Origin of the sequence: Fontibacillus panacisegetis, from assembly GCF_900102215.1 — a bacterium.
GTDB classification, from domain to species: domain Bacteria; phylum Bacillota; class Bacilli; order Paenibacillales; family Paenibacillaceae; genus Fontibacillus; species Fontibacillus panacisegetis.
In genome coordinates this window covers 1-57,671 of record NZ_FNBG01000024.1, presented here as the reverse complement: position 1 = coordinate 57,671, position 57,671 = coordinate 1, and the positions used below count along the sequence as shown (strand labels likewise).

At 42.0% G+C, this 57,671-nt stretch carries 53 protein-coding genes (1 of these 53 running past the window's edge); 38 read left to right on the top strand and 15 right to left on the bottom strand.

Translation table 11 applies throughout. The features are described 5' to 3' along the window. Window positions 1–1,496 carry the 3' portion of a sensor histidine kinase gene (locus BLS49_RS17925; protein ID WP_091233828.1) on the top strand. The gene continues 415 nt to the left of window position 1, outside the view, so 1,496 of the gene's 1,911 nt are visible here — the last part of the coding sequence; the start codon falls outside the window, past its left edge; the stop codon is at window positions 1,494–1,496. 57 nt (window positions 1,497–1,553) lie between these two features. On the opposite strand, the gene BLS49_RS17920 is transcribed toward BLS49_RS17925, so the two are convergent. From BLS49_RS17920 to ytaF, 3 genes are all read right to left on the bottom strand, one after another. After that, window positions 1,554–1,796 (bottom strand): NHLP leader peptide family RiPP precursor, encoded by a 243-nt coding sequence (locus BLS49_RS17920; RefSeq protein ID WP_091233826.1) that lies wholly within the window; start codon window positions 1,794–1,796, stop codon window positions 1,554–1,556. 67 nt (window positions 1,797–1,863) lie between these two features. After that, window positions 1,864–2,805 carry a hypothetical protein gene (locus BLS49_RS17915; protein WP_091233823.1) on the bottom strand — a complete coding sequence of 314 codons (942 nt, stop codon included), beginning with the start codon at window positions 2,803–2,805 and terminating at the stop codon, window positions 1,864–1,866. A 152-nt stretch (window positions 2,806–2,957) separates the two neighbouring features. After that, window positions 2,958–3,596 carry a sporulation membrane protein YtaF gene (gene ytaF, locus BLS49_RS17910; RefSeq protein ID WP_342707215.1) on the bottom strand — a complete coding sequence of 213 codons (639 nt, stop codon included), beginning with the start codon at window positions 3,594–3,596 and terminating at the stop codon, window positions 2,958–2,960. Window positions 3,597–3,725: 129 nt separating this feature from the next. On the opposite strand from ytaF, the gene BLS49_RS17905 reads away from it, so the two are divergent. The 6 genes from BLS49_RS17905 (at window position 3,726) to ybaK (ending at window position 8,538) form a co-directional block, all read left to right on the top strand. Beyond that, the gene (locus BLS49_RS17905) at window positions 3,726–3,944 is read left to right on the top strand and encodes a Sec-independent protein translocase subunit TatA/TatB (protein WP_091233817.1); all 219 of its coding nucleotides are present in this window, start codon (window positions 3,726–3,728) and stop codon (window positions 3,942–3,944) included. Window positions 3,945–5,230: 1,286 nt separating this feature from the next. Next, a complete protein-coding gene (locus BLS49_RS17900) occupies window positions 5,231–5,992 on the top strand; it encodes a DUF2087 domain-containing protein (protein ID WP_091233814.1) in 762 nt (253 codons plus the stop codon). Further along, window positions 5,977–6,387, top strand: coding sequence for a GIY-YIG nuclease family protein (locus BLS49_RS17895; protein WP_245742550.1), 411 nt, complete (start codon window positions 5,977–5,979; stop codon window positions 6,385–6,387). Before BLS49_RS17900 ends, BLS49_RS17895 begins: the two co-directional genes overlap by 16 nt. An 87-nt stretch (window positions 6,388–6,474) precedes the next feature. Then, window positions 6,475–6,858: a DivIVA domain-containing protein gene (locus BLS49_RS17890; protein WP_091233810.1), complete on the top strand. Its 384-nt coding sequence runs from the start codon at window positions 6,475–6,477 to the stop codon at window positions 6,856–6,858. Between the two features lie 259 nt (window positions 6,859–7,117). Beyond that, a complete protein-coding gene (locus BLS49_RS17885; protein ID WP_091233807.1) occupies window positions 7,118–7,582 on the top strand; it encodes a Dps family protein in 465 nt (154 codons plus the stop codon). Window positions 7,583–8,055: 473 nt separating this feature from the next. Continuing rightward, window positions 8,056–8,538 carry a Cys-tRNA(Pro) deacylase gene (gene ybaK / locus BLS49_RS17880; protein ID WP_091233803.1) on the top strand — a complete coding sequence of 161 codons (483 nt, stop codon included), beginning with the start codon at window positions 8,056–8,058 and terminating at the stop codon, window positions 8,536–8,538. 86 nt (window positions 8,539–8,624) lie between these two features. Here the strand turns inward: ybaK and BLS49_RS17875 are convergent, their stop codons facing one another. Beyond that, window positions 8,625–10,319, bottom strand: a complete 1,695-nt coding sequence (locus BLS49_RS17875) for a methyl-accepting chemotaxis protein (protein WP_091233801.1) — start codon at window positions 10,317–10,319, stop codon at window positions 8,625–8,627. A 175-nt stretch (window positions 10,320–10,494) separates the two neighbouring features. Between BLS49_RS17875 and thpR the strand changes: the two genes are divergently transcribed. Then, window positions 10,495–11,085, top strand: a complete 591-nt coding sequence (thpR, locus tag BLS49_RS17870; RefSeq protein ID WP_091233798.1) for an RNA 2',3'-cyclic phosphodiesterase — start codon at window positions 10,495–10,497, stop codon at window positions 11,083–11,085. 23 nt (window positions 11,086–11,108) lie between these two features. Here thpR and BLS49_RS17865 read toward each other — a convergent pair whose 3' ends face one another. Next, a complete protein-coding gene (locus BLS49_RS17865) occupies window positions 11,109–12,311 on the bottom strand; it encodes an MGDG synthase family glycosyltransferase (protein WP_091233795.1) in 1,203 nt (400 codons plus the stop codon). A gap of 304 nt (window positions 12,312–12,615) precedes the next feature. Here BLS49_RS17865 and BLS49_RS17860 point away from each other — a divergent pair, with 304 nt between their 5' ends. The 6 genes from BLS49_RS17860 (at window position 12,616) to BLS49_RS17835 (ending at window position 23,019) form a co-directional block, all read left to right on the top strand. After that, complete coding sequence (locus tag BLS49_RS17860) at window positions 12,616–13,194, top strand: TetR/AcrR family transcriptional regulator (RefSeq protein WP_091233792.1); 579 nt, start codon at window positions 12,616–12,618, stop codon at window positions 13,192–13,194. Between the two features lie 64 nt (window positions 13,195–13,258). Continuing rightward, entirely contained in the window at window positions 13,259–15,439 is a 2,181-nt protein-coding gene (locus BLS49_RS17855) for a YhgE/Pip family protein (protein WP_091233791.1), read from the top strand. A gap of 429 nt (window positions 15,440–15,868) precedes the next feature. Then, a complete protein-coding gene (gltB, locus tag BLS49_RS17850) occupies window positions 15,869–20,464 on the top strand; it encodes a glutamate synthase large subunit (protein WP_091233788.1) in 4,596 nt (1,531 codons plus the stop codon). A 273-nt stretch (window positions 20,465–20,737) separates the two neighbouring features. Continuing rightward, window positions 20,738–21,301 (top strand): LOG family protein, encoded by a 564-nt coding sequence (locus tag BLS49_RS17845; RefSeq protein WP_091233787.1) that lies wholly within the window; start codon window positions 20,738–20,740, stop codon window positions 21,299–21,301. Between the two features lies 1 nt (window position 21,302). Next, on the top strand, window positions 21,303–22,247 hold the full coding sequence (locus BLS49_RS17840; protein WP_245742548.1) for an ABC transporter ATP-binding protein: 945 nt from the start codon (window positions 21,303–21,305) through the stop codon (window positions 22,245–22,247). Beyond that, window positions 22,240–23,019 (top strand): ABC transporter permease, encoded by a 780-nt coding sequence (locus BLS49_RS17835; RefSeq protein WP_091233782.1) that lies wholly within the window; start codon window positions 22,240–22,242, stop codon window positions 23,017–23,019. Before BLS49_RS17840 ends, BLS49_RS17835 begins: the two co-directional genes overlap by 8 nt. Before the next feature lie 76 nt (window positions 23,020–23,095). On the opposite strand, the gene BLS49_RS17830 is transcribed toward BLS49_RS17835, so the two are convergent. Then, window positions 23,096–23,500 carry a bactofilin family protein gene (locus BLS49_RS17830; RefSeq protein WP_091233781.1) on the bottom strand — a complete coding sequence of 135 codons (405 nt, stop codon included), beginning with the start codon at window positions 23,498–23,500 and terminating at the stop codon, window positions 23,096–23,098. 38 nt (window positions 23,501–23,538) lie between these two features. Beyond that, window positions 23,539–24,522, bottom strand: coding sequence for a M23 family metallopeptidase (locus tag BLS49_RS17825; protein WP_091233778.1), 984 nt, complete (start codon window positions 24,520–24,522; stop codon window positions 23,539–23,541). A gap of 737 nt (window positions 24,523–25,259) precedes the next feature. Here BLS49_RS17825 and cls point away from each other — a divergent pair. Continuing rightward, the gene (gene cls, locus BLS49_RS17820) at window positions 25,260–26,690 is read left to right on the top strand and encodes a cardiolipin synthase (protein WP_091233775.1); all 1,431 of its coding nucleotides are present in this window, start codon (window positions 25,260–25,262) and stop codon (window positions 26,688–26,690) included. On the opposite strand, the gene ligD is transcribed toward cls, so the two are convergent. After that, on the bottom strand, window positions 26,673–27,566 hold the full coding sequence (gene ligD, locus BLS49_RS17815) for a non-homologous end-joining DNA ligase (protein WP_091233771.1): 894 nt from the start codon (window positions 27,564–27,566) through the stop codon (window positions 26,673–26,675). The genes cls and ligD overlap by 18 nt on opposite strands. A 109-nt stretch (window positions 27,567–27,675) precedes the next feature. Between ligD and BLS49_RS17810 the strand changes: the two genes are divergently transcribed. Beyond that, window positions 27,676–28,635, top strand: a complete 960-nt coding sequence (locus BLS49_RS17810; RefSeq protein WP_091233769.1) for an ATP-dependent DNA ligase — start codon at window positions 27,676–27,678, stop codon at window positions 28,633–28,635. A gap of 7 nt (window positions 28,636–28,642) precedes the next feature. On the opposite strand, the gene ku is transcribed toward BLS49_RS17810, so the two are convergent. Continuing rightward, window positions 28,643–29,578: a non-homologous end joining protein Ku gene (ku, locus tag BLS49_RS17805; RefSeq protein WP_091233767.1), complete on the bottom strand. Its 936-nt coding sequence runs from the start codon at window positions 29,576–29,578 to the stop codon at window positions 28,643–28,645. Between the two features lie 131 nt (window positions 29,579–29,709). Between ku and tsaE the strand changes: the two genes are divergently transcribed. From tsaE to tsaD, 4 genes are read left to right on the top strand one after another with little or no spacing between them, the layout of a single operon-like run. Next, on the top strand, window positions 29,710–30,198 hold the full coding sequence (gene tsaE, locus BLS49_RS17800) for a tRNA (adenosine(37)-N6)-threonylcarbamoyltransferase complex ATPase subunit type 1 TsaE (RefSeq protein ID WP_091233764.1): 489 nt from the start codon (window positions 29,710–29,712) through the stop codon (window positions 30,196–30,198). Between the two features lie 2 nt (window positions 30,199–30,200). After that, entirely contained in the window at window positions 30,201–31,127 is a 927-nt protein-coding gene (gene tsaB / locus BLS49_RS17795; protein WP_091233762.1) for a tRNA (adenosine(37)-N6)-threonylcarbamoyltransferase complex dimerization subunit type 1 TsaB, read from the top strand. A gap of 14 nt (window positions 31,128–31,141) precedes the next feature. Then, entirely contained in the window at window positions 31,142–31,678 is a 537-nt protein-coding gene (gene rimI, locus BLS49_RS17790) for a ribosomal protein S18-alanine N-acetyltransferase (RefSeq protein WP_245742547.1), read from the top strand. Next, window positions 31,672–32,706, top strand: a complete 1,035-nt coding sequence (gene tsaD / locus BLS49_RS17785; RefSeq protein ID WP_091233761.1) for a tRNA (adenosine(37)-N6)-threonylcarbamoyltransferase complex transferase subunit TsaD — start codon at window positions 31,672–31,674, stop codon at window positions 32,704–32,706. The genes rimI and tsaD overlap by 7 nt, the downstream gene beginning before the upstream one ends. A 534-nt stretch (window positions 32,707–33,240) precedes the next feature. Here tsaD and BLS49_RS17780 read toward each other — a convergent pair. Both BLS49_RS17780 and BLS49_RS17775 read right to left on the bottom strand, forming a co-directional pair. Beyond that, on the bottom strand, window positions 33,241–33,648 hold the full coding sequence (locus BLS49_RS17780; RefSeq protein ID WP_091233759.1) for a bactofilin family protein: 408 nt from the start codon (window positions 33,646–33,648) through the stop codon (window positions 33,241–33,243). Then, window positions 33,648–34,652, bottom strand: coding sequence for a M23 family metallopeptidase (locus BLS49_RS17775; RefSeq protein WP_091233757.1), 1,005 nt, complete (start codon window positions 34,650–34,652; stop codon window positions 33,648–33,650). Before BLS49_RS17775 ends, BLS49_RS17780 begins: the two co-directional genes overlap by 1 nt. A 256-nt stretch (window positions 34,653–34,908) precedes the next feature. On the opposite strand from BLS49_RS17775, the gene BLS49_RS17770 reads away from it, so the two are divergent. The 3 genes from BLS49_RS17770 (at window position 34,909) to BLS49_RS17760 (ending at window position 37,270) form a co-directional block, all read left to right on the top strand. Next, window positions 34,909–35,724, top strand: a complete 816-nt coding sequence (locus tag BLS49_RS17770; RefSeq protein WP_091233755.1) for a VanW family protein — start codon at window positions 34,909–34,911, stop codon at window positions 35,722–35,724. A 174-nt stretch (window positions 35,725–35,898) separates the two neighbouring features. Continuing rightward, a complete protein-coding gene (locus BLS49_RS17765) occupies window positions 35,899–36,264 on the top strand; it encodes a PadR family transcriptional regulator (protein WP_091233753.1) in 366 nt (121 codons plus the stop codon). Further along, a complete protein-coding gene (locus tag BLS49_RS17760) occupies window positions 36,242–37,270 on the top strand; it encodes an HAAS signaling domain-containing protein (protein ID WP_091233750.1) in 1,029 nt (342 codons plus the stop codon). Before BLS49_RS17765 ends, BLS49_RS17760 begins: the two co-directional genes overlap by 23 nt. A gap of 108 nt (window positions 37,271–37,378) precedes the next feature. On the opposite strand, the gene BLS49_RS17755 is transcribed toward BLS49_RS17760, so the two are convergent. Next, entirely contained in the window at window positions 37,379–37,762 is a 384-nt protein-coding gene (locus BLS49_RS17755) for a rhodanese-like domain-containing protein (protein ID WP_091233747.1), read from the bottom strand. A gap of 45 nt (window positions 37,763–37,807) precedes the next feature. Further along, complete coding sequence (gene cysK, locus BLS49_RS17750; protein WP_091233743.1) at window positions 37,808–38,740, bottom strand: cysteine synthase A; 933 nt, start codon at window positions 38,738–38,740, stop codon at window positions 37,808–37,810. A 165-nt stretch (window positions 38,741–38,905) separates the two neighbouring features. Here cysK and BLS49_RS17745 point away from each other — a divergent pair, with 165 nt between their 5' ends. The 10 genes from BLS49_RS17745 to BLS49_RS17700 all read left to right on the top strand — a co-directional run bounded on the left by BLS49_RS17745 (window position 38,906) and on the right by BLS49_RS17700 (window position 50,486). Continuing rightward, entirely contained in the window at window positions 38,906–39,385 is a 480-nt protein-coding gene (locus BLS49_RS17745; protein ID WP_091233741.1) for a hypothetical protein, read from the top strand. A gap of 380 nt (window positions 39,386–39,765) precedes the next feature. Then, complete coding sequence (locus BLS49_RS17740) at window positions 39,766–41,991, top strand: fibronectin type III domain-containing protein (protein WP_091233738.1); 2,226 nt, start codon at window positions 39,766–39,768, stop codon at window positions 41,989–41,991. Between the two features lie 27 nt (window positions 41,992–42,018). Continuing rightward, a complete protein-coding gene (locus tag BLS49_RS17735) occupies window positions 42,019–42,906 on the top strand; it encodes a hypothetical protein (RefSeq protein ID WP_091233736.1) in 888 nt (295 codons plus the stop codon). 5 nt (window positions 42,907–42,911) lie between these two features. After that, window positions 42,912–48,056 carry an RHS repeat-associated core domain-containing protein gene (locus BLS49_RS17730; RefSeq protein ID WP_091233733.1) on the top strand — a complete coding sequence of 1,715 codons (5,145 nt, stop codon included), beginning with the start codon at window positions 42,912–42,914 and terminating at the stop codon, window positions 48,054–48,056. A 10-nt stretch (window positions 48,057–48,066) separates the two neighbouring features. Beyond that, on the top strand, window positions 48,067–48,357 hold the full coding sequence (locus tag BLS49_RS17725; RefSeq protein ID WP_091233730.1) for a magnesium and cobalt transport protein CorA: 291 nt from the start codon (window positions 48,067–48,069) through the stop codon (window positions 48,355–48,357). Between the two features lie 529 nt (window positions 48,358–48,886). Next, window positions 48,887–49,132, top strand: a complete 246-nt coding sequence (locus BLS49_RS17720) for a hypothetical protein (RefSeq protein WP_091233728.1) — start codon at window positions 48,887–48,889, stop codon at window positions 49,130–49,132. Next, a complete protein-coding gene (locus BLS49_RS17715; RefSeq protein ID WP_245742546.1) occupies window positions 49,129–49,611 on the top strand; it encodes an RHS repeat-associated core domain-containing protein in 483 nt (160 codons plus the stop codon). Before BLS49_RS17720 ends, BLS49_RS17715 begins: the two co-directional genes overlap by 4 nt. Continuing rightward, window positions 49,547–49,798 carry an IS66 family transposase gene (locus BLS49_RS17710; RefSeq protein ID WP_091233722.1) on the top strand — a complete coding sequence of 84 codons (252 nt, stop codon included), beginning with the start codon at window positions 49,547–49,549 and terminating at the stop codon, window positions 49,796–49,798. The genes BLS49_RS17715 and BLS49_RS17710 overlap by 65 nt, the downstream gene beginning before the upstream one ends. 50 nt (window positions 49,799–49,848) lie before the next feature. Then, window positions 49,849–50,214, top strand: a complete 366-nt coding sequence (locus BLS49_RS17705) for a hemagglutination protein (protein WP_245742544.1) — start codon at window positions 49,849–49,851, stop codon at window positions 50,212–50,214. A gap of 17 nt (window positions 50,215–50,231) precedes the next feature. Further along, complete coding sequence (locus BLS49_RS17700; RefSeq protein ID WP_091233720.1) at window positions 50,232–50,486, top strand: CPCC family cysteine-rich protein; 255 nt, start codon at window positions 50,232–50,234, stop codon at window positions 50,484–50,486. 520 nt (window positions 50,487–51,006) lie between these two features. Here the strand turns inward: BLS49_RS17700 and BLS49_RS17695 are convergent. Together BLS49_RS17695 and BLS49_RS17685 are read right to left on the bottom strand one after the other, a co-directional pair. Next, window positions 51,007–51,900, bottom strand: coding sequence for a hypothetical protein (locus BLS49_RS17695; protein WP_091233716.1), 894 nt, complete (start codon window positions 51,898–51,900; stop codon window positions 51,007–51,009). Between the two features lie 573 nt (window positions 51,901–52,473). Beyond that, entirely contained in the window at window positions 52,474–54,438 is a 1,965-nt protein-coding gene (locus BLS49_RS17685) for an ABC-F family ATP-binding cassette domain-containing protein (protein WP_091233708.1), read from the bottom strand. Window positions 54,439–54,606: 168 nt separating this feature from the next. On the opposite strand from BLS49_RS17685, the gene BLS49_RS17680 reads away from it, so the two are divergent. The 5 genes from BLS49_RS17680 to tatC all read left to right on the top strand — a co-directional run bounded on the left by BLS49_RS17680 (window position 54,607) and on the right by tatC (window position 57,374). Continuing rightward, window positions 54,607–55,275, top strand: coding sequence for a 5-formyltetrahydrofolate cyclo-ligase (locus BLS49_RS17680; protein ID WP_091233704.1), 669 nt, complete (start codon window positions 54,607–54,609; stop codon window positions 55,273–55,275). Next, window positions 55,239–55,736, top strand: coding sequence for a cyclic pyranopterin monophosphate synthase MoaC (gene moaC / locus BLS49_RS17675; RefSeq protein WP_425432160.1), 498 nt, complete (start codon window positions 55,239–55,241; stop codon window positions 55,734–55,736). The genes BLS49_RS17680 and moaC overlap by 37 nt, the downstream gene beginning before the upstream one ends. Window positions 55,737–55,788: 52 nt before the next feature. Beyond that, window positions 55,789–56,274, top strand: coding sequence for a MogA/MoaB family molybdenum cofactor biosynthesis protein (locus BLS49_RS17670; RefSeq protein WP_091233701.1), 486 nt, complete (start codon window positions 55,789–55,791; stop codon window positions 56,272–56,274). An 84-nt stretch (window positions 56,275–56,358) separates the two neighbouring features. Then, window positions 56,359–56,583 carry a twin-arginine translocase TatA/TatE family subunit gene (gene tatA, locus BLS49_RS17665; protein WP_091233694.1) on the top strand — a complete coding sequence of 75 codons (225 nt, stop codon included), beginning with the start codon at window positions 56,359–56,361 and terminating at the stop codon, window positions 56,581–56,583. 29 nt (window positions 56,584–56,612) lie between these two features. After that, the gene (tatC, locus tag BLS49_RS17660) at window positions 56,613–57,374 is read left to right on the top strand and encodes a twin-arginine translocase subunit TatC (RefSeq protein ID WP_091233690.1); all 762 of its coding nucleotides are present in this window, start codon (window positions 56,613–56,615) and stop codon (window positions 57,372–57,374) included. Window positions 57,375–57,671: the final 297 nt, after the last annotated feature.

The window sequence follows — 57,671 nt, the reverse complement described above, 5'->3', positions numbered from 1 at the left end:
ATTCGCATCAGAAGGTTTATGTAGGTTTGGAACGAAACGATAGTAGCATTGGTATTGTGAAACAAATCAAGGTTGGAAAGTATCAAGACATGATCAGGGGCTTTATCAGTAATAACACAGCCACTTACATTCTGGGAAGTACGCTGATTTTTATTGCACTAATTATGCTGGTATGCTCTTTGTTTTTATATACTGGGAATTTGTCTATGTGGCTTTCCCTATGTGCCGTAATCTTATCCAGTGGATTTTTAGTTATTACTTATAGTCCCTTACCAGCATGGCTTCATCAGTCAATGAGAGGTATGTATTCAGTGTTATTTGATATATCTCTGTATATTTTATTGCCTACATTTACTTTCTTCTTTGAAAAAACGTTCGGTTCGGGGCTTCATTCTATTGTTCGACGCTTCAGAATATTTCAAACAATTTATTCTTGTTTCTGTTTAGTTTGCTTCCTATTGCTAGTTATTTCTAATTTCCAAGTCCTATTATACGGATTTTACTATATCGTATCTTTGCAAGTGCTTGGCATAATAATGATAGTACAATTTATACTGCTTATTTGTTTCTCAACCAAGTATGCAGTTCAGGGAGATAAAAATGCGATTATCTTTTCAATGGGTTTTATCATTTTTGCATTAATTGGCATTGGAGAATTACTATATTACTACATAGTTGATCCGTATTACAGCTTGTTTCTATGGAAATGGGGGATCGTATGTTTCCTCATCTCATTGATAATTATTCTTGGCAGAAAGTTTTCCGAAAACCATAAGAGAATTGTACAATATACTAAACAATTAGAAATGTTCAACAATGAGCTTCAACGTTCGGAAAGAATGGAAATCATTAGCGAACTAGCAGCATCTGTTGCCCATGAAGTACGCAATCCTCTGCAAGTTACTCGTGGGTTTATTCAGCTTCTTCTTGAAAGACAGCCTTCAGAGAAGGTTTATTTGAATATGGCTATGCATGAACTGGATCGGGCGTCGGAGATCATTACAGATTATTTGACTTTTGCCAAGCCGGAAGCAGGTGTAATAACAAATTTGAATATTTTGGATGAGTTTATCCATATTGAGGGTATTTTAATCCCTATGGCCAATATGCAGGGGGGCGAAATATCCGTGCACATTCCTAATGATATTTATATCAGAGGGAATTCTTCAAAATTCAAGCAAGCCTTCATTAACATTATTAAGAACAGCATTGAATCGCTGCAGGGCGAAGGTGAAATCCAGATTTGGGCCTATGAAGAAGGCGAAAAAGTACACATTCACATTAAGGATAATGGTGAAGGAATGGAGGCCGAGGTATTGGCAAGGCTGGGAGAACCATATTTTACGAACAAAACGAAAGGTACTGGTCTGGGGTTAATGGTGACGCTCCGAATTATTGAAGTAATGGAGGGAAGTATCAAGTTTGCAAGTGAAAAAGGAATAGGGACGGAAGTGATTATTCAGTTTCCAAAGGTATGCATTAGCACCATTGAATAACTGAATAATCTCAACCATCCCTGTCTTATCTTAAATACTTTACTAATTACAGAGTCTTTATGCCCATTGGAACTGTGGAGTAACATCAGAAGCAATCACTGTTTTTGAAGGCTGCGGAGGAAGAACGAGATAAAATTCATTGGAATTTTCTTCTACGGCCTTTAAGCTGATATGCTCAGGAATTACTATACCGAGCGCTTCTTGAATTGCTGCTTTAGGGTCTGCTAGAAGTTTTGCTTTGAAATCAGGATCTTGCCACGCTTTTTGAATAACTTGATTGTGAAGAGCCTCTGTTGCCATAGAATCACCCTTTCTCTCAATATGGTTATATTTACCTCATAAGTATAGCATTATATATTTGGGCAATCTAGGAATTTTTCGGTATTTTCGACAAATAATAGTTTAGTCCGCCTTGTAACAGCAAATTTCTTTCAGATTCATGGTGTTGAGCCCCAATTACTATATTATTATGTAGTGATGCATGGAAATCATAAAGATGAGGGACTATAGTCTGTATTTTTGAAAGTTTTACATGAAGTATATTTGCCCGATTAGCATAAGTAGATAGTAATCCTCTAACATATATAGCCTGGTTTATTTCCTCAGATGTAGGCCGGCGGTCCTTAGGAATTTCACACTCCGTTTGTACCATGGATACAAGTGAATTGTAATTGCCTTCTAACAAATCCTTCTCCCAATCCTGCCAGTCATCGAGCATCTGCAATGTTATAAGAACAGTATCAACAGCCTCTTCTAATTCCGGAATTAATTCTTCCCGATGAGAGAGTAGAAGTGGAGCTATAATAGACAGCTTTACCGGAGATGCCTTGTGCCCCATACGTACCGGGTTTTCATAGAAGAAATCAGAACTGTTCTCTGTAGAAACAGCTTGAGCCCATTCAGCTACGTATTTTCTGTAATAATCCCATAATGAAGAGGTTGCGGGAAACGAGTGACTATATTTATGAATAAACTCCAGATGAATGAATTCTGCTAAAGGGAGCATGCTCGTGGAAGCCTGATCCCGATCGTCCATAACGGCGTCGATGATTTGGTAATACAGCATGCCAAAAATATTGGCTACAGCAAACTCCCTGCATTTATGAAGAGGAACTCCGGTCAGCTCGTGCATCCACAGTGGAAGAAGATAACATATGTAGTTTTTGGAACGTTCTTCTTTTAGCGGGTGGAATTTATCGAGAAACTCTAGTGCAGGTTGTCTATGTGTTACTGGCAGCGCTTCTAATATAGATGCGGCTTCTGCGAATGCAAGTTCCAGGTCTTGATGATAACTGGAGAGCCATTTCATAGTTACACCTCCTCTCTTGACCATAGCTTCCTGACTGATTGTAATTGTTACTACAATTATAGAGGAATATATCATTTTAAGGAATATACGATCATTTAAGGATTTATCTGGAATTTAAAATATTAATCATATAAATTTTCGATTGGCTAATACTACAGCAATTGATGAATGCCAAGAAAGATAAGCAAAAGCCCGGAAATAATGGTCGCTCGATTACCTAATTTCTCTGCTGCATACTTCTCTCCAAATTCGGCGCAAAGTGCAAGTAATACAAAACTGAACACCCCTACGGACAGCGAGGTATACCATATATTTAAGTGAGTAATGCCCGCATTAAATCCTCCGGCCAGCGCATTCATAGCCAGAGCGATACCCAGCAGAATTGATTCACCAAGGCTGATGGATTTAGAGCTGTCCTTATCCGCTTCTTCCGGATTTCTGAGCAGGCGTGTTACTGGATTGGTTTCATGATCGAGGGGAACTGCTTTTTTCTCAACGAAGGGCTGGAGCAGTACCCACACTCCCACAGAAACGATGACGATGGTCCCGATTAACTGTCCAATCCAGGGATGAATCCAGAAAGCGAGCCAATTCCCGAACAGTCCGGACAACAATGTAGCAAGGAAAGAAATGATGGCAATAGCTAAATTGGAGTACCATGGAATGCGTATCTTTCGAACGCCGTAAGCAATTCCTACTCCTGCGTTATCCAGATTGGAAGCCAAACCGATGACAACGACAGCCAACAAACCGTAAGAATTCATGATGTTCGCCCCTTTGTTATGCTTGATACTACAGCTTATGCCCAGAGGTCGTTTTTGGTTTCTGGATTAATTTATCGAATGAACGAGAAATTGTTTCCCTTTGTGATGAAATAAGTAGTATAATTTTAAAAAAGATATACCTGAGAGGTGATATTTGTGCTTGAAAATTTGTTGCGACCTACTCATTTGCTGTTGTTAATCATCGCAGCTCTGCTGTTGTTTGGTCCGAGCAAACTGCCCGAACTTGGTCGTAGTTTCGGTACGATGTTAAAGGAATTCAAGAGAGGTGCTCGTGGCGACTTCGAAGAGGAGAAACCTAAGGAGATCAACGCTCAGGAGATAAACACAACTCAAGAGGCAAATAAAACATCATAGAAGATAAATTAAACCATCCGAAGCTTTCTCTCGGATGGTTTTTTTCTTTTAAGATTTTATTGCGCCCGCACTTACTCTTCGGTCCTCTTCTGCTGCTATCTTCTTCAGCCATTACATAACATCGCCAAGTCTATTTTTCGCTTGTTTGCCCAAAAACATCCAGCACATTAAATTTTCATGGGTTTTTTTTCATGGAGAAGGATAAGTAGGGAATATATGGAATTATAAATGGTGTATCAAAATAATTATATTAGGAGGAAAAGTATAAATTCCATGCATGGAAGAAAGGGAGAGGGCATAGTGTTGATACAAAAATCTAATGAGTATGCGTAAACACACAGTAGGTATAATCACAATTCTGTTGCTTCTAGTTTCTTTACCAGTAGGTTCTCTTTTAGGGAAGTTATCTCTTAATTTGGTTGATTTAACGCCAGCAATGCAGGATGTTTTTATTGTCTTATCTATAATAATATGTATACTTGCATCAACTATTTTTTACGCTACCTTTTCAGATGAATCCAGGATATCCAAAAAATAACTAGAAACCACAGCGGTGAAATATGTCAAGTCTATTTGTAAACATCGAAAAAGCGGCGCCAGCTTGCAGATTAGGAAAAGAGCCTTTCTTGTGCCAATAGCAGTGGAGAGGCATGATATCAGGCAAAGCGTGCAAAAATGCAGTTTTTTCCAAAGTATCCATAAAAGGATGGACAAAAGCCTGCAAAAATGCAGGAATATGGTTCAGAATAGACTAGTTTGAAGATAATTCTTCGAGAAAGCCTGCACATTTGCAGCAATTTAGGGCAATTAGAGGCTTTACATAAACAAAGCCTGCACTTCTGCAGGAATTTACAGGAATTCCTCATCACGACACTGTTCCCGTGATATATGAGATACGATCATAGCATGTGGCGGGATCAAGCGGTGCACGGATCGTCTTCCTTGCACCGCTATTTCTAGTTTAGACAGTACACCTACTTTTGGGACAGCCCCTAATCGTCCCGATCGGGCACTCGCGCTACCAGCGCGAAACTTCGTTCAGTCCACCCGCAAACCGCGGTGATCCTCACTCCGATGACCCCCATGTGGTTCTCATCCCCTGAAGTAAAGTAAAAGGGGGCCGACCCAAAAGTTTACTAAGTGCACCTCAAAACAGAACCCGTTACCTTCCCCTCGCACGGTTATTATCTATTATATTTTAGGGTAGATTGCTCTATTTTTTCTGAAATATAGACAATATATAAAAACGTCTATATAATAAACAGATGAAAGGGGTGTTTGTTTAAATGTATGGAATTTCCGAAATGTTTTGGGACGCAACTGTTCCGGAACTTAAGAAAGGTTATGTATGGGATGAGAAGAGTGAAGCTTTTGTGTGCCTGCTATGCGGAAAGTCGTTCATTAAAGGGCTGATATATGAGCAGGATGGGATTTTTTATGAGGCAGAAAAGTTTACGGCTCTTCACGTTGCAGAGGAGCACGGTGGGATGCTTCAATACTTGCTCGGACTCGATAAGAAGCTGACTGGGCTTACCGATTTGCAGAAAAACCTGGTAAAGGCTTTTCATGAAGGACTGGGAGATCAGGAGATCGCCAAACGTTATGAGGTTGGCAGTACTTCAACGATTCGTAATCACCGTTTTACCCTTAGAGAGAAAATGAAGCAGGCGAAAATTTATTTGACGATCCTCGAAATGATGGAAGAGAAAGCACCAGCTGCTTCCTTTGTACCTGTACATCGTACTGCAACTATGGTGGATGAGAGATATGTCATGACCACTAAAGAAAACGATGAGATCATTAAGAAATTTTTTAAGGAAGGACCAGAAGGTCCATTATCTCATTTTCCGAAAAAGCAAAAGATGAAGCTTGCTATTCTTAGACATATCATGAACCGATTTGATTCGAATAAAAAATATTCGGAAAAAGAAGTGAATGAAATTCTGCGAACAGCTGATTCGGACTATGTGACCCTGCGTCGTTATCTAATTGAATATGGTTTTTTAGACAGAAAAGATGATGGAAGTATGTATTGGGTAAAGGAGTGAGTACTCTGGACAAGTTACAAAAGGCAAGACGTAAACAAATCGGAGATGAGTACATGCAAACACATCGGCCGATGGGAGTTTATCAAATCAGAAATGTAGAGAATGGAAAAGTGTTTATTGACTCCAGCTTGAACCTTGACGGAGCCTGTAATAAGGAGATGTTTATTCTTCAAATGGGTAATCATGTGAACAAGGAATTGCAAAAGGAATGGAAGGAATTTGGAAAAGATAAATTTGTATTCGAGGTTCTGGAACGAATCAAACCACAGGAAGAAAGAGTCACGGATCAGAGTGAACTTAAGAAGTATAGAAAGCTTGCAGCTGATCTAGAATTGAATTGGATCGAACAAATTCAACCCTTCAATGAACGTGGGTATCATAAGAAACGGGTTTAACGTCGATAAACGCTTGCAAATGTGGTACATTATAAAATGAAAATGTAAAGTAACCTATTTGTTAGCTTTAGGTACGGAGGGATACCCATGCAGGACGATTACGCGCGTAAATTAGAAGACCAGAAGGGATTATTCAAGCAGCTCGGCATTAAGCTGGATGCGCTGAGTATTCATGACAAAGAATTTGATGTGAAGATGCGGGGTTATGAAAAAGAAGAAGTTGACCGTTTTCTAGATGATGTAATTGTCGATTATGAACGCTTCTATGAAATTATCACGGATCTGTTGGATAAATATAAAGAAATACAGCGCCGTCAAGCTTATTGGGAAGAAGAGCGGAAATCTCTTGTATCCCGTAAACCGCAAATTGATACTGCAGACGCGGTAGATCGTCGTTTGGTAGAAGACGGAATCCGGCAAATGGAACGAAGTCTGGAGCAATTAAAGCTACAGATTCGTTCAGGAGTTTAAAATATGCAAGTGATGAGTTGGTATAATTATGCCAGCTCATTTTTTGTATATTGGCGATACAAATTACATAAACTTCATTCAGTAAAAAAGAAATTTCATGTGAAATTCATGTATTGAAAGTTGCAAATGGTGTAGATCAGTGGTAATATATAAACAGGATTTAGATTTAGTCTAAATTTAAAATAAGTAATTTACAGTATGCCAAGCTAAGTTATACACAATATGTGCTTCATACTATATCATGAATGGAGGATTTATTATGACAAATCAAGTATTAACTCAAAGTGAACAAGCTCTGGAGAAAGAACTGAATTTGCAAATCGCTAACTGGACTGTATTGTACACCAAGCTCCATAATTTCCATTGGTATGTGAAGGGTTCTAATTTCTTTAGACTTCATGAGAAATTCGAAGAACTGTATAATGAAGCGGCAAATTATATCGATGAAATTGCTGAACGTTTGCTGGCAATTGGCGGTAGACCTGTAGCTACTCTCTCTGACTCCTTGGCAGTTGCAACTTTGTCTGAAGCTACAGGGTCTGAGGATGCAAATGCAATGGTCGAATCAATTATAGCTGATTTTAAAGTATTGGGAAGTGAACTTAAGCACGGAATGAAGATTGCTGATGAAGCTGAAGACCAAGCTTCCGGTGATTTGCTGTTAGGCATTTTGTCAACGATTGAGAAACATAGCTGGATGCTTAATTCGTATTTGGGTAAATAAGCATAGAAATCCAGATCTTAAGCTTAAGAGGCTGTCTCTCAAAGTTATCTAAGATAGCTTTGAGAGACGCTTCTTTAGCAGTGGAAAGGCAAGATATCAGGAAAAGCATACCAAAAATGCAGTTTTTTAAAAGTAGCCATGAAAAAATGAACAAAAGCATGCAAAACTGCAGGAATATTGTTCAGAATAGACTAGTTTGAAGAGAATCCTTAGTGGAAGCCTGCACATTTGCAGCAATTTAGGGCATTTAGAGACTTTACATGATCAAAGCCTGCACATTTGCAGGAATTTCAGGAATTCCGCATCATGACACTATTTCACATGAGATACGGTCATAGAATGTGACGGGATCAAGGATCAAGCGGTGCAGGGTCGTCTTCCTTGCACCGCTATTTCTAGTTTTGACAGTAAACCTACTTTTGGGACAGCCCTAAGTTATGTATTCATTATTTTCGTGAAAAAGGAGTAGTAACATGGCAGAGCACAAGACCAATGCTATCCGGATTTTAGACAAGGCTAAAATTCCGTATCAAATACATGTGTATGACAATGAAGATGGCAAAATCCATGGCGAAGCAGTTGCAGAGAAAATTGGAAAAAAGCCTGAGATGGTGTTTAAAACGCTGGTTGCTCATCAGGGAGCTAATTTGTTTGTTTTTGTTATCCCAGTAGCTGAGGAATTAGATTTGAAAAAGGCGGCAAGGGCAGCAGAAGTAAAAAAGATAGAAATGCTTCCGGTAAAAGAGCTGTTGAAATGGACGGGCTATGTTCGCGGAGGATGTTCACCGATTGGCATGAAAAAGTTATATCCTACATTTATTGATAGCAGCGCAGTAGATTTGCAGACGATGATTGTTAGTGCTGGGAAGATCGGCTTGCAGTTGGAGCTTGAGCCAGAGCAGCTTGCCGATGGGGTATCAGCAAGGTTTACTTCTTTGCTTAGGGTAGAGGAGTAACAAGCGCAGTAATCAATTGAGGAATAAGAAAATGGAAAAATCCCACGAGAACTGTATTACCGTTCTTTTCGCGGGATCTTTTTTGTTTACACTTTAAATTTTTCGATTCGAGTATGCAATTTCTCGGATATGCTGGACAGGAAGGTAGCAGAAGCATCAACCTCTTCCATGACAGCCAGATGCTCCTCTGAAGCAGCAGATATACTCTGAGCTCCATCAACTGTTCCATATGCGATTTCTATAATTTGTTCAATTGATTGAACGAGCAGCTTAGAGTTTCCAGAGAGCTGATGAATTGCCGCGCTGACTTTTTCAATAGCTTCTTCGGTAGTTTTTGAGGAAAGCTCTATTTCGTTGAATGAGAGCCCTGCATTTTTTACGAGCTGTGTACCGTGTCTGACTTCATGGGATGCTTCTTCCATCGTATTTGCAGTTGATTCCATTTGAGTAACGATAAATGAAATGATCGACGCAATTTGTTGTGCAGAAGTGGCTGAACGTTCAGCTAGCTTCCGTACTGATGAGGCGACAACTGCAAAACCACTGCCATATTCACCAGCTCGGGCTGCTTCAATTGCGGCATTAATAGCGAGCAGGTTAGTTTCAGCGGAAATATCCGTAATAATCTCCAAAATACTTTGGATTTCCCGAGAGTGAGCACCTAAAGTTTCAACGTTAGTAGAGAGCTGCTTCATTTTATCTTCCATCTTGTTCATCTGCTTAACACTAAGTTGGATCGATTCTACCCCTTTTTGAGCAGAGACTGTGGATTGCATTGCAGCATGTGAGACATTGTCAGTGTTTTCTACAATATGCTGGACAAAGTCAGACATCTCTTGTAATGCAGTGGAGCTTTTTTCGAGACTATTTAACTGCTTCTCTGCACCTTCAGCTAATCCCTGTGAGATATTCGCGGTTTGTTCACTTGCTTTACCAGTCTGATCAACACTCGCAGATAGCTGCTGTGATGATGAGGCGACCTGCAACGACATATCGTTAGCCTCTGTGATCAATTGGCGCAAATTTGCTGTCATGTTTGCAAAATCCCTTGTAAGCTTTCCGACTTCATCCTTACTTGATAGGGTGACAGGTTGTACGGTCAGGTCACCTTGGGCAACTCTGTTTACTTGAAGGGATAATTGCTCGATAGGTCTGATCATACGGTGGATGAAGAAATACACGATTATAGCAGTTAGTACAAAGATGATACCTCCGATAATAAAGGGAAGGGTAACAATTTCAACGGTACGATCATGAATAATGGAAGCGTCAAAATTAATGACCATCATACCGATGATATCCTGATTAGGATCATGGTCTTTAAAAATAGGTGCGTATCCGCTAAGCAGTTGAGCTCCATCATACGTGTATACTGATGAATAAACCGCGTGACGCATATCTTTGATCATATCCACATCAGCTTTGTCTAAATAGAAGGATTCTCCGGCTGCATATCCTCGTCCCTTCAAGTTGGAATCTGCCGCAAGAATTACACCGTCAAGTGATAGAATAAATACTTCTTTGAAAAGTGATTTGTGATCTACTGTCCAGTTCAACCGTTCTTCAAGGGATGCCAGACCTGATTGCTGGCCTTGAGCAAGTTGTTCTATAATGCTTGGGTCTACAAGTCCTGTAGTAATATTAGCACAGCCAACTGTTTCTATGCCGACGGAATCTTCGACCTGTCTATATGCCGTTTGATAAGTAAAAACCCCAATCAAAGTGCCTACTAATACCAGTAGGCTAATTAGAACAAGAGTAATTTTTCTAGCAAATCCCATAATGGTACTCCTTTATAATGGATTAATTAATGTTAAGTAAGTATAAGACGAAAGAACTAATAAATACTATTACATATTATATAGTCGAATTGTTATGTAAATAATAACGAACAACGTCGATTTGTGGCGAAAAAATGAAAAAATAGGAAAATAAATTACAAGGATGTGACATTGCATGTTAGTTAATGGAAATAGCAAGCAGCTATGGCGTATTTTTATTGCTGTTCCTATTCCTGAGGAGATAAAGCAAACCATGAATTCCTGGAGTCGGGAGCATAGGGCACAGCTGCAATTCAGAAAATGGGTCCATGCAGAGGATTATCATATTACCGTTCAGTTTCTTGGAGATACTGAAGTTGATCGAATTGGGAAGTTAAAAGAAGTTTTAATGAGGGGAGTAGCAGAAATGGCTCCATTCAAAATGGAGGCTGTGGGTGTAGGGACATTTGGAAGACCCCGTCAGCCCCGTGTGCTGTGGGGAGGGGTCAATGGGGATATTACAGCCCTGCATGACCTATATCATGATGTTACTTCATCAAGTGCAGAGCTTGGATATATAGCTGAGGATCGAGCCTATCATCCACATATTACAATAGCACGCAAATATCGTGAGGAAGAGGAGCTTAACCCCGAGGTTATTAGCGCTCTTAACACTAATGCAAGCTTTGGGACCTGGATCGCAGACCGAATTGTAATATATCGTACAAATTTAGGCAATCAACCAATGTACGAAGAGATAGCTAGTATGTCTTTAAAAAAGCCTTGAGCCATCTCTTCGTAAATATCGCGTCAATTTGCGCGTTGACCTGTGGAGTGAATCTTAATATTCAGACGTCTTGTGCTATAACTGGAACTCAGTAAATTCATAACCGATTTAGCACATGCTTCAGGCTCATAGATAGCTTCAAATTTTGAAACGAGTAAAATCTGACGATGCTGTATCGATGTCTTATTGTAATCTGTGCTAGCTGTGTGATTACTTATTTTGTCCAGCCATGCCTCAAGAATTTCCGGAGAAGCCAGCTCTTGTCCATATCCATGACTCACAAAGTATTCGCGGTTCTTATCCTCCTGACCAGGAATGGATTCACAGAACAGCATCGGTAAGCCTTTGGCCAATCCTTCAGTACAAGTCATTCCACCAGGTTTCGTAATGAGAAGATCTGCTGCATCCATCCATTTACTAATTTCTTTAGTAAAGCCAAGCACTGTAATGTTGGGATGCTGGAATTCCGGCTGGTTTCTCATTTTTGAAGCAAGCTTCTCATTACTTCCCATGCAATAGACAAATTGTATTTTATCGTTCCACTGCATGAACTTCGAAATCAGCTCTTCTTTAAATAACTGTAGCCCCCAGCCTCCTCCCATAACGAGAGCGGTAGGTAAATTTTTAAGACCAAGCTCTTTTCGAACGAATTCTTTGTCTTGTTTAATCCAAAATTCAGGATGAACCGGTATTCCGGTTACTTGAATGGATTTTGGATTAACCCCCCGCTGGATAAGCAGCTTACGCACTTCATCAGTAGATACCAAATAATGATCTACTTCCGAGCTGACCCATGAGCCGTGAGCATCGTAATCAGTAATGACAGTAAGAAGCGGAATGTTCATACCCGATTCCTTCAGTCTGGATACGATCGCGTTAGGGATCGGGTGCGTACAGATGATCAAATCTGGCTTCAATTGATTAATTACCTGTGCGGCATGATTGTAAAAAACTTTATGTAGGGCCAGCCGTGTTAATCGACTAACTGGTTTTTCATATTTAATGCGGTAGAACATTCCTACGAGTAATGGACTTGCGCTCACGGTTAGTCGATAGGCTGACAAAATCAAGGGAGCTACAGTGGGATTAAGAAAAGAACCGAGCTCAAGTACTTTTGTTTGAACATTAGGAGAGAGCTCTTTAAGCCCTGCAGCGAGGGCATAGGCTGCCTGTGTATGTCCGCTGCCGAATCCTTCTGATAGAATGAGTACTTTTTGTTTTCTCAAGATTTTCACCTGCTTATCATTTAGCTCTTTATATACAGTACATGCTCAAGAGCTGACTTTTTGAACTTTCATATATAGTCTATTAACTTTTTTGTAATGAAGGAAGAGCCTGTGGACTGGTAATGAAACTGGACTTAAGTCTGGGAACGAAGAAGATTATGAAAATAAATGAAAACTACTGAAAAAAACCACTTGCAAAGGGTTAATGATCGTGATAAAGTGTTCATTGACCGAATGACCGAAATCGTATTTTAGTCATTTTTCGAAAAACGCGGCATATATTCTTAATAAGGAGGTGCTTATAATGGCTGTGGTAGATCGCCGTAAACAAATTATCGAAGCGGCGGAAAAATCATTTGCGCTCTTCGGATATAAAGCGACGACGATGGACCAGGTAGCAAAGATTGCAAATGTGGCCAAAGGCACGATCTATACATTTTTTACGAATAAAGAAGAATTGTTTGATGAGATTCTTCGTCATGTAATTTCTGACATGAAACGAATCTCAGAGCAGGAAGTAAGTGAGAAACGATCGTTCTTTGAAAACTTGTATCAAAGCATGGACGTCCTTCTGGAGTTTAGGACGGAGCATGAATTGCTGATCAAGCTTTTTCAGGAAGTACGGGATTTTGGTACACCGCAAGCCCGCGAGGGGTTGGAAAAGATTGAAGCCGCTATTCTTGGTTATTTGGAAAATCAATTAGAACGTGCTGCTCAGCGAGGAGAAATTCGAGGGCTTGATCCTAAGGTCACCTCTTTTGTGCTGATGAGACTGTACGTAGCACTTACTTCTGACTGGAACAAAAATAACGAGCCTCTAAGCGAGGAGCGGATTAAAGAGTTCATTCGCATGTTTTTATCCGGTGGGCTCTCGCCACTATAAAGAGATAAGTTATAGAGAGATTAAGATAAAGAGAAATTAATAGTTGAGAAGGAGAGGACATTGCATGAATTCGATGTCGGTATTTTTTAAAGATTTGGTGGCATCCTTCAAAAAGCCGAAAGTGATTATTCCTATTTTAGTCGTGTTGTTCATTCCTGTGTTGTATAGCGGGATGTTCTTAACGGCATTTTGGGATCCATACGGTAAAATGAATGAGCTGCCTGTTGCAGTTGTTAATGAAGATAAAGGTGCAGAGTATGAAGGCAAATCTCTTCAAGTAGGTAAAGACCTTGTTGATGAATTGAAGAATAACGATGATTTCTCATGGACGTTTGTATCTCGTGAAGAAGCGAATAAAGGGACAGAAACTAATAAGTACTATATGACCATTGTTATTCCTGAGGATTTCTCCGAAAAGGCAACAACTTTAATGGACGAAAATCCACAGCCATCCAAGCTGGTTTTTGAACCAAATGAAGGTTACAACTTCCTTGCCGCACAAATCGGCGGAACGGCAGTTAAGGAGATCAAATCTAAAGTATCTGCCAAAGTAACGGAAGCATATACGGAAACTCTATTTGACCAGGTTGAGAAAATTTCCGGGGGCTTAAGCGATGCCGGAACAGGAGCTGGCACGATCAATGAAGGTGCAGCGAAACTGGATGATGGCGCACTTAAGCTGAAGGAGAATCTTGCCAAACTGGTTAACGGTACAGGTGAATTGAAGGACGGTATTGTACCTTTGGAAAAAGGTGCTGGAACACTTAGTCAAGGAGCCGGGGAGCTCCATAATGGTGCTTCTACATTGTCTAACGGATTGAAGCAGTTAGCTGCGGCTGAAGGACAGCTTGAGACAGGTGCTGTTAAAGCGCATGAAGGTAGCGTGCAGCTGCACTCCGGTCTTCAATCCTCTCTGGAAGGAACCGGTAAGCTGAACGCTGGTCTTGCCGCTTCAGAGCAAGGCAGCGCTAATCTGGTCACTGGACTGGAGTCATCAGTAGCTGGAAGTACAAAAGTTGCTGCAGGCGCTAAGAGTGTTGCTGATGGATTGGAACAGTTGACTAAAGCAAGTCCAGAGCTTGCTCAGAATGAATCAGTACAAAAGCTCCTGGCAGCAAGTAAAGCTGTTGCCCAAGGCTCTGAACAATTGAATCAAGGTCAACAGCAGTTGCTGCAAGGCAGCAAGGATTTGCACGTTGCACAGCAGCAGTTAGTTCAAGGAAGCGAGCAGCTTGTACAAGGGCAACAAAAGCTGGTTCAGGGTGCATCTGATTTGACATCTGGGCAGGAACAGCTTGCTGGTGGCTTGAAGCAGTTTGGTGTGAAATTGAATGAGGCGGCTGCTGGTGGCCAAAGCTTGGCCGCCGGAGCTGGCAAAATTGATGATGGAGCTAAGCAGCTTCAAGGCGGCATGGGCCAATTGTCCGGCGGAGTTAAAACGCTGGCTGCTGGTTCGAAACAGCTGGATAACGGAGCTGGCGAACTGAAGGAAGGTATGGATAAACTTACTGAAGGTTCTGGCGAGCTTGCTACCAAGCTGAATGATGCGGCAGATGAAACTTCAAGTGTGAAGAAAACCGATGCTCTTGTAAACATGTATGCTCAGCCGATTGAGATTGATGAGCAAAAAGTCAGTGAAGTTCCTAACTACGGAACAGGCTTTTCTCCTTACTTCCTGTCTCTGGGATTATTCGTCGGAGCACTGATCTCAACGCTCGTCGTTCCACTTCATGGTTCATCGGTTCCCGGGGCTAGCGGCTGGAACAGATTTGTCAGTCGTTCGCTGGCATTCACCGGAATGGGTCTGGTTCAATCTCTGCTTGCTGTTCTCCTTACATTGTACGGATTAGGTTTGGAAGTGAAGAGCATTCCGATGTTCTATCTGTTCAGCTTTATTACCAGCTTGTGTTACATGTTTATCATCCAGGCACTTGTTACTTGGCTCGACAACCCAGGACGCTTTATTGCGATTCTGCTGTTGATCTTCCAATTGACAACCAGTGCAGGTACGTTCCCAATTGAATTGATTCCTAACTGGATGAAAGTGTTCAACCCATTGCTTCCAATGACATACAGCGTCAGCGGATACAAGGCGATCGTCTCTACCGGCGACTTCAGCCATGCATGGCAGCAGATGGGTGTTCTTGCAGGCTTTGCAGTCGTCTTCCTGGCGATTACTCTAGGATACTTCATGACTCACAAAGAAAACAAAGAAGTGAGCTTAGAAGTAAGCATGAACGCTTAATATTTTATTTCTCACATTCCACATAAGAGCGAGCTTCGAGGCACATTGCCTCTGGAGCTTGCTCTTTTTGTGTTAATTCCTATTCCACAACACCATTTCTACGTCACTTTTGATGCTCATCCTCCCGTTTGATGACGCTAGTGGTTATTTTCGCTATTTTGGTGCTAACAATTGTGAACTCACCTTTTAAATTCTAGATACTAGTCGCTGAATTTTCACAATCGATGTGAATCCTTCTAAAAATTATAAGCAATAGTGCAAAAGAAAGAGAAGATAGTGCAAAAAAACCGGAGACGTTTTCCGTTAGAATAAAACTATAAGAAAAACATGTGTCGAACGTGCTTTTGCACAAGTCAAATCGAGTTTAGAGAAAGTTTACTTTCTTTACGTTATAATCGCCATTTTATCAATAGAAAGGTTGCGCTGAACATGAAACATACCGTTATACCTGAACGACAGGGGCTCTATGATCCCGCTTTTGAGAAAGATGCTTGCGGGATGGGATTTGTGGCTCATATTAAAGGCAGTGCTTCACACGATATCGTTAGTCAGGCATTGACGATGCTAACGAATATGGAGCATCGTGGAGGCCAAGGAAGTGAGCCAAATTCAGGAGACGGGGCAGGTATTTTACTGCAAATCCCACATAGCTTTTTCAAAGCTGAACTGCATGAGCTTGGATACGGACTTCCTGAAGCTGGACAATACGGAGTCGGCATGCTTTTCCTCACTCATGATGAAGATATTCGCAATGCTCAAGAAGCTGAGCTTGCCCGGATTATTGAAGATGAAGGGCAGCAGCTGATCGGTTTCAGAACTGTTCCGACACATGACGATATGCTTGGAAAATCGGCGAAAGAAGCCAAACCCTATGTGCGTCAAGTATTCATAGGTCGCAGTAAAGATCTGACTACTGATCTTGATTTTGAACGTAAGCTGTATGTCATTCGTAGACGTGCAGAGCTTGCTATTCGTTATGGAGGAACTCCTGAGGGCGACAGCTTCTATGTCTCCAGCATGTCTTGTCGAAAGATCGTTTACAAAGGAATGCTCACTACGGAGCAGGTAGGTCAATTCTATCTTGATCTGCAGGATAAGAGACTTGAATCGGCGATCGCTCTAGTCCATTCCCGGTTTAGTACGAATACTTTCCCAAGCTGGGAACGGGCGCATCCATACCGCTTTATGATTCATAATGGTGAGATCAACACTCTTCGCGGGAATGTAAACTGGATGCATGCTCGCCAGTCGTTGTTCGAGACCCCTGCGTTTGGTCATGATCTTGAAAAGATCAAGCCTATCATCAATCCGGACGGCTCTGATACAGCGATGTTTGATAATACTTTTGAATTCCTGTATCTCAGTGGACGCTCCTTGCCGCATGTCGCTATGATGATGGTTCCAGAGCCATGGAATGGCAACAGTGATATGGATTCGGATAAAAAAGCATTCTATGAATACCACAGCTCTTTGATGGAGCCTTGGGATGGTCCTGCAGCAATGGGCTTTACGGATGGCGTTCAGATCGGAGCTATTCTTGACCGGAACGGTCTGAGACCTTCTCGTTACTACGTGACCAAGGATGATCTGATTGTTCTATCTTCCGAGGTAGGTGTACTCGATATTCCTGCGGAGAATGTTCTATATAAAGATCGGTTACGTCCAGGACGTATGCTGCTCGTGGATACGAAGGAAGGACGGATTATTTCGGACGAGGAAGTGAAGGCTTCCATCGCGAAAGAAAACCCGTACAAACAATGGCTGGATGAGCATCGGGTTACTTTAGAGGATCTCCCTGAAGCTCCTGAGCTTCCTGCAGAAAATCATGACAACATCACGCGTCGTCAAATGGCGTTCGGATATACGTTCGAGGATTTGCGTAAAGTTATCGAGCCTATGGCCCTTACTGGAGCAGAACGCATTGCATCTATGGGATATGATGCGCCGCTTGCTGTAATGTCCGAGATGCCACAACGTCTCTATAACTATTTTAAACAAATGTTCGCGCAAGTAACGAATCCGCCGATCGATGCGATTCGTGAAGAGCTCGTTACTTCTACGGCGACCACGATTGGACCTGAGCGGAATTTGCTCAATCCTGAACCGGAGAGCTGTCGTCATATCCGTCTGGAATCACCGATCTTGTCTAATGAGGAGTTTGCGAAGCTGCGTCATATTCGCCGTCCGGGATTCAAGGCCATTACGATTCCAATATTGTTTCCGGCAAATGAAGGGGAAGCAGGATTGAAGCAAGCGTTGGATACGCTCTGTGAAGCTGCTGATCGAGTGATTGCTAAAGGTCATAACATCCTGATCTTGTCCGATCGTGACGTTGATGCTGACAATGCGGCAATTCCAGCTCTGCTTGCCGTATCTAGTCTGCACCATCATCTGATTCGCGAAGAGACGCGGACGAAAGTAAGTATCATGCTGGAGTCGGGAGAACCGCATGATGTTCATCATTTTGCACTTCTTCTCGGATATGGCGTAAGCGCAGTAAATCCATATCTCGCATATGAATCGATGAAGGATATGATCGAGCAAGGGATCATTCAAGGAATTACGGAAGAAAAAGCGATTTACAATTTCAATAAAGCTGCTACTAAAGGCGTTATTAAAACGTTGTCCAAAATGGGTATTTCGACGATTCAGTCCTACCGTGGGGCGCAAATTTTTGAAGCTGTCGGATTAAGAAAAGAATTCGTGGATCGTTACTTTACTTGGACTCCGTCCCGTATTGGCGGTATTGGTCTAAAAGAAGTAGCAGAGGAAGCTATTACACAGCATTTCCGGGCTTTTACAGATAAAGACGGCAATGACAAGGTGCTTGATTCCATCGGTGAATATCAGTGGAGAAGCGGTGGAGAAGAGCATTTGTTCAATCCGCAAACCGTTCATTTGCTTCAACAGTCCGTACGTACAGGCGATTATCAATTGTTCAAGAAGTTCTCCCAGCTGGTGCAGGGCGAGAATGAGAAATATTTAACTCTTCGTTCCTTGCTTGATTTGAAACCGATCGGACCGAAAGTGCCGCTTGAAGAAGTAGAATCTGCTGCTTCTATCATGCGCCGCTTCAAAACTGGGGCTATGTCCTTTGGTTCTATCAGTAAAGAGGCGCATGAAACTATCGCAATTGCGATGAACCGCATCGGCGGTAAGAGCAATACAGGTGAAGGTGGAGAAGACCCGGCGCGTTTTGTTCCAGATGCAAATGGAGATTTACGTCGCAGTGCGATCAAACAGGTAGCTTCCGGTCGCTTTGGTGTTACATCTCATTATCTGGTTAACGCTGATGAAATTCAGATCAAAATGGCTCAAGGCGCTAAACCGGGTGAAGGCGGACAATTGCCTGCTCAGAAGGTATATCCTTGGGTAGCTGAGGTTCGTGGATCAACACCAGGCGTAGGCTTGATTTCACCGCCGCCACATCATGATATTTATTCGATTGAAGATTTGGCAGAGCTTATTTTTGACCTGAAAAATAGTAATCCTCGCGCAAGAATCAACGTTAAGCTTGTATCCGAGGCAGGTGTTGGTACGATTGCTGCTGGTGTAGCTAAAGGTCGTGCGGACGTTATCCTGGTCAGCGGTTATGATGGAGGAACTGGTGCATCGCCACAGAGCTCCATTCGGCATGCGGGACTTCCGTGGGAGCTTGGACTTGCGGAAACGCATCAGACGCTTATGCTGAACAATTTACGTGACCGCGTCGTGCTTGAGACAGACGGTAAAATGCTTACCGGGCGTGATCTGGTGGTGGCTGCATTGCTGGGAGCTGAAGAATATGGCTTCTCCACAGCGCCGCTCGTAGCAGTAGGCTGTATCATGATGCGTGTCTGCCAGTTGGATACTTGTCCGGTCGGTGTAGCTACACAAAATCCTGAGCTCCGTAAAAACTTTGCCGGCGATCCTCAGTATGTCGTGAACTTCATGACTTTTGTTGCTGAAGATTTGCGCGAATGGATGTCAGAGCTTGGTTTCCGCAGTATTCAGGAAATGATTGGTCGTACAGAATGTCTGGATACATTAAAAGCGGTTAATCATTGGAAGAAAAAAGGAGTAGACCTTGCGCCGCTGCTGCATACTCCAGAATTGCCGGAAGGAAGCAGTCGTTATTGCACCCGTCAGCAAAATCACGGCTTGGACGAAACGCTCGATGTTATCCAGCTGCTGCAATTGGCGGCTCCCGCTCTTGAGCGCGCAGAGGCTGTCAGTGCATCGCTTCCGATTTGCAATGTGAACCGTGCTACAGGCACATTGCTTGGCAGTGAAGTCACACGAATTTACGGAGCGGCCGGATTACCTGAGGATACGATCACGTTCCAGTTCGAGGGATCAGCGGGTCAAAGCTTCGGGGCATTCGTTCCAAAAGGAATGACACTTACTGTTGTAGGTGATGCCAATGATTATACGGGTAAAGGGTTATCAGGCGGTAAGGTGATCGTGAGGCCTTCAAGCCGTGCGACATTTGCCGCAGAGGATAACATTATCGTAGGTAACACTTCATTCTATGGTGCGACCAGCGGGGAAGCATACATCCGTGGTATTGCCGGAGAACGCTTCGCAGTTCGGAATTCCGGCGCGAATGTTGTAGTTGAAGGCGTGGGAGACCATGGATGTGAATATATGACTGGAGGCCGCGTTGTTGTCCTTGGCGGAACAGGCCGTAACTTTGCAGCAGGTATGTCTGGCGGTATCGCTTACGTATTAGATGTACAAGGTGACTTTGCCAAACGCTGCAATATGGAAATGGTTCTTCTGGAGAAGGTTGAGGAGCAGGCGGAGATCGAACAGCTTCGCACCAAGATCAGTCGCCATGTCCTATACACGGACAGTAACGTGGGACGCCGCGTTCTGGACAATTGGAGCGAATTGCTGCCGAAATTTGTTCGGGTTATTCCTAAGGACTACAAACGGATGCTAGAGCAAATTATCAAGGTGGAAAATGAAGGCTTGAAGGGTGAAGCAGCACTTCTAGCTGCTTTCGAAGCCAACACTCGTGAGCTAGCTCGAACCAGTCATTAATAATTGTCTAATTAAGTTTGAGGTATAGGTATTACACTATCTAGTGTTAACCAACTGTTCTCTATTTGCTGCTCTACAGAGAACGGCGATAAATTGAGTCAATCAAGAGCAGTTGTTGTGGCAATGGTATGATTTTGCCGGAGTACAGGGTGAGGGTCCTGTTCTCCGGCCTTTTTTTACCCTGAAAAGCACAATGAGCTAACATGATTTCGCAACTTTATTAATGATTTGAAATCTAAATATTGACTAATAATTTTTTGGAGGCGATTGTGGTTGAAAAGAGTAGCAGTATTTTGTGGTTCGAATAACGGGATTTTGCCTATATATAGAGAAGGCGCAGTTGAGTTAGGAAAAGAGATTGCCAAGCGTGGAATTACGCTCGTCTATGGAGGAGGTAATGTAGGGATCATGGGTGCTGTTGCGGACTCTGTTCTGGAGTCGGGCGGTCATGTAGTAGGCGTTATTCCACAAATGCTGGTAGAACAGGAAAAGGCGCATCCTCATTTAACGGAACTGATCGTAGTTTCCTCTATGCACGAAAGAAAGAGAAAGATGGCTGATTTAGCAGACGCTTTTATTGCCTTGCCTGGAGGTCCGGGGACGTTGGATGAGTTTTTCGAGGCGTTCACCTGGTCTCAAATGGGAATTCATCGCAAGCCTTGTGGCATTTTAAATATTGGACAATACTATGACCAGTTGCTTTCTTTCTTTAACCATATGAATGAACAGCAATTTTTAAGAAATGAGCATCGTTCCTTCGAATTTACGGATAATGATCCGATAAGCTTGTTGGATTCAATGAATGAATACGTACAATTACAGAAGGGGAGAGTGTAAGTTGGTACATAAATCCATCGTATCACCGGGTACATTATCTGTTGAACCTGTTGTCCGAATTCAGGGAGTCAGTAAAGTTATTGGCTCAAAGCGCATTATCGATCAATTAACGCTCGATATACCAGCAGGGCAAGTGTACGGATTTTTGGGGCCAAACGGGGCAGGGAAGACGACCACCATCCGGATGATGGTTGGCCTTATGTCTATTTCCGAAGGCGATATATGGATTAACGGCAAAAGCATACGCAGCAACTTTGAGTCAGCGATTTCTGATGTCGGTGCCATCGTAGAAAATCCTGAAATGTATAAATTCCTTACAGGCTATCAAAATCTGCTTCACTATGCCAGAATGTCCCCGGGTGTGACAAAAGAGAGGATTATGGAAGCTGTTCATCGCGTAGGCATGCAGCATCGAATTCATGATAAGGTGAAGACATACTCTTTAGGGATGCGTCAACGTCTTGGCGTCGCCCAAGCTATTTTACACAGGCCAAGGCTGCTTATATTGGACGAGCCTACGAATGGCCTTGATCCTCAGGGGATTCGTGAGCTGCGCGACTATTTGAGGGAGTTGGCTGAGTCAGAGGGCATAACGGTATTCGTCTCCAGCCATTTGCTGTCTGAGATGGAGCTGATGTGCGATACAGTGGCGGTGATTCAGCAGGGGCGTCTAGTTGATGTGAGATCGCTGGAGACAGGGATTGAGGCAGAAGGAGCTATAAGGGAAACATTTTTTGAAGTAAATAATCCACGGCTAGCCCATGAATTGATTGGTGAAGGACGAATTGATAAGGGGTGTTTGATCATTGCTGCTGATCGGGATAAAACGTCACAAATCAATGCTAAGCTGGTGAATGCAGGTATTTCTGTATACGGCATCAGGGCTGTAACCCGGTCACTTGAAGATCAATTTCTGGAGCTTACGGGAGGCGGACAAATTGATTGATTTCACACAGCTTATTCAAAATGAAAATATGAAGATATACCGTCGTCTCCGTACAGTAATTATGTTCATCCTCATCCTAATGTTTAACCTTCTATTCGGAGTGTTGTTCTCACTAGATAATGGGCCCGGTCAATTAACGGCTTGGGATGCTGTTGATCAGCTGTCATTCCTGTACTTTCTTGTCGTGATCTTCTCCACAGTTGTTGCGGCAGACATAGTGGCGGGGGAGTTCACCTGGGGTACGATCAAGCTGCTACTGATTCGTCCTTGGACGCGTTCCAAAATTTTGGGGTCCAAGCTGCTGTCCGTCATTTGTTTCACTTTACTGCTGACTGCATGGTTTTTGGTCACTTCAATAGCTATATCGTTTATTTTGTTTCCGAATCAACCCTCCGTCATATTTGGACAAGGAGCTAATCCATTTGCTTATATTATGGAGAAGTTGCTGTACAGCTACATCGATCTGCTTGTCATTACGATCTTTTCCTTTATGATCTCAACAGTATTTCGTTCGGGCGGAATTGCTATCGGCTTGTCGATGTTCATTTTGTTTACCGGGAATATATTTACGATGCTATTTAATCCGATCAGATACCCTTGGGCTAAATATATGCTGTTCACGAACATGGACCTCAGTCAATATCAGAACGGCGGCGGAAATGGGGTTACGGGTATGTCGCTGGGCTTTTCGTCTGTGGTGTTAGCTGCTTATATTATCATGTTTTTACTTGTATCTTGGGTCGTGTTCAATAAAAGGGATGTTGCGACTTAGTTTATCGGTTTATAAAAAGCAGAAAGTTCCCGTTTACATAAGTGGACGGGAACTTTAAATGTTGTTTTTCACTGTTTTACCCCGCCTCGGGCTGAGCCGACTTCGAAACTTTCTCTTTGATCGGGAGTGGTGAAGCAGCTTTCTCCATCGTACTGGTTCCAATCAAAAGCCCGCCTTCAGCGATAATCAGCTTGGCGACACTCACATTTCCTTTGACCTCACCGCTACTAGTTATTGTTAATCGGCCTTTTGTAGTAATATCGCCGATGACGATGCCCGCGACTACAATGTCAGTTCCATGAATGTTAGAGTTAGCTTCACCAGTCTCTCCGATAATAACCTGTCCCTTACAATGGATTTCCCCCTTGAATTTACCTTCAATTCTAAGGTTTGATTCACAATCCAATTTGCCGTCTATAACACTTCCTTGACCAATAAGCGTATCTGTTGTTTGATTATGTTTTTTGTTATCCCTTAACATTGAATGAGCATCCTCCATTTCAGAATCAAAGGTTAGTTTCATTGTTCCAAATAGGGAAGCGGATTAATTTGCTTACCCTGTTTGACGATTTCAAAATGCAAATGTGGGCCTGTACTTCGGCCAGTATTACCTAATTTTCCAATACTTTCGCCTTTAGTAACGGTATCGCCTGTAGATACGTCAATGCTGCTTAAATGCAAATACCATGTCTGAAGACCGCCAGGGTGTTCAATCACGATGTATTTTCCGTGAGAGCCGTCTCTATCTGTATTTATAACTTTACCGGCTCCAGCAGCATATACTGGATCTCCCACTTTACCGGCAATATCGATTCCAGCATGAAAGGCGGCACTGCCTTTGAATGGATCGGTGCGATAACCAAAGTTGGAAGTGAGTCTCTTGGACAAGGTCGGCCACTCTGATGGTGTTCCGGAAATCGAATACTGGGTCTGCTTGGCTTTACGTAAAGTAATAGGAACATTTTTCTCCATCTCATCGAGCATGGCGCTCATTTCGAGATAATTGTCTCTTGTCTCTTGAGCGAGTTGTTCGATTTCATTATCGTGGACCGCAATAAATTCACCGCCTAAGCCGAAGGAGTCATCCTCTTCTATAGTTAATGCTGACAGCTTGCCAAGCTCTCCCTGACCCCCGTACTTATCGATAAACTTTTGCAGCTCTGCTTCTAATTCAGCTACCCGTTCCATTCGTTCCATCATTTCTTTGGATTGACTCGACAACGAGATTACTTCGTTCTGCAGCTTTTGAATCGCCTCATTTTTGTCAGTGACGACGGCTTCAAATTTGAGACTCTGACTCTGTAACAGTTCTTCGAGAGTTCTGGTGGTCTGATTGTGCTGCAATTGCAAGCTGACTATTAACCCTGATATCGATAACAATGCGATTAGCGGGACAGCCATCACTAGCGGTTTGGACACCTGAATTTGCTTGACAGGCTGGTTGGCATCACGTAGGACGAGCAGGGTCATGCGGTGGGGGTTAGTTAAACCAACACTTCTCATGGCATCTCCTTTCTAGAGGTAGTTCGAAAAGTCATCTTTTGATCACGAAGCAGTTCGAAGGAGCGGATTCGACATCGAATCTTGAACTCAGCCGGAATTTCCGGTGCTCGCGTACACAAAACGTACGCTCCGCTCCTCAATTCCTAGCTTCATTCAATCTTCTCGGTGCTGAAAAGCCGACTTTTTGAACCTCGATTGAAGAGGTAGTTCAAAAAGTCATCTTTTGATCACGAAGCAAAGCTCAGAAGTAAGCTCTAACTTCGCTGTTTAGCGGACATGTACATGCGCTGGATAATTGAGGAGAAAACTTCCCTTATTTTTCGATATTGGCCCCTTTTTTGAATAATAAAGGAGGTTTCTTCCCCTATATAGAAGCCATGTGCAGATTTTTGGTCCTTTTAGTGCTGTTTTGGAAGTGTTAAAGGAATAAATTTCCTCTATTACCTAATAAATTCATTATTTTAGCAAGATAAGGGAAATTAATTCCGCTATTTTAATTCTTCGCAATTTCACCGCCTTTTGACGCACTCCCGAAAGTGTTATGATCTCCCTGCCATTGTGATCTGTTGAAAATCGAATAACCAAGCTCTTATATTTATCTATTCCTATGTCTCTTAAATCATGTCAAAAAAGTCTAGCAGGGCAATTTAATAAGGAGATCACATTAAGGAGATATAGTGTGAAGTGAATAAACTGCATGGGGTCTGGTTAATGCTGTGGAAGGGAGGGTGTGACGTATGCTTTGGCTAGTATGCATTTTACTTGGATTCATTTTTCAGATTGCAACGATCATCATTCTTGAATATCGAAATCCGGGTAAGGCGATTGCCTGGATGTTCATTCTGTTCTTATTTCCGATCATCGGCTTTATTCTCTATTATTTCGTCGCACAAGATTATAGGAAACGTAAAAAGGTGCGCCGTCGGGGTCCAAGATTGTTTCAGGAGGTCAGGGCTACGCTGAGGAAACAGTCTACTATTGTGAACTCGGCTGAGGACATGCATCAGGAGGAGTTCCGGCATCAGGAGAGGTTATTTGGATTGTTAACACATGTGTCTGATAGCCCGATTACAGGCTGCAACAGGACTAAGGTGCTTAGTGATGGGGAGGCGGCCTTTTCAGAAATGCTTGAGGCGATGGAAACGGCCAAACATCATATCCATATGGAATTTTATATTTTCAGAGCGGATAGGATAGGCACAAAATTTCAGAATGTGATGATTCGGAAGGTAAAAGAGGGGGTTCAAGTACGATTAATCTGTGATGGTCTTGGCAGCTATCATTTGCCGAAATCTTTTGTCCGTAATCTTCAGGATCACGGTGTTGAGGTTTATATGTTTTTGCCTCCGTTGATCGCGGTGATGGATAGAAGACTGAACTATCGCAACCATCGGAAAATTCTCGTTGTCGACGGAACAGTAGGTTTTGTGGGCGGGATGAATGTTGGTGATGACTACTTGGGGCTATATGAAAAGATGGGGTATTGGCGGGATACTCAGCTTAAGATCGAGGGAGACGCGGTTTATTATTTGCAGAGTACATTTCTGGGTGACTGGCGTCTGGCCTCAGGACAGCGGTTATTTCATCAGGATTTCTTTCCAGAGCATCATTGCAATACCGATGAACAGGTGCAAATACTTGTAAGCGGCCCTGATCAGAACGGCGATGTCATTCAAGAAGTGGTGTTTGGAGCGATTTCTGTAGCCAAGAAGCGTATTTGGATCACTTCACCATATTTCATACCTGATCCGAGCATATATACAGGGCTTTTGACGGCAGCCGTCAGCGGGATTGAAGTGATCGTTATTTTGCCATATCAATCGGATAATCGACTCGTGAAATTGGCTTCTTTATCCTATGTTGAGGAACTGCTCCGTGCGGGAGTTAAATTCTATCAATATCGTAAAGGCTTTGTTCATGCCAAGGTCCTCATCGTGGACGATTTGCTGGCCTCGGTAGGGACAGCGAATATGGATATGCGAAGTTTTTTCTATAATTTTGAAATGACGGCATTGATGTTCGATCAGTCACCGATCCAGAAGCTATCCAGAGATTTTGAGCAGGATATAGAGGATTCGAGCCCTATTACTCTCAGGGAGTTTTCACGTCGTTCTCTCAGGCAAAAGGGTGCAGAGAAGCTGGCTCGTCTGCTATCGCCCCTTTTGTAAATGAGCCAGAATCTGTTCCAGTGACTGGGGAGGAATTTGCTGTAATAGATCCCCAGTGAACTGAAGCCGCTCACTGATATTGAGTAAATTGAACTGGGAAGGGTGCGGGTTACGGCGTACTTCATCCCAGGATAAGGGGGTGGAGACACTGGCTGCCTTGCGAGCTCTGGGCGTATAAGGGGCTGCGAGTGTTTTACCGCTATAGTGCTGTAGGTAGTCGAAGTAAATTTTGTTGCCGCGGTCTTTTTTAAGACGTTCAATTGTAAAAAGCTCAGGGTATTTCTCCGTTACATAACGAGCCACGAAATGGCCGATGGTTCGAAGTTCATCGAAAGTTACGCCATACTCGATCGGGATGATGATTTGTATCCCGGTCGCTCCTGATGTTTTAGGTATTGATGACAAGCCTAATGAGGATAAAACTTCACCAACATAGTTCGCTGCTTCCATTATACGGGGCTCATCGTCTACTGAAGGATCAAGATCGATCATCCATTCACAGGGCAGTTCTTCACCAACATAATGAAGGGATGGATGAAATTCGATAGCTGCCAAATTGCCAAGCCAAAGCAAAGTTGGAAGCTGATTCATAATCACATAACGGATGTTATCATGAACAACGGTCTGGACGTATGAGGGCAGCGGCTCAGGGGCATTTTTTTGATAAAAAAAATCCTTATGGATTCCGCCGGGGTAACGGATCGTCGTCAGCAGACGGTTATTGCAGTATCGCAGCAGGTATGGGGATAGCTCGGCCAGCTTTTGCAGGTACATCATTTTGGTAATCCCAGCCTCAGGCCAGAGGAGCCTGTCAGGGTTGCTTACCGTTACATTTTCTCCTTCAACTGTAATCGTTCCTTTCACATTTTTTGGCACGAACGATACTCCTCTCCATTAAATGATTTAGGTGTATAGTAATTCATTTAGCTTTACCCGAATTGGGGAAACTATAAGGATAAGTAACCAATTTCCGGGAGGACACCTTATGAAAAATGAGCCGATACAGCCCATCATCCCTTTTGAACCGATCAGAGCTAAAGATATTCCTATTGGCAATAATTGGATCGCACAGGTGAAATGGGATGGGGTTCGCATGCTTACCTATTATAACGGGCATGAAGTGAAGCTGATCAACCGAAAAGGAAATGAGCGGACACAACAATATCCTGAGTTTACAAATATAAAGGCTTACTGTAATGCCGATTCTGTTATTTTGGACGGAGAGATGATAGCACTTCAAGCGGGAAAGCCTTCATTTCATGAAATTATGCGACGGGATAGCCTCAGGCGGGCACAGGAAATACGTTTTGCGGCTGGCAGAATTCCGGCTATATATATGATTTTTGATATCGTGTACTGTAATGGGAGTTGGGTAAATCATCGGACTCTTACCGAGCGACAAAGACTGCTGACAGAAGTGATTCTGCCTAATGAACAGGTACAAATTGTTCCTAATGTGAGTGATGCGTCCAGCCTATTTACCGTAATGAAGCAGCAGGAATGGGAAGGGATCGTATGTAAAAAGCTGGATAGCACCTATCTTCCAGGCGGGAAAGACGCCAGATGGGCCAAGGTGAAGCTGGCCTTTGATATGTACGCTGTAGTTGGTGGAGTCACCTTTCGAGATGGGCTGGTAAATGCTCTGTTGCTTGGACTTTATGATGCCGGGGGTAAGCTGAATTACATTGGGCATGCAGGTCCGGGAAAATGTAGTCATGAAGATTTGCGCAGCTTGACAGGGACGGTGCGGAGTCTTGCCAAAGACAAATCTGAGCTCACAGGTATTCCAAAAGCGAAGGCCAAAGGAGCGTTATGGTTAAGTCCACGTCTTACGGTAAAAGTACAGTTCATGGAGTGGACTCCTGGAGGAACGATGCGTCACCCGATCATTCAAGGCTTGGCATCGGTCCCCCCAGAGGATTGTACACTATCTCAAAATATTTGAAATCAATTTAGGAAATTGTTTTTTTAGCACTTTTACTCGTTGTTTTTCGCTTTGGCTTAGGCGTGAGTGTCGGTTCGGTGGTTTCATCGTTCTTTTTCGCCGCAGTTTTCCGGGTGCGCTTCGTTTTGGTTGGCCCTGGATCGGTAACGATAGGCGTAGGTGCAGCTGCCGCAGCAGGCTTAACTGCTTCGATACTGGCCTGGAGAGCAGCCATGAGGTCGATAACATTCGTCTCTGCTTTGGCAGGAGCAAGGCTGATTTCTTCCCCTGCTACCTTTTGCTCAATAAGCTGCAGCAGATTGTCCCGATAGTCATCTGTATATTTGTCCGGTTCAAATGGTGTGGATAATTGTTCGATGAGCAGTTTAGCCATTGTTAATTCCTTCTCATTGATGTTAACCCCATCCGGCAGGTTCGGAACCTGTGAGATCGGACGGATTTCATCAGGGTAGAATATCGTCTCCACTGCGAGACAGCCCTCCATAACTCGAATTGCGGCAAGGCTGCTCTTGGAGCGGATTGCGATTTTGGCTATGCCGATTTTCCCTGATTGATGCATGGCCTCCATCAGCAGCTGATACGCATTTGAGCCAGCCTGATCGGGTGACAAGTAATACGTCTTCTGAAAATAAATCGGATCAATCTCCTGAAGATCAACAAAGTCGAGAATTCTAATCGTTCTGTCGGTAGTCGCTGACAATTGTTCTAATTCTTCTTTTTCAAACAAGACGTATTTCCCTTTATCATATTCGTACCCCCGAGAAATCTCCTCCCAGTCCACATCAACATCGCAGGATGGGCAGCGTCTGACATAGGAAATGGGGCTGCCGCAGCTTTTGTGGATGTATTTCATGGAAATATCTTTATCCTCTGTAGCTGAAAACATTTTTACCGGAACATGGACAAGCCCGAAACTAATCGCTCCTTTCCATACGGTATGCATAGTGTAACTCCCTTCTGAATTAGAAATTTATTTGTAGTATGTGTTTTTTAGACATAATTGAAACGCTTCTTTGTTGCGGGTGTTGTGGCAGACCTATATAATGAGGACATATATAAAGAGGTGATTTTTCGATGGAATTCGATAAAGCTTCTGCCGATTTGGTCTATGGTGCAAAAGACCTGGGTGATACTGAGAAGCTGGCAGCAGCATTGGCTGGACAAGCCATACCTGGTACGGTTATTGCGCTGGATGGAGATATGGGTGCAGGGAAGACGGCTTTTTCCAAGTTGTTTGCCAAGCACTTAGGAGTGCAGGGTACGGTGAATAGTCCGACTTTTACGTTGATTAAAGAATATGAGGGGCGATTGCCTTTTTATCATATGGATGTTTATCGTTTATCGCTGGACGAAGCTGAGGAGCTTGGACTCGATGAGTATTTTTATGGTTCCGGTGTAACTTTAGTGGAATGGGCAAGCTTGATTACTGAGATTTTGCCGCCAAGCCTGCTGCACATTTATGTAGAGAGTGTTGCTGACACGGAACGCAATATGTATTTGAAAGGCTCTGGACAACCTTATGAAGCATGGATTAAGACCTTGAAAGAGAATGGAGCTTCGTGAAAATGAACATAGATGAACGACGGCCGCTGCAGCGGTTATTGGCGTTTGATACATCGACGTCCTCACTTGCAGTAGCGGTAATGGAGAACGGTATCCTGCTCGCAGAGCGCAATATTCACGCAGAACGTAATCACTCGGCTTATTTGGTAACGGCAATTGATGAGGCTTTGTCTGCTGCTGGAATTACGAAGAGAGAGCTTGATGCAATTGCCGTAGGGGTTGGACCGGGATCTTATACTGGAATTCGTATAGCGGTGACGACCGCCAAGACGATGGCTTGGGCGCTCAAACTTCCGGTATTTGGTGTATCCAGTCTTGAAGCGCTTGGTCTGGGAGGCTGGGCTCAAGGAACTGGACAGGATGCTCTGAAATTAAGTCAATCGATTGATCAGCAGGAGCAGGAGGATACTCTGGAAAATGAAGCTGTATCATCTGACGAGTATTGGATTGTACCCCTTGTTGATGCTAGACGTGGTCAGGTGTATACATCGTGCTTTACTGCATCTCAAGATCGTATGCTCAAGCGAACGAAGCAGGATGGGATTCGATTAATGGAGAATTGGAGTCAAGAGCTGGCGGACAAGCTAAGTAAACTCGATCCGCAGAATAGACCGTCTGCTATATGGTTCGTAGGTGAGACACTGCCTGCGCATGAAGCTGCCGCTAATGAAGCGCTGCTTCCATTCGGAGTAGCTCTATATTTTGCGCAGTATGAGCTCGAAGGTGTATGGGTTGGGCTTGCGGGAACAAGAAGGGTCCTGACAGGAACGAATGATGAAATACACGCATTGGAGCCAAACTATACTCAATTAGCAGAAGCGGAAGTACAGGCTAAGGCAAAGGCAAAGTTAAAAGCGCAAGCAGAGGCTGAGGCAACGGCAAGTACAGAGTTAAACTTAACTGATGCCAGTTCGCATCGTAACGGATAAGGAGGGGAAGCGTGATGTGTGCTTTAAGGGAAAGAGTGTCTGGAAACGTTGTTTTTCGTTCGATGACATTGGATGATATCCCGGATATTATGATCATTGAGCATGAGTCTTTTACATTGCCCTGGAGTGAAGAGGCCTTCCGTAACGAATTGACGCATAATCATTTTGCTCGCTATCTGATTATGGAATATAACGGAAAACCGATTGGTTATGCCGGAATGTGGACGATTGTAGATGAAGCGCATATTACGAATATAGCTGTAAGAGCCGGTTATCGGGGGCAACATTTAGGTGAGAGACTCCTTAATGAAATTATGGATTGGGCGTCTGATTTAGGGATGCTTCGTATGACTTTAGAAGTGAGGGTCTCTAACTATGTAGCGCAATCCTTATATGGAAAAATGGGATTTGTACCAGCTGGAACACGAAAGGGCTATTATTCGGACAATAACGAAGACGCTTTGATTATGTGGAGTGATCTGCCGGGAGCAGACTTGGACTTTGATGAAGAAGAGTCAAGTGTAGGGGAAGGAAGAGAAAGAAATTGGTAAATCAGGATTGCTACATTTTGGCAGTGGAGACAAGCTGTGATGAGACTTCTGCCGCTGTTGTCAAGAACGGTAACGAAGTGCTGTCCAATCTGATTGCCAGTCAGATTGAGACACATAAAGTGTTTGGTGGAGTCGTGCCTGAAGTGGCTTCGCGAAAGCATGTTGAAAGTATTACATTAATGCTTGAGGAGGCTGTTGAGCAGGCAGGCATTTCTTTAGAAAAACTCTCAGCCATAGCTGTTACAGAAGGACCAGGACTTGTTGGAGCGCTGCTCGTCGGTATTATGGCGGCGAAAAGTCTGGCGTTTGCTATCGACAAGCCGCTCATTGGAACTCATCATATTGCAGGCCATATATATGCCAATCGATTGGTTCAAGAGATTAGTTATCCGTGCATCGCTTTGGTCGTGTCTGGCGGGCATACAGAGCTTGCGCTTATGGAACGGGAAGGAAGCTTTGTTCTAATCGGACAGACGCGGGATGATGCGGTAGGCGAAGCGTATGATAAAGTGGCGAGAGCGTTGGGATTTCCCTATCCCGGTGGACCGCATGTCGATAAGTTGGCGATGGAATCACAAGAAGTTGAAGAGCTTCCACGCGCTTGGCTGGAGCCGGATTCGTACGATTTTAGCTTTAGCGGATTGAAGTCCGCAGTGCTGAATGCGGTAAACCAGCACCGGATGCGGGGCGAAGAGGGTTTTGAACCGAGCATAGCCCGCGGTTTTCAGGAGTCGGTAATAGAAGTGTTGGTAGAAAAGGCGATTCGTGCAGTAAAATCTACCGATGCAGTACAGCTTCTATTGTGCGGCGGGGTTGCTGCAAATCGGGGACTTCGCTCGGCTCTGACCGAACGCTGTGAACGCGAGGGGATCTCACTGTTAATTCCACCGTTCTCCTACTGTACGGATAATGCGGCCATGATCGGCGCAGCTGCTTACCTGAAATGGAAGCAAGGCGAGTTCTCCAGCCTTGAGCTCAAAGCCGAGCCATCTCTGTCGCTCGAGTCGTGGTCAGTAGCTGCAAAGTGATGGTGGCGGCAGTTTGACGATGAATGACGTAAGCGGACATGAAGGCCTCTATTGTGTGTAGAACGGGGATTAAGAGACAGTAAACGGACACAAGGGACATTATTTGAACAAAGGAGCTCTTCGTGTGTAGATTTGAGGCCAATAAGGGCTCTGCTTGTCCGTATGTAACTCAAATGTAGGCATTTTCGTGTAAATAGCCCCTTCTATGTCCGTCTACTGCAAGTAAAGCTTGTACCCGTGTGCTCGATGATGTGTACTGTGTGTTGTGTGCTGTGTGGCTCTATGGTGCGTGCTGCGTGTTGCGTGCTTGTAGATGGAAAGGCTGCAAAAGTGCAGTAATTATCGGCTGATAGAGCTGATTTAGAGTAAAAGCCTGCAAAAATGCAGCAAATCGCCGCCGTTATGGCAAATTCGGTGATTGAGCGGAAGAAAAGATGCATTTTTGCAGGGATTTCGAGTGCGTCAGCTACCTTAATGGCAAAAAACTGCACTTTTACAGGAATTTCGTTCAATGCCTAATATCAGATTATGATATCAAGCCCCTGCCGCAGCTTTCTCTTTCTTAGGTGATTGTGAGCTGGAAGTATCTGCTACGCTCACCATGCGGCTTGTTCCTTCGAAAATGCTTCCTTCCTCCACCAAAAGAGAAGTAGCGGTCAAGTTACCATACAATTTGCCTTTTGACGTGATGGACAGCTTGCTCTTTGCATGAACATCGCCATTAACTTCACCGGCAATAATGATGTTTCTGGCGACAATGTTAGAGCGGGCGGTTCCTTTTTCCCCGATCGTTACATCACCTTCAGATTCGATATTTCCGATAACCTGCCCCTCGATACGAATTCCAGCAGCCGATTTAATGCTGCCTTCAAAAATGCTTCCTTCACCAATCAATGTATCTGTAGTATTTGGGTCGAGTGTCGCTGCTTTTCTTTTAAACATTACAAGCCTTCATCCTCTCCAGGTACTTTTAAATATAGCTCGGGATCAATCGTGACCCCGTTCTTAACTACTTCAAGATGCAGGTGAGGTCCTGTGCTTCTGCCTGTTGAGCCAAGCTCTCCCAATTGCTCTCCTTGCTTCATTTCGGTGTCTTTGGATACTGTCACTTTTGACAAATGCATATAATTAGTTAAAAAACCTGAAGGGTGGGACAGTGTGACATAATTACCGCGTGCAGAACTGTAACCTGTATCGATAACTTTTCCATCTGCTGCTGCGTATATCGGATCGCCAATTTGACCGCCGATATCCAGACCACTATGTAATGATAATACGCCGCTAAACGGGTCTTTTCGCTTGCCAAACTGTGAAGTAACTCTCACGGAATTCGTAGGCCAATATGTAGGAAGTATCTGCATCATTTCTTTATACTGCTGGACTGTAGCTTTGGTTTCCTCCAGTTTTTGCTGTAGATCTGGAAGATCACTAAGTGAGGTAACGATACTTTCCTTCGTCTCCTTAACCAGTGTTGTGATTTCTTCATCAGAAAGCGGAATAGATTCGCCGCCTATACCTCCAATAATATCTTCGGATGGTGTCGTGGCAGTGTCGAGCTTACTCTGTAGCTGGCCAGAACCGGTAATCGACTTAAGCTCTGCTTCTAGTTTTTCCAGCTCAATCATTTTGCTCTCAATGTTCTTGGATTTCTCCGAAAGCTCGACCAGCTCTTTCAATAAATTATCAATAGCTTGTTCCTTATCGTCAACCGTGCTCTGGTATTGAGTGGTAGATGCAAATAACTCCGATTCCAGAGTGTGAATTCGATAGGAATGGCTGCGATTTACGACGAATAATACGAGTACCAAAGTAATCAAAGTGATAGATGAAATGAGTACTGACAACAGTAAAGTGGAACGAAATTTAAAACGGAATACCGGGTTGCTGCCCTCAGGTACGATGAGCACGGTATAGCGTCTGTTCCGTGGTTTGAATCTGAATTTCATGACGGCCTCCTGAATATAATAGATGCTAGTTTAACGTACTTAATCAAGGCATATATAGACCAATAGTACTAATTCGACTGAGAATTGACAATACCTCCTTATTTTAAAGAGTGGATGTTACGAACATGTGTAGTTTTTTGGAAATCATGTTGAATGATAGATGAAAGTGTAGATTGGTATATATTACAAAAAATAGAATCGTGAAGTATAATGTAGTAAACTCTGATTACTGATTATATAAGCAGGAGGAATTGGTATGAAACCTGTTCAGAGATCGAAAATAAGAATTTGGTTCGGAACGCGATTTTTTCGAGTGAAGAGGTATTTTAAATGGTTATTCAGCAACGAGAAAATGGCAAGAAAACAAGAAAATCAATTTCTTCCGCATACAATTTCAAGCCATCAAACAGTGCTCCTTAGAAAGCTGAGAAATGTCGATATGCAGCTTCAACATAATAAAATTGTGAATTTGAAACTGGCTGTTCGACATATAGATGGAATTATCATTAAACCCGGTGAAACCTTTTCGTTCTGGCAACTAGTAGGCAAGCCTACAAGGAGAAAGGGATATGTCGACGGTATGGTTCTTCATTATGGATCATTTAAGCAGGGAACGGGAGGAGGTTTGTGTCAGTTAACTAATCTTTTATATTGGATGGCACTACATTCTCCACTGCAAATAAATGAACGTCATCGTCATAGCTATGATGTGTTTCCGGATTCGTCTCGAACCCAACCTTTTGGAAGTGGAGCAACCTGTTCTTATAATTATCTTGATTTGCGATTGTATAATCCAACTGATGAGCCATTGCAGCTCCATGTATTTTTAACTGATGAAGATTTAGTGGGAGAAATAAGGTCAGTGCTGCCATCTATTCACCGATATGAAGTCTATGAGCGTGAGCATAAAATTACGCGAGAGTATTGGGGAGGACATATTAGACACAATTTGTTGTATCGTCGTGTGTATAATAATGAAGGTGTGTTGATCAACGATGAATATATTACCGAGAATCATGCACTAATGATGTATGAGCCACTATTGGAAGCAGGAACTGGGAATACTCGTTAAATGCAGCTGGACTAAAAGGAGTCTTAGTGGACCGTTGAGGTTCAAATAAGACTCCTTTTTCGTATGGGTTCATTTACACTTATATAAAATAATTACAATAATAAATAATAATTTATAATAAATCATTTACAATAGTGTGCGGCATACAGTATGATGAATCCAGGAGTTGATGATATGACAGATATTCAAGCAACGATAAACAGCTTAATACAGGAACTCAGAAGAGGAACGATTATTATAGGGGTGCTCAGTCAGTTATCTGAGCCGCAGTACGGCTATTCGCTGGTAACGATACTGGAGGAAAAGGGGATTAGCGTTGATCCAGGCACATTATATCCGCTCTTGAGAAGGCTTGAGAAGCAGGAGCTTCTTGAGAGCAAATGGGATACGAATGAAGCCCGTCCCCGGAAATATTATTTGTTAAGCGAGCAGGGGAAATTGGTCTATGAGCAATTGTGTGTGGAGTGGAGGACAATGATGGTCAGCATGGACAGTCTAATTGGAGGGGGAAGTCACAATGAAGGTGATGGAGTACGTTGATCGTTACATCTATGCAGTGACGCAGAAGCTGCAGGAGAAGCAAAGGCAGGATATTGAGCAGGAGCTTCGAGGGCTTATCGAAGATATGCTGGAGGAGCGAGCTAATGGAGGAGAGATAACCCAGCAGCTTGTTGAAGAAGTTCTTCAGGAGTTGGGAAACCCAAGTGAGCTGGCGGATCAATACAGAGGCTACAAGCGTTATCTGATTAGTCCAGAAATGTTTACGTTCTATTGGACGATCATGAAAATTGTGCTTGCATCTATAGCTATCTCTATGACTGTAGTGTTCATGGTTGAAGCAATAACTGATTCATCACAGGGATTAAACCACTTTGCTGATTATTTTGCTACAACTACGAACACATTACTGCAGGGCTTTGCTTGGGTGACTATCGTCTTTGGAATCATTGAATATACAGGAATGAACTCTAAAAAGCTCGGTATTGATACAGTAACGAAGTCATGGAAACCGTCTATGCTGACAGCGATTCCAGACCCATCAATTAGAATCAAAAAGAGTGATCCGATAGCAGGCATTATTTTTACTATTTTCTTCAGCATTATTTTTATGTTCGCACTTGAACTAATCGGTGTGTACTTCTCCACTAATGGGGATGGTATCAAGAGTATAGCGATATTCGATGTAGATGTGTTTCATAGGTACTTGCCGTTTTTTCTAGGAGTCATGGCGCTATTTATTCTTAGAGATATTGTAAAGCTTGTTGTAGGGAAGTGGTCAGTGAAGGTCGCTGTATTCTGTATTGCAGTTAATATCATATGGTTGATCCTTGCGCTTATCCTGTTCAATGATCAGTCGATCTGGAATCCTACCTTTATGGAAGAGCTGGTTCGAATCGGAAGTGGATTGAGCACTGAGGTAGACTTCCAGGAAATCGCCAGGATTTGGGATGTTAGTAAAGATATTTGGATCTATATCGTTAGCTTGGTGGTTCTTTTTGAATCGATATGGATAGCGATGAAGGCATATAGAGGAAGAAGGATTTAATGGATAGAAAAGATAGAAAGCTCAGTTGAATTTATAGTGGGTACCTGCACTGGTTGCCAGGAACCCACTATTTTTTTGCCTATTCAAGTTAAGTCAGGTGGTATTGGATTATCCTTGCTTTCTCTCAAGAAGCTCCGGGTCAAATTCTGTAATGATATTGTCAGGACCCGAAGCGATTTCACGATCCCAATCCAGCATACCCCCAGCGTAGTTGTGGACCTGCTCAAAACCAAGAAGTTTGAAATATTTAGCTACTTCATAGCTTCGTTTTCCGCTGCGACAGACAAAAACATATTCTCTGTTCTTATCAAATTGTTCAATTAATTCGGCGATTTGGCCCATAGGAATAAGAGGAACACCGGGGATGTGGAATTCCAAATATTCTTCGTGTTCACGGACATCGATAATTAGTGCTTGATTGTTAGTGTCCTGAAGGATTTGATCAAGTTCATCGGTGTTAATATGGGAAATTCCATCAATCATTTCACTCATAGCAATATACCTCTTTTCTAATGTCTTCTAGGTTTAACCATGTATTTATTTCTCTATATTAAAAAGACCATCCATACTCAGGTATCTCTCACCTGTATCTGGGGCGATACATACAATTCGTTTGCCCTTTCCAAGCTTACGTGCATATTGGATGGCTGTCCACACCGATGCTCCTGATGATGGACCTACGAGAATTCCTTCCATGGAGGCGAGCTTTTGTACAGTTTCAATGGCATCTTGATCCTCAACTTGAATGATCTCATCATAGACATCTGTATTAAGAATCGACGGGATAAAACCTGGGCTTGTTCCTACCAGCTTATGAGGACCAGGTTGTCCACCGGATAGAACAGGGGAGCCATTTGGTTCCACAACAATGATTTGAATATCCTTGATATGGTCGCGCAAATATTCCCCAGTACCCGTAATCGTACCTCCAGTTCCAGCTGTAGCAATAAACATGTCCAAGCGATGATCCATTTGACTTAGAATCTCTGGCCCTGTACTAAGTCTATGGATATCTGGATTGGCAGTATTTAAAAATTGCTGTGGCATGAAGCTGTCCGGAATTTCTTCCAGCAATTGCTTTGCCTTTTCAATAGAACCGGGCATTCGCTTAGCGGCAGGAGTCAGAACAACCTCAGCTCCATATGCTTTGAGCAAGTTTATCCTCTCTTTGGTCATATTGTCCGGCATGACGAGAATGGCCTTATAGCCTTTAGCAGCGGCATTCATCGCCAGCCCGATCCCTGTGTTCCCACTTGTCGGTTCAATGATCGTTGCTCCCGGTCTAAGCAATCCTTGTCGCTCGGCTTCTGTGATCATATGAGAGGCAGCACGATCCTTAACACTTCCACTGGGATTGAAATACTCCAGCTTCACATACACTTCTGCATCCTGTTCGCTAATGAGGCGGCTTAATTTAACGACAGGGGTATCGCCAACCAGCTCTGTAATACTTTTTACTACCCTGCTCATGGTGCTTCACCCGCGCTTTCTGAAGGGGATTCGTTATACGGTCGTTTTTTGTATATTCTATAGGTTTAGGAGCCTAGATTCAAGCGAGGGTAACATCATATGCACCAAATTAAGTTTGTGGTATAGTCTTAATAATTATTTTCACAATAGGAAGGAGTAGGCTATATGCAAGCTTTTATTAAGGCTCCCTATACCGTCAAAATACTAATATTCCTGCATGCGGCACTTGGTCTTGGTGCGATAATTGGGGGAGGCTCACTTGTTCTGGATCCTACGGGGCAAATGATAGGAATACCAACAGAGATGATGAAGGTGGAGTTATTTTCGGACTACTTGATTCCGGGGATTATTTTGCTGGTCGTATTCGGGATCGGACCTCTGGTTGTGATGGTGGGATTATTGTTAAAGAGAGATTGTAAATTAGGGGAAAAATTGAACGGTCTAAAACCGATGCATTGGTCATGGACTTTTTCTCTATATACAGCATTTGGCCTGATTATTTGGATCATGGTACAGATGTATATTCTTGAACTTGTAGCAATCATACATCTTGTCTATGTTGGATGGGCGCTTGCTTTACAGATCGTTACACTGTTGCCTTCGGTAAGAGAATACTATGAGTCTACAGGGAATAATACAAAATAACTCGCGACCATACGCGGTTACGAGTTATTACCATTAAAAAAGATTTATTGAATCACCATGAGGACAATTCTGTTCTTTTCCAAGTATCTTTTTCTACGCATACATAGACATACTTATCATCCCAAGCGATATCGCCCTTGTTTCCTGGAGAGTTGGAGGAAGCAGGGGTTTTTGATTTGCTGTTACATTGTATCGATGCTGACATTGCTATTGTTGGGAGTAGGGTATGTAGACCTATTCTTGTGATGGCAATGAACTACGTCTTTAGTAATGAAAATGAGTATTAGACATACATCAACGAATATTGACAAAACTAGTCATTTGAATTAATGGGAAATATTGATATTTTAGTAATGATATCTCATGAGGAGTGATGATTTTTGTTGACTATTGTTAGGAAAAGCATTTATCTGTTGGTTGTTATTTTACTGATTTTTCAAGCAACTGTATTTGCAGATTCAAATGGGTCTAAACTTGCAACAACTTTAAGCGTAAATCAGAAAGTAGATAAGAACACTAGTGAAGGTAATAATAACGAGATATCTGACGACAATGAAGCGGACCCAAATTCGGTGCAAAATTCAGACTTTCCGATAGAACCAGATTCCTCACAGGCTCCACCGTTAGACCAGTCTGAAGAAGAACAGATACCGTCGTTTGAAGAAGAGGTAGAACTATCAGACGGGGAAACAAGTGATTTGTTGGATCTCCCAGCACAATTGAAGGGAGCTATTACCATTGCAGCACCAACTGCTCTAAAATCTAGAATTCATTCAGACACCACAGTTAACCTTGAATGGACTCATCCTGATTCTACTCAAGTAGGTTCATTCGAAATTTATAAGGATGATCTAGTTATCGGATCAGTCAGTAGAACTAAAACATTTTATACGGTAACTGGTTTATCCCCTGGAACTACATATTCGTTTAAAATTCGAGCTCTAGCCCAGGATCAAGTGGCATCTGAATTTAGCGAAACTATAGCGGCAACGACTTTATCGGGAAAACAGGTCTATGAATTTGAACAATTAGAAGGACTTACTCATTCGGGTGACAGACTAACTATGCAAGAAGAGAGTCAGTCGAGTGCGGGTCGGCATGCATTCTACGAATCAAACGCTGTTGGGGATTATATTGAGTTTCCTTTTGTGGCAGAACAGGGGATATACCAGCTTGATCTGAGGATTCGTCAATTCAACAATCGAGGAATTGCGAAAGTAACAGTGGATGGGGTAGCAGTAGCACAATCGCTTGATTTATATAACCTGACCTCACGGCATATCGATACACAGATCGGACAGGTTACTTTGGATAATAGAGCAACTCATACGATTCGCTTTGAAGTTACGGGTAAAAATGCGTCAAGCTCAAACTATATTTTGGGTCTGGATGCGATGTATTTAACGAAACAAGTAGTGCATGCGACTCCTAAGACACCAACGAATTTCAAATCCGGGATACAGTCGGATACAACTGTCAATTTGGAGTGGAGTGCTCCTACTCAAGAACCTGATGTAGTAATTGATGCATATGAAATTTATCAGGATGATGCTCTGGCAGCAACGATAGCAGGAACAAAGACCTTCTATACCATTACAGGGCTAATTCCAGGGACATCATATGTGTTCAAAATTAGATCCATAAGTCAGAATCAAGTGGCATCTGAATTTAGCCAAAGCGTGAATGTAACGACTTTATCGGGAAAGCAGGTCTACGAATTTGAGCAGCTAGTCGGATATACACATTCAGGTGACAGGCTGACTATGCAAGAAGAGAGTAAATCGAGTGCAGGTCGGCATGCATTCTACGAATCAAACGCTGTTGGAGATTATATTGAATTTCCTTTTGTAGCTGAACAGGGGAGATATCAACTTGATCTAAGAATTCGTCAATTCAACAATCGAGGAATTGCAAAAGTAACAGTGGATGGAGTAGCAGTAGCACAATCACTTGATTTATATAATCTAACCTCACGACATATCGATACACAGATCGGACAGGTTACTTTGGATAATAGAGCAACTCATACCATTCGCTTTGAAGTTACGGGCAAAAATACGGCAAGCTCGAACTATATTTTGGGTCTGGATGCGTTTTATTTAACTACAGCTAGTTTAGACACCTTTGAACCTAATGACACCCCGGAGACAGCGACGCCGATAAACGTATCCCAAAAATATGAATCATACATTTCTAGCAAGTTGGATAAGGACTTTTATAAATTTACAGCTACTGAGAACACAACTTATTTCTTTACACTTCAATCGCCATCAGACCGTAGATACAAAGTGGAGGTTTTTAATTCTTCTATGCAGCCTAGTGTGGTGAAAAAGTTAGTGGATGGTAGAGATGTTCATTTTTCAGGGTATATGCCTAGCGGAAGTTTCGTTTATATCAGGGTGTCTTCAGAAGGTGAAGATTATAGCTTTGAGCCTTATAGATTAAGAGTGTCACCTGCATCAACAAAACAGTATTTCTATGATGACGCGAATCGATTAATTAAGACAGAGTACTTTCAAGGACTGTACAAATATCAAATTCAATATATATACGACCGGAACGGCAATCTACTTAATAAAAGCACAGAAAAAACAGTACTAGAATAACAAATTCTATTTTATGAGGTGAGCATTTTGAATAGAAAAAAAAGAAATAGAAAATGGATTATGATTCCGCTTTGTTTAGGATTAGCAGTTTCATTAATTACTCCGGGTGCAGTGGGATTTGCTGAGGAAATTGTTGGGAATTTTCAGGAAATGACTCTTGGTAGTGCTCCATCCACAGAACATATAGTGCAAGTACCAAATCTAGAAGATAAAGTGCTTGAGGATCAAGTAGATAATTCACATTTAGAGGCTTTTAAAGAGTTTCGTACAACAGAAGAAGTAGTTCATGAAAGTGTAGAAATTCAACCGCAAGTCAATTCATCTATTGCGAAATCTCTAACTGTAGATGTGCAAAATAAAGATCTTTTCCAATTAACTCAAGAACAAATGGAAGACTTAATAATGAAAGGGTACTCTATTGAGGATTTGTATCAACTCGATGAACTGGCAAATAAGATACTTATTGATCCATTAACGATTGCTGAGCGTAAAGAAGGTAGTGATCAATCGTGGGCTGAGCTAGAATCAGTGCTTACTAAAGAAATTGAAGCCAACCAATTAAGTTCATTATCTAAAGAATATCAGGAGCAATATTCCCAGTTAAGTAAGGAGAAGCTAACGGATCACGAGAAATTAGTCTTGCTTATTTCTTATGATCTAGGTAAGGGCTCAATAACAGAGTTGCTGGATGCATACAGAGACGGTGGAGAAAAAGGAGTTGTAACTTTTAAATCTAAGGCAACAGTTCAAGCACAGAGTAAAAACAGCAAGTCTAGCAAAACTGCAGTAGATCCTGATGTTCTTGAAAGAATTCAGGCACTTGCGAAGGAGACTGGTATTTCTGAAAGTGAACTTCTCGAACAATTGCAAGTTGCCAAAGAAGCTAGTAAACAAGCTTTGGTAGAGAAGGAGTAGAGATCATGAGGAAGATAGGGTCATTCATTCGAAATTTTATTATAGGGATATTAGTTTTTATTATTACTTCTCAAGCAGGATCAACAAGCGTTCATGCAGCAATTGACAATAGTCAGCTGGAGAGAGTATTAAATGGACTAGTTACACCGAAATTAGTAAATGAATCCAATAAACCCGTGTTATCCGATCGCAGCAGTGTATCTGAAACTGTTGATCCAGCGAGTGGTACTCTAACATTATCGGAAATAGATCTTAATCTGCCGGGAAAAGATGGACTCGATTTGACTTTAGGGAGATTGTACAACTCCAGTCAGGCAGAGGTGGGGACGAAGCGAGTCAAGGTTACTTCGAGTTCCTCACAGCTAGTTGGATATGGTACAGGATACTATGTAACCTTATTGTATTGGGATAGTAATGCGAGTCAATATGGAACTTACTTTCCAGGATATTATTTAACAATAGAGCAGGCATATAATATCGCAGATTATTATTTCCGTAATCAGCCAGATAGTGGACGCACATACATCGACTTTACTGTAGAATATAAAACTGTTCAATATATTCAAATCACGTACAACACCACTACTACCATTTATCCAGATGAGAATTCATATAGTCGGTTACGATATGATCTTGGGAGTGGGTGGTCATTAACTTTTCCATCACTTCAAATCGAAGAAAACTATATTCATTATCACGATGGGAAAGGAGCAGCGTATCTAGTTAAATTTGATGCAAGCAATCGTGGGAAATTAGAGGATTATGGACGAACTGATGTCGAGATGTTGAGAGATTCTAGTTACTCAAATGGCCAGATAAACTCAGCATATATGTTGATAGATCAGAATAAAGAGAAGACTTACTTTGGTAGTGATGGTAGGCTTTTGGGGGTAAAGGATCGATTTGGTAATGAGATAAAGTTTACACATATCAACAGACAGATGAATGGAATATCCTATCCAGTGATCTCCAAAATTGTTGATTCTATTGGCCGAAATGTAGATTTTATCTATGAAACTAAACTTAGCGATCCGAATTTTGATACTCATAACATGACAGAGAATATTACGGTTACTGTAAGTCATCCATCAACAACTGATAAGAAGACCATTGTATATGCAAAAAAACGAGAAGAAGTTAGCATCTACAGCAATGGGGCATTGATTGGAAAGCGATATGAGCCGAAACTTTTTAGTGTAACTGATATAAGTGGATACAGCACAATCTATGAATATTTTTTAGCTTCAGAAAAATTTAATCCAAGTAGCAAGAATTTAAACAATTCAGCCGGAACAGCAGTTTATTTATTGCAATATGCAATGTATCCTCATTCGACTTCTTTTTATGAGTATAATGTTACCCCAAGGAATTGGGGAGGAGAAGGAGCGTATGAGGCGTTTAGAGTAACCAAAAGATTTGATGGGCTGAATAAATACAATTTTTCTACTAAAGAGTTTTATTCTGAGGGGCCGTACTTTAATCTAAACTACAAATATGAGGGCGATTTAACCGGATTTGGAGCCTATTACGCTGAAGAATCCATGCCTGAATCTTATCGTTTTAGTTCGGAGTCTGTAAATTTGGATGGTATTAAAACTAAGTACACGTTTAATGGTAAAAAACAACTTTTATCTACAGTGCAAATTGCACTAAATGGTGAAACGACTGCAACAACTATTCAATCTTATGATGCAACATTCAAGAATAAGCCGACTAAAGTGGAAACCAAAGTAACTAGTGGATCGAGAGAAAACAATCTTTATCAGATGTACTCCTATTATAATTGGGGGGACTTGCAGAGTCAGACACGTCCAATGACTGCTGCTCAGTTGAGCGACACTTCTGAGGTACAACGGCTTACAACAACATATGAATACGAAAGTAATTTTAAGCTTCCTTCTAAAGTTCAGTACTATCAATCAGCTAATAATTTGTTTACTGAGGAATATACTTATACCTCCGATGGTAGACTGTCGTCCTCAAAAAACGCGAATGGTGAATTAACGACTTACAATTTCTCAGAGACTCCAGATGGTAGAACGGAAGAAGTAATAACTTCATTAGAAAATGGAAAAACATCTAAAGTAGTTTCTTATTTCAGCCAAAACGGATCGTATAAACTTTACCCCACTTTGCTTAAAACTTATTATACCAATGAATCTGGTCAATTAAAGGAAGTTCCAATTAATAGGACATATGATGTCTTATTAGGGCTAATGACTTCAGAAACAAATGCAGACAATAAAACAACACAATATCAATATGATGTGTATGGGAGATTGACAAAGACAATCTATCCTATAACAAATAACCAGAGCGGAGAACAATTCCAGAGGGAAGATATTATCGATTATCATGATCAAATCGTGGATGATACTCCGGACTATTTTGATAATATAAATAAATATTTAATTACAACCAGGATAGATTCTTACTCGAGGACTACTCGTGTAAACGATAATGAAGTTAGTTATGACAATGTCAAGCACGAATTTTATGATGGACTTGGAAATGCAGTATTGATAGGTCAGCTAGATAATATAACAGGACGTGAATTGATCTTATCCCAGTACCATTATGATCTTATGGCTAGACCTAATTATGTAATAGATACAAGTGGAAATGTATCAACAGCAGCGTATGATATTTGGGGACGTGGATACGAAGCTACGGATGCGTTTGGCAATTTGTATCGCACCGATTATGACATTATTGATCGTAAAAATGTATCTTATCTAGTAGCTGCTAGTGATATTTCCACATTCCGAAGTAATCCGCAGGACGGTCTAAAACGAAATGTGCTAGAGTCTATCTCTGACCAATGGGGTAGAAACGTTACTTCAAAGGGATATCCAAATTGGCCTAATCGTACAGCAAATGTCGTTCAGGAGGACTTGACTTATGATTATCTAGGAAATGTATTGACTTATACGGATCCAAACCGGAATATCACTCGATATCAATATGATAAATTGAATAGACTAACATCAGTTCAGGATGCTCTCAATCAAACAACATCATATGATTATAACAAGCTTGGACAATTACAATCTACAATGCAAAATGATGGAACTACAAATTACGTTTCATCCAAGAGCTACGATGAGACAGGCTTCCTTACAACAAGTACTGATACTGGATCGAATCAGGATGTATTCACACGAAATACACTCGGTCAAATTTCAATTCGTAAGGATCCTAACAACAACTATATTTTCTATGCGTATGATGAGACAGGAAGAGGCATTATTAAAATAGCAGGGTCTACAACATTAAAAAACACTAATCAGTTCAGCATATTTGGACCCTCAAGTCAACAAGAAGTACGAAATGGCTATAATTATATGACTCTGTATAATGACTATAATATTTATGGCTCACAAAAATACAAAGCGATATTATATGATGGAACTGTATCTGTAGTTCGTCATGAATATGATGACCAGAACCGCTTGAAGAATGTTGCGGATGTATCTGATTATTTTACTCATTATACGTATGACAAGACACGAATTAGCCGAGTACAGACTGATGGTTCATATCAGGTATCTTCTTCGAATACTGCAAACGCCCAGTATAGTTATGAACCGGATGGAAAATTAACAAGAGTAACGTATCCTATACTTTCGGATGGAAGTCAACTCACCACGGATCATACCTACGATGCCATCGGTCGTCTATTAAAGGTGAGTAACAAGAAGGGGACTACCGTTGTATCCGAATACTCTTATGGTTACGATGCTAACGGTAACATAACTAGCATTACAGATTCTACAGGTACAACGAGCTATAAATATGATAGCTTGAACCGTTTGATTCAAGTGAAGCGCCCTTCTGGTCATACCATCGACTACACATATGATGCACGAGGTAATCGCAAAACACTGAATGGTGACGAAAATTTTGCTGATCCATCCGGTCAACAGAACTATACCTTCAATATTTGGGATCAACTCAAGACGGTTACTAATGGTAATACTACAACTGAATTTGAATATGAAATGCAAGGGTTAAGACTGGCTAAAACCATTACGACTGTAAATTCGGAATCAGGAAACGGAGTACCAACATCGGTTGAAAAGGTCCGATATGCATATAACAACGGTGGAAAGGTTATTTCCGAAGCTAATGCCTCAAACCAGGTGACAGCTAACTATGTATGGGGACCAGATCGCTTGCTTGCTAAAAGAGATGCAAGTACGAACAAAAAGTACTATTATCTGTACAACGGACATGGTGATGTAGTACAAATTATCGACGAAAGCGGTAATATAGTAAATAACTATCAGTACGATGAATGGGGGAATATTCTACAGCAACAAGAGGGGGTAGACAATGCGTTTAAATACGCAGGGGAAGTTCAGGATGAAGAGACGGGGCTTTATTACTTGCGAGCAAGGTATTATGATCCGGTAGTGGGGCGGTTTATAAGTAAGGATACGTATGAGGGGCAGATAAATAATCCTCTAAGTCTTAATCTTTATACGTATGTGCATAACAACCCTTTGATTTATGTCGATCCGACAGGGTATTGGAATGAGAAATTAGGATTTAATTACACGATTAATGAAATGAAGAATATGTGGCATTCTGCAACAACAAAAGCAGAAAGAGATTATTGGTCAGCCGAAGCTGAAACTTTGAGGAAAAATGCGCGAAAAGCTGGATATTCAGAAGCTGATATCATGCAAAGCAAAGATAAGATGATTCCTTTGGATGAAATTATGAAGCAAGCTCACAAAATGTTCCCTGCATTGAGCGCAATTCAAGGATTTACCGAAGACCTCGGAACTTATATTGAAAATCATCCAGGTGAGGGGGCAGCCGTAACTGCATCATTTGGACTATTTAAGGCAGGAAAGTTGACAAAACTTGAAGATGGACTTAATTTTACAGTTAAAACCGCAGAACATATGACCAATCCTGGAAGGTTTGTCCCCGTTCAGACGATGGTATCTGCAATCAAGTATGGTGAAAAATATGCCGACCCGCGTGGTAGTGACGCCAATATGTTCTATACGGTCATGTATAAAAATGGACAGTCGTATAATCTAGAAGTACTATACAATGAGGCGACAAATACAATATTCCATTTTGAATACACGCGAAAAGCAATTGGCCCGTTAAGTGCAATTCCAAAAAGAAAATAAGGGGGTTACCATGGGCGAGCGCTCTCCAAAAGACAGGTTATATTGGTTACTTCAGTTACTCAAAAACAATCAAATAAACTTATCCGTATTTTGTGACGAATTCCATATTACCTATGATCATGATCTGGAATATGATTCCTTGACAGCGGAAGAAGATAAGTTATTTGAAGAACTTGCTCGAACTGCATCACGATTTTCGGAAAATGCAGACGACCACTTCATGTATCCCAATGTTTATACAACAAGCGAAGAGATCCTTAAAATCACTAGCAATATTTTCAATAAGCTAAACATAGTGTAAGGGTCTTGCCCAGTGCTTACATGAGACTCAATGATGGTAAAAAGTCATGGTGAATTACACAGAAGCTCATGCAGGTAATTGTTGTCGGTAATGAAGTCGGAAAATTGATTACGCAGAACCTCATGTATGTGATTCTTAATGTGACTTACACAGAACTCATGAATATGAAAATTTAACATGAATCAAGTTGACGGCATAACGTGAGAATCAGGTGTATAACAGTTCAGACGTAGCGAGGTATATGGGACACCGAGACAGGCGCCGCAAAGCTCGTGGTTCTCATCGTCTGTCTCGTCGGAGACAGTAGCAGATTGTTCTTGACCAAACAGAGAAGCTTATGCAATACTGGGTTTGCAAGCAGCGACTGATGCTGTCAGGAAACTTCGTAAACCTAAACTTAGGACACTTGATCTCACCGAATGGTGATGTTAAGTGTCCTTTTTGCATTCAGAAACGAGAGGAGAGTGTTCAGCTATTCCGTAATCACTGATAGATTGCAGGACAAATAAATCTATGGAGTTGAAACGAGATGACAGAAATGAAAACAATTCAGAAAATGTGCTTGGAAGAACTGACCGCTGATATTGTCAGCATGGAGATTGTCGCAACTGAATTTGAATATGAAATGCAAGGTCTGAGACTGTCTAAAACAACTACAACCGAGAATTCGAATCAGGCAATGGGACAACACCAACTTCGGTTACAGAAAAGATTCGCTATGCCTATAACAACAGCGGAAAGGTTATTTCTGAAGCGAATGCCTCTAACCAAGTGACCGCTAATTATGTGTGGGGACCGGATCGACTACTTGCTAAACGTGAAGCCAGCACGAACAAAAAGTATTATTATCTATATAACGGACATGGTGATGTTGTACAGATTATTGACGAAAACGGAAATACAGTTAATAACTATCAGTATGATGAATGGGGAAATATCCTTCAGCAGCAAGAGGGGATAGAGAATCCATTCAAATACGCAGGAGAAATTCAGGATGAAGAGACAGGACTTTATTACCTGCGGGCCAGATATTATGATCCGGCAGTAGGGAGGTTTGTTAGTAAGGATACTTATGAAGGGGAATTGAATAATCCGCTAACATTGAACTTGTATACGTATGTTCTTAATAATCCGTTAATCTATACTGATCCGACTGGTCACTGTGTTGCAGGAAAAGATAAGGGATGTTATGCGGTTTCAGCAATACAAAACCGCTATCCTTGCCTTTCTTCGAGATGCCCAAATTCCGTTTGACAATAATCAGGCAGAACGCGATATTCGGATGGTCAAGGTCAAAACTAAAATTTCAGGAGCTTTTTGTACAACGACGGGTGCAGAGCAGTTTGCACGCATTCGCTCCATCGTCTCCACTCTCCTCAAACAGAACCTTTTTGTTCTCAAATCCCTCACTTTCGCCATTCAAGGGCGTCTTCAATTCTAACTCGCACCTAAGTAGTAACAGTTTCAAAAGGTATTAATGCAGTTAAAGGGTTGATTGGAAATAATAAGGGGACGAGATATCCTGGACAGCCTTATACTGGCACAAGAAATGTCGCTAATGATTTTACAAAAGGTAATGGTAAGAGTACTTTGACAAAACACTTTAACGATCATAAAAAGGATTTTGGGTATACGACTGAAAGCCAATATCTAAGTGGTGCAAGAAATTTCCTTGAGAAGCCTCCTGTCTCAACAACAGAATCATTTGTCTCAAAAGGAGGCACATATTTTAGATATGATACGGCTACTAATGAATTTGGAATGATAAATCAATACGGTGGGATATTAACATATTTTAAACCAACTGACGGACTTAAATATTGGTTGGATCAGATAGAGAAATATGCTCCAAAGTGAGAGAGAAAGGTGGAAATATGAAGAGAATACAATGTCCATGTTGTTATAATTTTACTATTGTTAGTGAGGATGAAGTGGTTGTAGAAATTTGTGATGTATGTTTTTGGCAGTTTGATGTTGTTGCTCATTCAAAGCCTAATTTAAGCATAGGGGCAAACCATATTTCGTTAGATCTAGCAAGAGAGAACTACAAAAAATTTGGTGTTTGTAAACCCGAATTTAAGAAGATGGTAAGAGCACCTTTCGAAGAGGAATTACCAGAAAATAATTAATTATTGTTTTGCTTAGAACCTCGAGGAATCTAGTCATTTAAAGGGCTTTTAGCGTGACAGTACCGAATAAAAGCTACAAAAATGCAATTCAGGTGTACAATACAAGCAAAGACCTACTTCAACTTGAATCATAGTTGGAATAGGTCCTTTTCATATTTTGAAAAATAAGTTGATCATACATAAATTAAATCGTTTATTTACAGTTACTCGTGATGATGACACATTCGTTTTTTGGATTGTCAACAGAAAATTTCGCGTATTATAGACCTTGCGATTTTTGTGGGAAATCTCCACAATTGCTTCGTTAGCTCCTCTTCTTTCGGTTGTTCTTCCGTTTCATAGAGTTGTACTATTTGTCTTTTGAATTCTGAGGTAATTGTTATTTTGGCATTGTAGAGATCCGCTCATTCTACAAATCCTTATTTTATTATCAATATTTTCGCAACTGAAGAGTATACCGCCTTATTAGGTGTCGCACTTAATATTATAATCCGTCATATAAATATGACCAATTTAACTATTACCAAGAAGAAAGCTCAGAACGCTTCCAGGTATCCTTCGCAACACATACGTACATATATTTATCATCCCAAGCAATGTCCCCTTTATTACCTGGTGAGGTGGACGAAGCTGGAGTTTTGGATTCGCGGATACGTATGCTGTCGCCATTCACATCAAGCTTGCTCTCGGGAGTAGCGGTACCAATTCCGATATTTCCATTATTTCGTTTAACAGTTAATGAACTATCCAGCACTTCGCCTTTATCAGAATATCGGATAATTTGAAGGTCTGCCCCTTGGTTTTGTCCAGTTAATTGAGAACTGTTGGCTCTCAAGGTCCATAAAGGACTTGTAACATTTTCTTTGGCAGTTGATGCAAATTGTAAATCTCTGTTGCCACCACCTGCAACTCTTAGAATGCCATCCATAACATTGAAGTTAGAGGAGTGTGTCCTGATTTCAGAGACATCGGTATCATAAGGAATTTCAAAACGAGTGTACAATTGATCTTTATATTTTCCTGTAGGCGACATTGTTGTTTCAATAGAGATATGCTTATGATCATGTTGCTCAGGGTTGTTCGCTTTATCATGGGACACGATCGCAGTTTTATCCTTTCCTTTCTCGTCAGCCCAGGCAATGGCAGGTTTTGCACGTTCAGCAGTCCATTGTAGACGAATCAAGTCCGATAGATGCCCCTCTGAAGCAATCCATTTTTGATCGGTAGATAAATGAATTCGTTCGTTGTGCGGAAAGGCTACTCCCCCACCAGGTAGTGTTGATTCTGTAAATTCAGGGATATTAGACAATGCTCCTTGAGTAGTGGCAGGACTAGAGGATAATGATTGACATCCTCCAACAAATGCAAGGCTCAAGCCAAGTGAAGTTAATGTAGCAATTTTGAATAATCGCATGAATTTTCTCTCCTTGTAAATTGATTACTATGTTTTTTTATACAATATTGTGGGCAGTATTACCCTTTGAAAATAATAGTAATTTTTTAACTAAAATGGAATAGGTAATTAGTATGTGTAATTAATGTAATATCGAAATTAAGGCTTGATCAAGTTATAAAGACTATTAAACAAGATTAAGTATGGTTAATCAGAATAAAATTGAATTTAACACGGTACGAATGAATCCGTTACGCGGAGTTACATGGAGTTAATAATTTGTCAAGATGTGAACAAAGTTATCCACAGATCGTTAATATTATTAATGAAAATAAAATGAAAGCTTGCCAGCTAAAAGGTTGAGAAGTATGAAAGAAAACGACATTTTTTTTCAAAAATTTGTGGATAATGTGTATAACTCAGTGGATAAATTATGAAATTTCAAAAAAACAGGTCGTAATACCTGAAAAAAGCGACCATTGAGGTCGCCTTTTTTGAAAATATCTTGTGGATAATAATGTGCATAAAGTGGAGAAATATTAATTTTACGTAAAAAATATTTTTGTGAAAGCCGTTCAGAAGTTCGGATTTTGATCACAAAGCAATGGACTCCCATTCTTCATATGAAGATGCAAGCTTTGCTTTATGTTCATCAATCATGGTCTGGCGCTCCTGTATCGCTGTATAGTCCTGATACACATCAGGCTCAGTAAGCTCATGTTCAAGTCGCTCAATCTCGGCTTCCAAATTAGCAATGGTCTCTTCAAGCTGTTCCATTCTGCGAAGCCGTGCTCTTTCCTCACGTTTGGCTTGCTTGTCAGCTTCAAAGGAAGCAGCTCCGGTTTTGGCAGACGATAAATCATTTGGGCTGCTTTGCCGTTCTGAAGAAGAATTGGATTTGTTGGATTCTATGCCCGCTAATTCCGCGGCCAGCTCCGCTTGTTCCTGCTTTTTCTCCAAGTAATCGTCATAATTACCCAGGAAATGTTCAGCACCACTAGGATGAAGCTCTACAATACGTTCAGCCATTTTGTTCAGGAAATATCGGTCATGGGATATGAACAACAGCGTACCATCATAATCAAGCAGAGCGGATTCCAGTACTTCCTTGCTGAACAGGTCCAAATGGTTGGTAGGCTCGTCAAGGATTAGAACATTCGCCTTTTGAAGCATTAGCTTGGCAAGGGCAATACGAGCTTTTTCCCCACCGCTCAGTGCGGAAATTTTCTTAAGTACATCATCTCCACTAAAAAGGAAGTTGCCTAACACGCTGCGAATTCGAGCTTCCTCAATATGAGGAAAGGCACCCCATACTTCTTCAAGAACCGTATTTTTTAGATTCAAATGGGTTTGCTCCTGATCGTAGTATCCAATCTTGACTTTAGTTCCCCACATGATGGAGCCTTCTGTCGGCTTCAGATCACCCGTCAGCATTTTAAGCAGAGTAGATTTACCGATTCCGTTAGGGCCGATTAGTGCAACTGTCTCCCCACGTTTTAAATAGAAGGAAACGTTTTGAAAGAGCGAAGCATTCTTGTCCTCAAAAGCAAAGGCCAGCCTATCCACTTGAAGAACGTCTTTACCACTCATAATATCTGCTTCAAATGCAAAGCTTGCTTTTTTTAAGTCGCCGAGAGGACGATCTATGACCTCCATTTTTTCAAGCGCTTTGCGACGGCTCTGCGCTCGTTTGGTGGTAGAGGCTCGTACGATATTTTTCTGGATAAAATCCTCCATCCGTGCGATTTCATCCTGTTGCTTTTCATACATTTTCATCTGACTTTCGTATTCAGCAGCCTTCAGATCAATGTAACGACTGTAATTGCCAGTGTATCTACGAGATTGATGGCGTTCGATTTCGACAATTGTCGTAACCAGCCTATCCAGAAAATAACGGTCATGAGAGACAACCAGCAAGGCGCCGGAATAATTTCGCAAATAGTCCTCCAGCCAGGTGAGTGTCTCAATATCCAGATGGTTAGTAGGCTCGTCAAGCATTAGCAGGTCAGGAGCTTGTAGCAAAATTCGAGCGAGCGCCAGCCGTGTTTTTTGCCCACCGCTTAATGATGAAATTGCAGTGTCTGGTGGAAATGTACCGAATCCCATACCGTGAAGCACGCTGCGGATTCGTGTCTCAATTTCATAACCCCCGTTGTCCTTGAACCAATCAGATTTTATTGCGTAACGATCAAGCAGCTCTTGATACACTCTGGCATCAGACGCAAGCGAAGGATCAGCAATTTGCTGCTCCATTAGGCGGAGCTCTTTTTCAGCTTCAGTTAGTGGTGCAAAAACCGCAAGCATTTCTTCCCAGATGGTGAGATAGGATTGAAGTCCACTGTTTTGGGCAAGATATCCAATTGTTGTTTCTTTTGCTTTAAAAATTTGGCCACCATCACAGGACATTTCATCAGCAAGTATTTGCAGCAGAGTTGATTTTCCCGCTCCGTTGACGCCAACCAGTCCGATACGATCACGTTCAAGAATTTGTAAGTTAATCCCGCTGAGCACAGTAGTAACTCCATATAATTTAGTAATATCATTAGCTTGTAGAAGCATATTCAGATACATCCTCCAACGATAATATGTGCAATATAAGATCTTCTTCTATTTAGTGTACATGAAACAACATACAAATGCACCGCTGACGCTCAGTTTTCATTTTGCTTCAACAATGATAAACTAGAATCAGAGATTTCCCGTTATGATGCGGGAGAGGGGATAATCATGGACATCAGGAATGAAAAGCAAGAAATACGGACGAAAATGGCCGATATTCGTTCCAGGATACCCGAGGCTGATCGTCTTGAGCAGTCATTAGCTGCCAGCCGACTGGCTGAGCAGGAGGTACTCGGGCCGCTAAGAGAATTACGCGGCGGTCGACTTAATGTATTTAGTTACATATCGTTTCGTGATGAACCTGTAACGAACTATCTTCTCAATCAGTGCATACAAAAAGGGGATCGGCTGCTCGCACCCCGCGTTGCTAGCAAAGACTTTATGGCGCTGCATGAAATTCAGGGTGAGGCAGACTTAATTTCAGGCTATTGGGGAATTCGAGAGCCAAGTGATTCTGCATTGATTTGGCCCGTATCGCGCTACTGTGAGATCGATTTGGTTGTCGTACCTGGACTTGCTTTCGATCTAAACGGTGGACGAATCGGATTTGGCGCAGGATATTATGATCGTTTTGTTAAGCAATTAACAGATGCATGTGGTAATCAACGGCATACGGTGATGGCCTCACTGGCATTTAAGGAATCAATCGTGCCAGTCATTCCTATGGAAAAACATGATTTTCGACTGGATATGCTGTTTACGGTATCCGGCACTTTATATATGAAGGAAAGTAGTGAGACATGGCTATGGACGGGGCTTCAAAACAAGAAGGAATGACCCATTTCAATGAACAGGGAAGGGCACGAATGGTAGATATTTCGGGTAAGGAACCGACCGTTCGCGTTGCGGTTGCTTCGACGACGATCAAGATGCTGCCTTCAACGCTTCAAGCTATCAAGGCTGGAAAAGTTGGAAAAGGTGATGTTCTTGCTGTATCTCAAGTGGCCGGCATTCAAGGTGCAAAAAAAACATCTGATTGGATTCCAATGTGCCACCCGCTAGCTTTAACTGGTGTAAATATTATTTTTAACGATAATGAGGTAGATGAGCTGTATATCGAGGCTACGGTAAAAACCGAAGGCAAGACGGGCGTAGAAATGGAGGCGCTAACAGCTGTTTCTGCTTCAGCACTTACTGTTTATGACATGTGTAAAGCTCTGCAAAAGGATATGATCATCGGACCGACGCTTTTACAAGCTAAAAGTGGAGGAAAGAGTGGAGATTACATCCGTAGCTAATCACATTAATAGATAAAATATTTGTTCCTATATGGATGAGGAGGGTGACTTCATGGTTTGGAAAACAGCGATCCTTACGGCAAGTGATAAAGGAGCCAGAGGCGAACGTGAAGATACGAGCGCCCAGGTTATCCGGGAACTGGTCGAGGAAGAACTGGGCGGTGAAATAGTCGAATATCGTATTGTCCCAGATGAACCGGATGAAATTATTGCAGCTTTGATTGAAATGACAGATTATTTTCATGCCGATCTTGTTTTAACGACTGGAGGAACGGAACTGGCAATTCGGGATGTGACTCCCGAAGCAACTAGACGGGTCATTGAACGGGAGGTTCCCGGAATGGCCGAAGCTATGCGTTATTCCAACATGCAGAAAAATCGTGGGTCTATGCTGTTTAGAGGCATTGTAGGTATTCGCGGCCGGACGCTAATTGTTAACCTGCCGGGTACACCTAAGGGCGTTCATGAGAATCTGGCTGCCATTATGGACCAGCTGCCAGAAGCGTTGCTAATGGTTACAGGACAATTCCGTCTGTAGCTGTACTTGATTGATCTATGACTTGGAAGTGGATTGTGGTATCTTAGATTTAAAATAAGTTATCACTTCGGAAGGAGATTCAAAATGAGTGCAGGCGGTTTTTTGTTAATTGTTATTGCTGCGTTGTTGCTATTCGGCCCCAACAAGTTACCAGAGCTGGGACGAGCCGTTGGACGTACCTTCCGTGAATTTAAAGAAGCGACCCGGGATATTGTAGAGGATCAAGAAAAGCCCGCAGAGGCAAAAAAAATCCAGACTCCTCCTGTCGTTGCTGCATCCCAAAGCGATGATCGACGTTTGCCGGAATAATACCTTCCGGAGATTGAGGGGGAAGGCGTATGGCTGAAGAACAGGATGAATTAACTGTAGTCGATCATTTGACCGAACTGCGGAGGCGGCTTTTTCTCGTTGCTTTCGTATTTGTTGCTGTGCTTGTGGGAGCATTTTTTGTCGTTGATCCGATCTACCATTATTTGACGATCAATGCGTTATCCGGTGTAGAAATTGAACTCAATGCATTCTCTTTTTGGGACGGGGTCGGAGTATACATGAAGATCGCCATGCTCGTGGCGTTTGGTATCACTCTACCGTTCACACTTTTTCAGGTATGGGCATTCGTAAGCCCAGGGCTCAAGCCTAAAGAGCAAAAAGCGACATTAAAATATATTCCATTTGCATTTATTTTTTTCTTGATCGGGGTAGCCTTTGGATATTTTGTCGTATTTCCGCTCGCTATGACATTCACGGGATCACTGAACAAGCAGCTGGGCTTAATTGAAACCTATGGCATGGCTGATTACTTCAAGTTTTTAACTAATATTGTGCTGCCTATTTCCTTGCTGTTTGAGTTGCCGATTGTGATTCTTTTTTTAACGCAGCTGCGCATACTGAATCCGAAGCTTTTGAAAAAGATGCGCCGCGTAGCTTATTTTGCGCTTGTCGTGGTCTCTGTAATGATTACACCTGCGGATTTCTTCTCCGCATTTCTAGTCCTCATACCGCTGATTCTTCTATATGAGCTAAGTGTGATCCTCTCTACCCGAGTTCATAAAAAGCAGCTTGCTGCTGATGAAGAGCGAAAGAAGCAATATGAGCAATAAATGCTCGAATGGACGCGTCCTGTTTGGGCGCGTTTTTACGTTTATGATGTGGAGTTAGGTGGTTGACTAATGGTGAGAAAAAGTGCAAAGGTGCAGCTTTTTGGAGGAGGGAATAGTCAGATCAATCAAAAAGGTGTGAAAGTGCAGTTTTTTTGGCTGATGTTGAATGGAATCTCGATTTTCTTGTAGAAAAGTTGCATCATCGGCTAGGCCCCCTTAAATCGGAGTCCTGCCCTACAATGTTTATGAATTCACAGGATTGCTCCTTATTCTGCCGTATCACACCGCTCTATGAAA

What these genes read in the sequence shown, in the direction of transcription:
- tatC (WP_091233690.1), top strand. Translation starts at nt 56,613, where the DNA reads ATGGCTGAAGAACAGGATGAATTAACTGTAGTCGATCATTTGACCGAA.
- BLS49_RS17915 (WP_091233823.1), bottom strand. Translation starts at nt 2,805, where the DNA reads ATGAAATGGCTCTCCAGTTATCATCAAGACCTGGAACTTGCATTCGCA.
- BLS49_RS17695 (WP_091233716.1), bottom strand. Translation starts at nt 51,900, where the DNA reads ATGCGATTATTCAAAATTGCTACATTAACTTCACTTGGCTTGAGCCTT.
- BLS49_RS17725 (WP_091233730.1), top strand. Translation starts at nt 48,067, where the DNA reads ATGGGCGAGCGCTCTCCAAAAGACAGGTTATATTGGTTACTTCAGTTA.
- BLS49_RS17885 (WP_091233807.1), top strand. Translation starts at nt 7,118, where the DNA reads ATGACAAATCAAGTATTAACTCAAAGTGAACAAGCTCTGGAGAAAGAA.
- BLS49_RS17920 (WP_091233826.1), bottom strand. Translation starts at nt 1,796, where the DNA reads ATGGCAACAGAGGCTCTTCACAATCAAGTTATTCAAAAAGCGTGGCAA.
- BLS49_RS17700 (WP_091233720.1), top strand. Translation starts at nt 50,232, where the DNA reads ATGAAGAGAATACAATGTCCATGTTGTTATAATTTTACTATTGTTAGT.
- BLS49_RS17770 (WP_091233755.1), top strand. Translation starts at nt 34,909, where the DNA reads ATGAAACCTGTTCAGAGATCGAAAATAAGAATTTGGTTCGGAACGCGA.
- BLS49_RS17730 (WP_091233733.1), top strand. Translation starts at nt 42,912, where the DNA reads ATGAGGAAGATAGGGTCATTCATTCGAAATTTTATTATAGGGATATTA.
- ku (WP_091233767.1), bottom strand. Translation starts at nt 29,578, where the DNA reads ATGCATACCGTATGGAAAGGAGCGATTAGTTTCGGGCTTGTCCATGTT.
- gltB (WP_091233788.1), top strand. Translation starts at nt 15,869, where the DNA reads ATGAAACATACCGTTATACCTGAACGACAGGGGCTCTATGATCCCGCT.
- BLS49_RS17720 (WP_091233728.1), top strand. Translation starts at nt 48,887, where the DNA reads ATGACAGAAATGAAAACAATTCAGAAAATGTGCTTGGAAGAACTGACC.
- BLS49_RS17775 (WP_091233757.1), bottom strand. Translation starts at nt 34,652, where the DNA reads ATGAAATTCAGATTCAAACCACGGAACAGACGCTATACCGTGCTCATC.
- BLS49_RS17755 (WP_091233747.1), bottom strand. Translation starts at nt 37,762, where the DNA reads ATGAGTGAAATGATTGATGGAATTTCCCATATTAACACCGATGAACTT.
- BLS49_RS17685 (WP_091233708.1), bottom strand. Translation starts at nt 54,438, where the DNA reads ATGCTTCTACAAGCTAATGATATTACTAAATTATATGGAGTTACTACT.
- ybaK (WP_091233803.1), top strand. Translation starts at nt 8,056, where the DNA reads ATGGCAGAGCACAAGACCAATGCTATCCGGATTTTAGACAAGGCTAAA.
- cls (WP_091233775.1), top strand. Translation starts at nt 25,260, where the DNA reads ATGCTTTGGCTAGTATGCATTTTACTTGGATTCATTTTTCAGATTGCA.
- BLS49_RS17900 (WP_091233814.1), top strand. Translation starts at nt 5,231, where the DNA reads ATGTATGGAATTTCCGAAATGTTTTGGGACGCAACTGTTCCGGAACTT.
- BLS49_RS17825 (WP_091233778.1), bottom strand. Translation starts at nt 24,522, where the DNA reads ATGAGAAGTGTTGGTTTAACTAACCCCCACCGCATGACCCTGCTCGTC.
- rimI (WP_245742547.1), top strand. Translation starts at nt 31,142, where the DNA reads ATGTGTGCTTTAAGGGAAAGAGTGTCTGGAAACGTTGTTTTTCGTTCG.
- tsaE (WP_091233764.1), top strand. Translation starts at nt 29,710, where the DNA reads ATGGAATTCGATAAAGCTTCTGCCGATTTGGTCTATGGTGCAAAAGAC.
- BLS49_RS17780 (WP_091233759.1), bottom strand. Translation starts at nt 33,648, where the DNA reads ATGTTTAAAAGAAAAGCAGCGACACTCGACCCAAATACTACAGATACA.
- thpR (WP_091233798.1), top strand. Translation starts at nt 10,495, where the DNA reads ATGTTAGTTAATGGAAATAGCAAGCAGCTATGGCGTATTTTTATTGCT.
- BLS49_RS17745 (WP_091233741.1), top strand. Translation starts at nt 38,906, where the DNA reads ATGCAAGCTTTTATTAAGGCTCCCTATACCGTCAAAATACTAATATTC.
- BLS49_RS17890 (WP_091233810.1), top strand. Translation starts at nt 6,475, where the DNA reads ATGCAGGACGATTACGCGCGTAAATTAGAAGACCAGAAGGGATTATTC.
- BLS49_RS17710 (WP_091233722.1), top strand. Translation starts at nt 49,547, where the DNA reads ATGCGGTTTCAGCAATACAAAACCGCTATCCTTGCCTTTCTTCGAGAT.
- BLS49_RS17765 (WP_091233753.1), top strand. Translation starts at nt 35,899, where the DNA reads ATGACAGATATTCAAGCAACGATAAACAGCTTAATACAGGAACTCAGA.
- moaC (WP_425432160.1), top strand. Translation starts at nt 55,239, where the DNA reads ATGGCTATGGACGGGGCTTCAAAACAAGAAGGAATGACCCATTTCAAT.
- cysK (WP_091233743.1), bottom strand. Translation starts at nt 38,740, where the DNA reads ATGAGCAGGGTAGTAAAAAGTATTACAGAGCTGGTTGGCGATACCCCT.
- BLS49_RS17830 (WP_091233781.1), bottom strand. Translation starts at nt 23,500, where the DNA reads ATGTTAAGGGATAACAAAAAACATAATCAAACAACAGATACGCTTATT.
- BLS49_RS17760 (WP_091233750.1), top strand. Translation starts at nt 36,242, where the DNA reads ATGAAGGTGATGGAGTACGTTGATCGTTACATCTATGCAGTGACGCAG.
- tatA (WP_091233694.1), top strand. Translation starts at nt 56,359, where the DNA reads ATGAGTGCAGGCGGTTTTTTGTTAATTGTTATTGCTGCGTTGTTGCTA.
- BLS49_RS17860 (WP_091233792.1), top strand. Translation starts at nt 12,616, where the DNA reads ATGGCTGTGGTAGATCGCCGTAAACAAATTATCGAAGCGGCGGAAAAA.
- tsaB (WP_091233762.1), top strand. Translation starts at nt 30,201, where the DNA reads ATGAACATAGATGAACGACGGCCGCTGCAGCGGTTATTGGCGTTTGAT.
- BLS49_RS17855 (WP_091233791.1), top strand. Translation starts at nt 13,259, where the DNA reads ATGAATTCGATGTCGGTATTTTTTAAAGATTTGGTGGCATCCTTCAAA.
- BLS49_RS17810 (WP_091233769.1), top strand. Translation starts at nt 27,676, where the DNA reads ATGAAAAATGAGCCGATACAGCCCATCATCCCTTTTGAACCGATCAGA.
- BLS49_RS17670 (WP_091233701.1), top strand. Translation starts at nt 55,789, where the DNA reads ATGGTTTGGAAAACAGCGATCCTTACGGCAAGTGATAAAGGAGCCAGA.
- BLS49_RS17875 (WP_091233801.1), bottom strand. Translation starts at nt 10,319, where the DNA reads ATGGGATTTGCTAGAAAAATTACTCTTGTTCTAATTAGCCTACTGGTA.
- BLS49_RS17680 (WP_091233704.1), top strand. Translation starts at nt 54,607, where the DNA reads ATGGACATCAGGAATGAAAAGCAAGAAATACGGACGAAAATGGCCGAT.